This window comes from Crenothrix sp., assembly GCF_043729335.1.
Taxonomy (GTDB): domain Bacteria; phylum Pseudomonadota; class Gammaproteobacteria; order Methylococcales; family Methylomonadaceae; genus Crenothrix.
On the sequence record NZ_JAYTLQ010000002.1, the window covers coordinates 230686 to 288356 of the forward strand.

Sequence of the window (57671 nt, forward strand, 5' to 3'; positions counted from 1 at the left end):
TCTATGCCCGCAGCGCCGGTTGCAAACACCACATCAGCGGTTTTGATATAGTCGGCTTTGTCGGCATCCGCACCGGCGGTAATCGTTATTTTACCGCCACCAAATTCTTTGCTGCACAGATCAGCCACGCGCTGGGCTTTATCCAGTTGTCTACCAATAATTCTTACGTGTGCGCCCGCTTGAGCTGCAATCACCGCAGCGGCTTGCCCCACAGGGCCTGTGCCACCTAAAGCCAAAATCACTTTGCCTTCCAAAGTAGTGTTAAATTTAGTCATTAACTCACGTTCTACCGCTGCTACCATACCCGCAGCGGTGGTAAATGCGCCACTGGGGTCAGCAAATACCGACAATTCAAACGGGGGAACCATGGCTTGTTGCGCGGCTTTTAGCATATCCATAGCTTCTTTAGTATCACGGCCACCAATAAAAATGCCAGTACGCTTTAAGCTTTTAGCGCTACGTGAAAAAATAGCATCTTGTACCAAACTTTGTATTTCATTCAATTCAACATTGATATACGGTATTGCAGATGTCCAGCCAGCATCCAATGCCATGTTGACATCAAAAGGACTCAGATTTTTAGCGCTGGTTAGCATGTGTAGAATGTATGGTTTTTCCATGGTTTTTCCTTAGTGTATGTAATTAACCAGTATAAAAGAAAAACCGCCGAATAACACTACCCATATTAACCGCAAGTTGGAGCCGATAAGGCTATTTTTTGAAACTTTTCCAACCAAGGCATTCACTATTGGTTACGCACCAACCGTACATGGTAGTCATTGTATTTATAACTCCAATCATCATAACCATAACCGAAAAAAACGTACCACGCATAGCTATGGCTGTTGGCGTACGGCGATGACGACCAAAACCACGCGGGTGTTTCGGGAAACGCTGCGCTAACAATGGTTGGGCTAGTGTAATCACCCGCACAAGCATCCAAACGCTTAGCCTTTAATGATAGCGTTTTGCCAGTGCTGCAATGCACCAACGTCTTTAATTCTTTAAGCGTGGGTAAGCGCCAATCGTGGTAACCGGCGTAATTAATTTGTTTAGGCGTATTTATCGCTTGTTCCCAGGTATAGCCTGTCGCTTTACCGTGGCAACCCGATCCTTGCCAATTTTGCCCTAAGCTACAACGCATCCACAGTAAATGTGTGTGAGTATCTTCCACTAATCCATCGTTAACACGATAGTGCGCGATGACTTGCCAATGCTCAGGAGATATCTGTGCTGGCGTTACCTTCAGCGAGCTAGCTTTTTGTGCTTCATCTTTATTTTCAATATTTTCATTTTCGATTAAAAGAGACGTTTCAGTTTTTTTAAGGGGCGAAGGGATTTGCTGCACCTTAGCTACTGGCATTGCTTTCACGTAGTTTGCTATCTGTGTACGCGCCAACGTTAAAAACTTCCCTTCAGGGTATTGATTTAAATAAGCGCGGTATGATGCGGGGCTAGGGTGTTTCTCTACACTTCCCCAATAGATTTGCTCAGTTTTATCGGCCTCATCATCAGGAAGTACCTCTTTAATATCGATAACAAACATCGAAAGAGTCAGTAGACTAACGCAAATACCGGCAATTGTAGTGAGAGGTTTAGAATGATTACTGGATACAAAAGCTTGAAAAAGCAATCCTCCCGAAACGATGGATCCTAGCAATTTAAATACGGTAAGAATGAAGGCAGACACGATATAACTCTAATGGATCACACTGGAATAAGAGAGGGGAGGAAGCTTAGCTTATTCCTCTTTCCATGTTTCAAAAATTTCGGCTAAATCAATCTTCAAGTCAGGAAACAAGCTCGGTATAGCAAAGCCATCGGCAATCATACGCTTTAACTGATAAAGCCCGTTTTCATCCAAAACGAACTGATGGATGGCTTGCTGTTCTGGGTAAACCAACCAGTATTCACTTACGCCAGCTTCTTGGTATAAATCATATTTTATGTTCATTTCCCGTTTGGAATTACCTTTGGATAGAATTTCAATAATCCAATCGGGCGCACCGTTACAGCCTTGCTGATCGAGTAGATCAGGATTGCAAATAATACACAAATCAGGTTGCAATACGGTGTGTATTTCTTGGTTGGCTAAAATGGATTTTTTACGATCATACAAGCGAACGTCAAAGGGCGCTGCAAAAAACTGACATTTTTTATGTTTGAAAAAATTGTATAGCATCCCATTTAAATCAGATGAAATACGTTGATGCCTTACATTCGGCGCAGGCGACATCAACATGATTTTGCCTTTGATTAACTCAACACTTTCTCTAAAATTCCAGGTTAAATAATCCGCATAGCTGTAGGTTTGGTTTAAATCCAGTTGCGATAAGTGGGTGATTTTAGCCATAGGTTAGTCCTGTTTGTCAGATAAATGACTCATCCGCATGTTATTTTACTCTGTCACATCTTACATTCCCTAGTTAGAACTGGGAGTTTTATGAACATTAGGCACGTCAACAACAAAAACTGCCTGCCTACATTCAATCATATCCTCATTTTCAACACGGTCATAAATGTCTTCAACCAACAAGGTTAATTCAATTGATATAAGGCATTGACATACATTGACAAAATGAATTGTTAACCTAAAATCTAATAGAAGTCTTTAACAATCACTTACAGTTGCGACACTTTTTTAATAGGATGGCAATCGGTCAGACCGGTGTTTTCACAAATCCAGTGCGTTGTTCAACAGCCTTTAAAAGCTTAAAACTTGATACGAATGAAAACCCGCGGATATCCATCAATGTCAGAAGTAATCAGGACTTCAACAACAGGTCATATAGAGATGCACTGAATTTCATGACCGTAGAAACAAAAAATACCGTTAAACAAAGACTTATTCTTATGTGAGTAAGCCTATTTTTTAAAAGTGGAGCACAGCAACATGCGTTTTGAGGATATTAGTTACAATTTTAATGTGGCAAAAGTGCTATCTATTCTTATGGTTGCTACTGGACATTATTTCGGCGGTGCACTTTGGATATCAGCCACATTTGGTTTAGTCATATTTGGCTTCTCTTCTGGTTTTTTTACCGCCCAAAAATATCACGGATCTTATAATATAAAGAAATTTTGGCATGCCAAAATTGTCCGGTTATGGTGTCCCATTCTCATTATAGATATATTCTTAGTTTTACTTTTCGTGGCACAGCAGCGCCCTGGTATTTGGTCGTGGCAAACGTTACCATCACTCCTAGGAATGAATGGCTTGCTCACATGGTTTAATCTAGCCAACCCGTCCCCCTTTGGGGCAGGACTGTGGTTTTTTACCTTATTAGTGCTGTTCTATCTTTTTTATCCACTTCTTTCTAGGTTAAACCAAAGGCATTCAATAGCCACCGCCTTTCTATTAATTTCTTTAGTGCTATCAACGATCTTTAACTACACCATCCTTATGGGACATATGTTGTGGATGACGGCCTTTGCTTTTATAGCAGGCGCTTACTGGGGAAATTACAGCCGCCCCATTCCGCCATGGATTTGCCTTATCATCACATTTATATCTTTTTGTTTATTGCTAAGCTTTAATACAATTTTAGATTACAAGCCATTAAATTACGGCTTAATTTTAATAACATCACTCTCTATGATTGGCTATTTACTCAATAAACGTTTACCAAATTTTGGCTTTCAACACACTGCTTTACTTTCTGGTTGCGTCATTCAAATTTACTTTATACATACGTATTTATTTGTTAAATTGCCTGCGGTATCTCCGGTCATTAACTATGTTATTTCCATGTTAATTATCATCACTGTCGCATTTGGGTTAAGTAAGCTGACTGAAAAATTGAACCCACTCAGTGTAGGGGAAAAACCAGCCCTAAAAACAATAGAAACCGCGCCATAAGTGCCGTTTTGCTCATATTTTACGTGCTACATCCACGATGACCGTCAACTATCAAACAGCTGATGGTCAATCAAATCACACAAACAGTGGGTAATAATGATGTGAGCTTCTTGAATATGGGCATAACAATGTGACGGCACACGGATTTCCAGATCGCTTTCGCTCAGTAGCGGTGCAATCATCCCGCCTTCTTTGCCTGTTAAAGCGATGATGGAGATATCTTTATTGTGCGCAGCGATAATGGCTTTAGCGACATTAGCCGCTTGATCGTCGTCCGCATAAGCCACTAATACATCACCGCTTTGCCCTAAAGCTCTCAGTTGCCTGGCAAAAACATCATCGAAGTGCGCAATATTGGCAATAGCGGTAATTGTGGCCGCATCGGCGTTTAAAGCAATAGCCGGCAAAGCCGGTCTGCTGCGTTCAAACTGATTAAGCATGGCGGAAGATAATAGCTGTGCGCTAATCGCCGAACGGCCATTGCCACAGGTAATTATTTTTTTATCATTAAGTAAAGCACTGACTAAGCGTACAGAGGCCATTTCAATAACCTCACTTAGTGTGTTCAGCGTATCTTGTTGTACCTGGATACTGTCAGAGAAATGATTAATGATTCGGTTTTGTAAGCTCATAGTCATGGTAATAGCAATTAAAAAGCATTTTTTACCCATTGTAAGCTGCCATTGCCAGATAGGGCAATGACATCAAAACGAATTGCTGTCTCTGTTTTTTGGCCGGACAAATAGTGTTGGGTTGCCATGATGATACGGGCTTGTTTACGGGGCGTGATGCTTTCTAGAGCACTACCGTAAATATCGGTTTTGCGAAACCTGACTTCAATAATGACCAAAGTGCTGCCCTCAGTCATTATTAAGTCAAGTTCACCTTGCTTACAACGGTAATTGCGGCAAACCGGCTGCAATCCGTTGTTGATTAAAAACTGGTAAGCCTGCTCTTCCGCGGCTTCGCCACGAAGCAAATGTTGCGCTTTGTCTGTTGTTTTAGTGGCCACCACTGATAAAGCCTCTGGTTTCAGGCTGTCCAGCTATAAATTTAGCACACAGAAGGTCGCGTTTAATGCGATGACCATCGGTTAACGTTAATTTACCGGTAGCTCCATAATAAGCGCTATCTTGTAGATTGTTCAATTGCCCGGCAAGGTAATAGGCATCAATGCCCATGGCCACCAAACGGTAATATTGGTTGCTAAATTGGCTCCAACTAGGCTGCAAAGCCTGCATATTCAAATCGCCGGTATAGCCATTATTTAACAACCAGGGGGCATCGCAAAACGTGACTTTATTAAGCGGGGCGTCCGTACCTGGATTAGGTCGGCCTGCGTACACATTCGACATAGCATAAACCGCAACCGGATTAGCCCGTGCAGTTTGCACTTCTGAATTGATTAACCGCGCTTCTTCGCTATAAGCGCTCAGCAATATGACATCAATATCTTGGCGTACTCTTGGTGTGTATTGTGCGTTAGGTGTCGCTTGTGTAATTTTTTGGTAGCGGTTTTTGCTTTCATCTAAATTAAGCAGCTTTTTGCCAATAAACGAAAAATCAGTTTGCTGAGGGTTATACGTTTTTTTGATAACCACCCGCCCGCCTTTACGTTGCCAACTATCCATCAAAAACTTGGCGACGCGTTTACCTTGCTCGTTATCCGGTGTTAACACCATGGCATTGCGATGACCATCAATCCAGGCTTTACTGGTGATTTGTTCGGCATCATCCATCGGGCTTAAGCCAAACTGATAAAGATTTTCTTTACGCAGGCCAGGAACATGGTTTAACGCCAGCACGGGAATGCTAAAACGCACAGCGTTGGCAAGACTTTGTATTTTGTCTTTATCCAAAGGGCCGATAATCAAATTAGCGCCTTGGCTCATTGCCTGGCTATACAATGCAGAGCCTGTGAGTTTTTCGCTGTCATAAATACGAATAGCAGGGCGATTAGGGTTATTACTTTCGTGATTATAGGCCGCCATAATACCGGTGCGTATGGCTTTACCGGCTTCAGCAAAAACACCGGATTCCGGTAAAAACAGCGCAATGGATTTAGGTGGATTTGCGGTATCTGTTAAGTCTCTTTGCAGATTTTGTAAATAACTGGTATTAGCGGGATGGCTAGGATACGCCGTACGCCATTGCATAATGGCGTCATTTAAGCGCACCGGATTTTGATTTTTTGCTTTCAGGATACTGGCCAGCGATAACCATTCTGCTACTGGCGTTGCCGCTTGACGTTGCGCACTTTGCAATACAGTTTCTGGCAGCAAGGTTAAATTTTCAAAAATAAGCACCTGATTTTTTTTATGGTCTTCCGATGAGGTTAACAGCGGCTCCAATTCTATTCTGGCTCTGGCGCTGTTTAAAAAATCACCGACTGCGGTGTAAGCCTGAGATTGAGCTTGAAAGTATTTGATTTGATCGGGAAGGCTCAGTTGTTGCGGTTGAATTTGCTTAAATCGTTGCAACGCCTGTTGCTGGTCGCCAAAACTGAGCATAATTTGGCCATAGAGAAAATTAAGCTGGGCTTTCTGTTCAGTGGACAATTCAGCAGGGTTGATGGTATCTGCGGTATTTTTGGCTTCTTCTCGCTGATTGGATTGCACTAAAGACTCAACGGTCGCCAGACGATTTCTATTTTGTTCCAATGTCCACGGGGTAGGCTGATATAATCCCGAACCACTGTTTTGCAATGCGCTACAACCCGTCAGCAACAGTACACAAAAAGACAAAACAGGAATCAAGGGTTGCCCAAGGTTTGTGTCGCGTCTTACGTTTAATAGGTTATTCATATGCGAGTACCGAATGTCAACTGATTATGGAAAATTATATGTCGTCGCTACGCCAATAGGCAATTTAGCAGATTTTAGCTTTAGAGGCGTCGAAATTTTAAAGCAAGTTGATTTGATTGCCGCTGAGGATACCCGACATGTAAAAATGTTGCTACAACATTATGGTATCAATAACCGCGTCATTGCCTTGCATCAACACAATGAGGACAATGCCGCCAAGGGCTTATTACAAAAGCTGCATGAAGGCCAGTCCATTGCCTTGGTCTCTGATGCTGGCACACCGTTGCTGAGTGATCCTGGCTTACCGCTGGTAAAAATGGCCAAAGAAGCCCATGTTGATGTCGTGCCTATACCTGGCGCATGCGCTTTGATTACTGCATTATCAGTGTCTGGATTGCCGGTGATTCCGTTTTCGTTTGAAGGCTTTTCACCGCGCACCTCATCCGCCCGAAAAAGCTTTTTCAGTGAAAGACTGCTATGCCCGACAACCTGGGTATTTTATGAATCCAGCCATAGGGTTCTGGCCTCCTTGCAAGATATGGCAGAAGTATTGCCACTGGATCGGCAAATTGTCATCGCCAGAGAACTAACCAAACTCCACGAAACCATCGTAAAAGCCAGTTTAGCGGATGCACTGGCGCGGGTCGCTAACGATGACAATATGCGTAAAGGTGAATTTGTGGTGATTGTGTCGGGTGCGGAGATTGATAAAAGCGATCCGGTAATCAGCCCGGAACACCAGCGCTTATTAGAAATATTGCTAAAAGAATGTTCGACAAAAACAGCAGTGGCAATGGCGGCTGAAATTACCGGCATTCGAAAAAAACTGCTATACCAATTTGCACTGGACTTAAATGGCGTGCAATTGTAGAGACGCAAAATCTTACGTCTCTACGGCACGGCCTGTTTTTTCAGGTAACTAGCAACGGCAGCAATACGTAACTTACGAATTGCCTCGCCAATTTGAGCGCCTTGCAAGCCGCTATTGTTAATGGTTGACATATCAATATTAGCAGCAGCTTTGGCGGCATTTATATAAAGATTAGCTTGCGGATATGGCCTGTTCTCAAAATTCGTGCGGCCTTTCGCATCCGCTTCACAGGCTAATACAAAGTCCAATAAAGTGTTGTTGGCTTTAAATGCCCCCAACATGGTTAAGACATCGGTTAATGTTGAGGCTTTAAGTTCAGCAGCTTTGTGACAATGGGTATGGTATTCCATAACGTGCATCGCCAAATTTTTAAAGCTATTAGGGATGCGCAAACGTTTACAAAAACTCTCCAAAACCGGCAAACCTTTTTTCTCATGGCCATAATGGTGCGGCCAAATCTCCGGCGGCGTGATGCCCTTACCCAGATCATGCACTAAGGCGGCAAAGCGCACTTCCGGTTTAGATGACAACATCGTCGCCTGCTCCAAACACATCATAGTATGTACGCCGGTATCAATCTCTGGGTGGTGTTGTGCCGGTTGCGGCACACCGAACAAGCGGGCAATTTCAGGGAATATTTTTTCCAGCGCACCGCAAGCTTTTAAGGTATAGAAAAATGCCGCCGGTGAAGCTTCGTTTAAGGCTTTGAGCAATTCCGCCCAAACCCGCTCGGCAACCAGATGATCGACTTCCCCGTCGCTCACCATAGCCTGCATCAGCGCGAGAGTTTCATCGGCTATGGTAAAGCCTAACGTATGGTATCTTGCCGCAAAGCGTGCCAAGCGTAATATTCTTACCGGGTCTTCGGCAAATGCCGGCGATATATGCCGAAAAATCCGTTTTTCCAAATCGTGCTGACCATTATAAGGATCAATCAGCTCACCTTCCGGTGTCATCGCCATGGCGTTAATAGTCAAATCTCGGCGGATTAAATCATCTTCCAGACTAATATCGGGCGAGGTGTAAACGCTAAAACCCTTATACCCCCGCGCTATTTTTCTTTCGGTTCTGGCAAGTGCATATTCTTCTTTTGTTTTAGGGTGCAAAAATACCGGAAAATCTTTGCCGACTGCACGGAAGCCTTGCTTTACCATCGACTCTGGCGTTTCGCCAATCACTACCCAATCACGTTCTTTGACGGGCACGTTAAGCAGCTTATCGCGTACAGCACCACCAACCAAATATGTCTGCATATCTACACTGTGTTTATTGAATAATGACTTAGAATAACATACCCAAAGTTGCCGTGGAATCTGCGCGTAATTCAGCTGATTTACAGAATATTTTTAACCGATTACTTCAGATAGGAAAGATGTGACAACCATATTTATTGCCAGCTTGTTGTTAGGCACAGTGTCCGGTGTTTCTGCTGGGCTTTTTGGTATTGGAGGCGGACTTATTATTGTCCCTGTTCTGGTTATATTATTTACCCAGCAAAACTTTGCAGCGGATCTGGTGATGATTATGTCTGTAGCCACTTCTTTGGCCACTATCATTTTTACGTCAATTTCATCCGTATGGGCACATCACCGCTTAAGTGCCGTAGCTTGGGATAAGGTTTTGCGTTTGGGGCCAGGAATTATTATCGGTTCAGTGCTGGGCGCTATTGTCGCCGACCAAATGCCTAAAGAGTTATTGCGCTTAGTTTTTGTTGTTTACTTATTATACGCCGCCATCACTATGGCTTTAGCCAGCAAGCCTAAGCCAAGTCGAAAAACATCATCTGTTTATACCGATAGTATTGCCGGTATCATTACCGGTTGCTTATCGGCCATACTGGGCATTGGCGGGGGCACGTTAATTGTGCCGTTTTTAGTGTATTTCCAAATGCCGATGCGCAATGCCGTGGCCGTAGCCAGTGCATGCGGCTTACCTATTGCGGTGGCAAGTACCGTAAGTTATATACTGCTTGGCAAATCTGCTTTAAGCCTGCCGGAATGGAGCATCGGCTACGTCTACCTACCGGCTTTTTTAGGTATTGTGTTAACCAGTGTTTTTACTGCGCCTCTAGGAGCGAAACTCGCCAATAAAATCCCCGCACAGCAACTCAAACGCTATTTTTCAGTGCTGCTATTTGTGATGGTTGTAAAGCTTTTATGGCCTTATTGTCTATCATTGAGCGTTAATATGAGCAGTCTATTGCATTTATAAAATGACTATGTTGGAATAAGCAACTTGCTATAAGGATATACTTACAAAAAAATCAATAAGTTGATTTCACATTGCCTATCTAAATGCCATTACCTAATGATAATAATGTATAAAAAAATAATTCATTATGTTTTCTTGGTCATCTTGCTAAATCCTTGTTACCTGCAAGCCAAGCCCCTATGCGATCAATGGTTTGCGAAGATTGTTTCTGTGCAAGGCCAGGTCGACGTTAAATATTACACTCAACCCGATTGGGAATTGGCGCACCAAAATGGCTCACTATGCTTCGGTGACAGTATTCGTACCGGAAAATACGGCCGTGTAGTTTTAAAATTTACCAATGAAGCGCTTACCACCTTAGACCAAAGCTCCACGCTCATTCTACCCGATCCTAAAAGAGAATCCACATCCTGGTTTATTGATTTAATTGAGGGCAGAGGCTTTTTTAGAAGTCGTCACAATCAGGAATTGGATATACACACGCCGTTTCTTAATGCTGTGCATAAAGGCACTGAATTTTTAGTCACCGTCAATAATGACAAAACCACTGTCAGTGTTTTCGATGGGAGCGTATCAGCAGAAAATAAGGCCGGGCATATTTTGGCGACACAAGGTTTTAGCGCTGAGGCTGAGCGCAATCAGCCACCCAAAATACGGGCATTAACGGTAACGCCGGAAAACGCGGTGCAATGGGCGCTGTATTATCCGCCGATTGCCGATTATCAAAGCCAAAAATTATCTTCTGTAGAACCCCAGTTGCAACCGGCATTAACGGCGTATCAACAGGGTAATTTATCAACGGCTTTAGCGCTATTAAATAACCTACCGGAATCACAGCGCGATGCGAATACATCTACATTCACCGCGTCTTTGCTATTGACTGTCGGGCGTTTGGATGAGGCGCAGCCCCATATTAACCAGGCTTTAAAACTGGAACCTAACAACAGCACAGCCATGGGATTGCAAGCGATTATCGCTGTAGCGCAAAATCAGCATGAATTGGCGTTACAACAGGCGCAAAAAGCGGTGGCGATAAATCCCAAATCAGAAGTTGCTCAGATTGCTTTGTCATATGCCTACCAGTCTCAATTTAAGGTTGAAGAGGCTTTAAAGTCAGCTCAGATTGCGGCAGCATTAGCCCCCAATAATGCGTTGGCATGGGCGAGACTTTCTGAGTTACAGCTTTCGGTTTGTGACCGTGATGCGGCATTAGAATCTGCCCAAAAAGCACAAACGCTTAATCCTGATCTGGCCAGAATCCATACCATAAAAGGCTTTGCCGAACTTGCTGACAATAATATCAATAACGGTAAGCAAGCCTTCACTCAGGCAATCAGCATTGATTCATCTGATCCTATCGCCTATTTAGGATTAGGGTTGGCAAAAATCAGACAAGGCCAACTTGAAGAAGGTAAAAGTGATTTAGAAATTGCGGTCAACCTTGATCCTAATAATTCGATTTTGCGCAGTTATTTGGGTAAATCTTTCTATGAATTGAAAAATAAAGAATTTGCGGGCAAGGAGTTTGACATCGCCAAAACCGTGGACAATAAAGACCCAACGCCTTGGTTTTACGATGCTATTCTTAAACAAACGACTAATCGTCCGGTTGAAGCGCTGCATGATATGCAAAAAGCCATTGAGTTAAATGATAATCGGGGAGTATATCGGTCTAAATTATTGCTGGATGAAGATAAAGCTGTGCGTAGTGCGAGTTTAGGCCGCATTTATAAAGAATTAGGCTTTGATGATGTGGCGCGTCAACAGGCAACAATTTCTTTGACAGTAGATCCTAGTAATTATAGTGCTCACCGATTATTAGCGGATAGCTATCTTTATCGCCCACGCCAGGAAATTGCCCGTGCCAGTGAAATTTTGCAGGCGCAATTATTACAGCCTTTAAATTACAACCCAATACAACCACAACTAGCTTATACCGACTTGAATATTCCCAAAAGTTCCGGTTTTGCCGATACATCATTCAATGAATACAGCCGCCTTTTTGAGGGCAATCAACATCGTCTTACAGCAACGGGTCTTTATGGCTCAAATGATACGCGGGCAGATGAAGCGGTACTATCTGGGATTCATAACAAGTTTGCTTACAGTTTAGGGCAAATGCACTACCAAACTGATGGTTTTCGTTCTAATGCTGATTTGAAACACAATCTGTATAATGTCTTTGGCCAGTATGAATTTTCACCCCAATTAAGTATGCAAGCAGAATACCGCTATCGGGATACTGAACAAGGCGATATTCAGATGACTGGCAGCGCTACAAATTCTGACAAAAATTTTCGACGTAATTTGCAACAAAGCACTTACCGTCTTGGTGCAAAATATTCGCCAGCACAACATTCAGATTTATTATTTTCTTATATCTATGCAGATAGGCATGAAGATGTCAAAGGTTTGGAGTTAACTACATTTTATAACGGTAACGCCAATCATCATGGCTACCAGTTCGAAGCCCAATACCTATATCACAGTGAAAGATTTAATAGCGTAATAGGCGGCGGTTCATATCAGTCGAATAATAATCGTCTATTTAATGCCTTTATACCTCAATTCAATCGCTTTATATCTACAATAAATGATAAAGATTATGAAAATAATCAAAACTTCGGCTATATCTATACTCATATTAATCTGCTAAAAAATATCGTAGCCACAACCGGTTTATCTTATGACAATTATCTTGATGATCTTGAAAATGCAAACTTCACAATCAGCCAACTCAGTCCTAAGCTCGGTTTGCAATGGCAGATTAATAAAGCTTTAACTTTGCGTATTGCAGGCTTTCAAACGGTTAAAGCACCTATCGTCATCAACCAATTAATTCAACCCATGCAAGTTGCAGGGTTTAACCAATTTTTTGATGATCCCAATGGTACCCGCGCAACGCAGTATGGTGTAGGGGTGGACATGCACCCAACAAATAATTTTTATATGGGTGCGGAAGCTTACAAACGTGACTTGAATGTACCTTCAATTGACACAACAAAAAAAAGCGCCGTATTCAGTAAACAGGAACAAGAACTTTACCGACTATATTTCAATTGGTTACCTCATGTTAATTGGCAGCTTAATTCAGAAATGCGCTTTGAAAGCTTTCGTGGACAAAAACAACACAATGATTATCAATCAGTAGAGTCTGGGTATATTCCCTTAAATGTACGTTATTTTAATACGTCAGGATTTTTTGCCGATGTTACTGGGCAATTCGTGCATCAATCTGTGTTGGGTGGCGCTCAAAATTTAGAAAGCTTTAAGAGCAATTTTATACTGCTGGATGCGGCTGTCGGTTATCGCTTTCCAAAACAATACGGCATGATTAGCCTAGAGGCAAAAAACCTGCTGGATAAAAATTTTAAATACCGAGATCGTAGTTATCAAATGAATGAATACCGAGCATCGGATTTAATACCAGAGCGATTGTTGTTTGCTCGCCTCACTTTAAACTTTTAATATTAAAAAACCTGGAGAAACCATGAAAAAATTCAATATCAGTGCCTTAAAACCAGAAACCATTAAAGACATAGAAGCCTTAATCGGGTCTGAACTAGCACATTTGGTTGCAGTTGACACCACTAACCAACCTATATTGCTTAGCGACGATGACATCAAAGCATCTCCAGCCAACCAAACAGAAGTCAATCAGCTAACAGCAACACGCATGTGTAGAGTTTTAATCGGAGGAGTATGGATTTACTTCCCCTGTTAAAGTTCTTTTTAGCGGAAGGTTGTTAAACGCGGGAGTCTTTCAAGCTTAACGGGGTAAATACACCTCTAAGCAAAACACGCAGAGTAAGCCACAAGGAGCTTACTTACACGACCCGCGAAAAGAGCGAAAATGATTACGAGTTTCTCAGTGCCGAGAAAACTTGATAAAAAATGCCCAGATATCTACAGTTCGGATACTGGGCGTTTTAATATTTACGTAATAGATAAATCAAGCCTTCAGAATGCCAAAGCTGTTTTACCAACCCACCAATCAATTAAGCGCCTTGGCACAGATTACGGCATACTCTACATCGGTAACTTGAATTTTTAACCTGTTTTTTTCATTTAAAGAGGCCCCTAAAAAGGTGAGTATTTTGCCTTTTAAATCAGCAACCGTTCTGGGATTGTCTTTTACTTTTATATCCAAGTCAGAATTAAGCGGCAATGCGCTAAGTTGACTCTGGTCAGCAGGATTAGCCGCCTCCAACTTCTCTTTTACCGTAAATATAATCTTATCAAAATGCAGCACCGGCTGCTGGACAGTCCCTGTCGCTGACGGACAAGTAGCAATCGCCGGAACGCCTTTGCTATCAACCGGAGGCACAGCCGCCAAAGATTGGCTAAAAGAAAAAATAAAAGCGGCGGCAAGCACCACAGGAAAAAACGTTTTTACATGTTTGTTCATGATCTCGACCCTCATACAAGAAACAATTACAAATTCGGACTCTTGAAAAACACAGCCCAAGCAACGCCTCGACACAGGAAAATACACCATCGCAATTAACCAAGGCGCTTAGTGAAGCTATCAAAGTGCCAAAATATTGTCAATAAAAATAGAATCACGTTGCAATTTATCGATTTTTCGCACCAACAATGCTTTTTTAATTAAAGAGTAAGCTATCAGCATTACAATTTCATCTAGAACCTAGTAAAATGACTGGTTAAGTATTAGCATTAACTTTAATTTTGCAGTCATTTGTTTAGTTTTTTAAGCAGACTCAAAACCTGATTTATTAAAAAACGCTTACAATTTAATAACATTGCAAAAATCATCTTATGAATATTGAGGTATTAGCGTGGAGCTAAGCGGCGCGGAAATTCTGATTCAAAGCCTGAAAGACGAAGGTGTAGAATTTATTTTTGGCTATCCCGGTGGGGCAGTGTTGCATATTTATGATGCACTGTACCAACAGGAAGATATCAAACACATATTGGTCAGGCACGAGCAAGGCGCTACCCATGCAGCTGATGGCTATGCACGCGCAACCGGAAAACCCGGTGTGGTGTTGGTCACTTCTGGCCCCGGTGCTACCAATGCAGTTACAGGTATTGCAACGGCTTACATGGATTCCATTCCCATGGTAATCATTTCTGGCCAAGTATCCTTGCCCGTTATAGGCAGCGATGCGTTCCAGGAAGTCGACATGATCGGCATTACCCGCCCTTGCGTTAAGCATAATTATTTGGTGAAAGATGTCACCAAGCTGGCTGAAACCATTAAAAAGGCGTTTTATGTAGCGACTACCGGTCGCCCTGGCCCAGTGGTTGTCGATGTGCCCAAAGACATTACCTCGCCGCTGATTAAAGTACCCTACAAGTACCCCAAAAAGGTGAGTATTCGCTCTTACGAGCCTACGGTTACTACTGACAAAGGCCACTATAAAAAAGCACTGGAATTAATACTGGCAGCACAACGGCCCATTATTTATTCGGGCGGCGGCGTGGTGCTGGGCAATGGCAGCAAGGAATTAACCGAGCTAACGCACACGCTGGGCTTTCCGATTACCAATACGCTAATGGGTTTGGGGGCTTTTCCTGCTACCGATAAGCAGTTTATTGGCATGTTGGGCATGCACGGTACCTACGAAGCCAATATGGCCATGCACGAAAGTGATTTGATCATTGCCATAGGCTCAAGGTTTGATGACCGCGTTACCGGTAAGCTCGAACTATTTTGCCCGTATGCCAAAATCATCCATTTTGATGTCGATCCGGCCTCCATATCTAAAACGGTTAAGGTGGATGTGGCTATTGTCAGCGACGTTAAACCTGCGCTTGAACAAATGCTGGAGCTGATTAAAGACAGCGATAAAAAACCCGGCAAAAAAGCGTTGGAAGCCTGGTGGAAGCAAATCGAAGAATGGCGCGCTATTAATTGCCTGGATTATGACCGTAACAGCCCGTTGATTAAGCCGCAATATGTTGTTGAGCAGCTGTACCAAGTCACCAAGGGTAATGCTTATGTAACGTCTGATGTTGGCCAACACCAAATGTGGGCCGCACAGTATTATCATTTTGACAAACCACGGCGTTGGATTAACTCCGGTGGTTTAGGCACGATGGGCTTTGGTCTGCCTGCGGCTATTGGCGTTAAGTTGGCGTTTCCTGATTCGGATGTTGCCTGCATTACCGGTGAAGCCAGCATACAAATGTGTATTCAGGAGTTATCAACGGCTAAGCAATATAAAACACCGATCAAAATTATTAACCTGAATAACCGTTATATGGGCATGGTTAGGCAATGGCAGGAGTTTACTTACGAATGTCGCTATTCGCATTCTTATATGGATACGTTGCCAGAGTTTGTTAAATTGGCAGAAGCCTATGGCCATGTGGGTATGCGCATTGAAAAACCGGAAGATGTCCGCCCTGCCCTTGAAGAAGCGTTTGCTTTAAAAGACCGCACGGTATTCATGGACTTTATAACCGATAGGACTGAAAACGTTTACCCGATGATTGAAGCGGGTAAAGGTCATCATGATATGAAATTACGGGTCGCCCCAGGCACGCCAACCGATAGGGAATTAGCGTAATGAAACATATTATTTCTATTCTCATTGAAAATGAATCGGGCGCATTATCACGCGTTGCCGGACTTTTTTCGGCACGGGGCTACAATATTGAATCGTTAACCGTGGCCGCAACCGAAGATGCCAGCTTGTCCCGCATGACATTAGTAACACGCGGCAGTGACGAAGTGATTGAGCAAATCATTAAACAGCTGAACAAATTGATTGATGTGGTTAAGTTAGTCGATTTAGCGGATTATATTCATATTGAACGCGAATTAATGCTGGTTAAAATTAAAACCAGCGACAAAAATCGTGAAGAAATTAAAAATATCGCGGATATTTTTCGCGGTAAAATTATTGATGTGACGCCAGACTCTTATATTGTTGAAATTACCGGCCCATCCGATAAATTGGATTCATTCCTCGCGGCCATTGATGCCAAAAGCATTGTCGAAGTGGTACGTTCAGGGGCAACCGGTATTTCACGCGGCGAAAAAGGCCTGCATTTATAAGCATTATTTAGGTACAGAAGCTACGTTTCAAGATTAAAAATCGTCTCACTGTACTTTTCATCATTTTATTGACACCCAGAAAAACAGGAAAACACATGCACGTTTATTATGATAAAGATGCCGATCTTTCAATCATCAAAGGCAAAAAAGTTGCCATTATTGGTTACGGTTCACAAGGCCACGCCCACGCTAACAACCTAAAAGACAGCGGCGTTGATGTTGTTGTCGGCTTACGTGCCGGATCACCTTCAGTAGCCAAAGCCCAAGCATGCGGCTTAACCGTTAAAGACGTACCGGAAGCGGTTGCTGGTGCGGATATTGTCATGATTTTAACGCCGGATGAATTTCAATCACAACTGTACAAAGTTGAAATTGAACCCAATATCAAGCACGGTGCAGCACTGGCATTTGCACACGGGTTTTCTATTTTGTTCAATCAGGTTGTACCGCGTGCAGATTTGGATGTCATCATGATTGCACCGAAAGCGCCCGGTCATACTGTACGCTCTGAGTTTGTTCGCGGCGGCGGCGTACCGGATTTAATCGCAATTTATAAAGACACGTCGGGCACTGCTAAAGCCATTTGTTTGTCTTATGCGTCTGCTATTGGTGGCGGCCGTTCTGGTATTATTGAAACCACGTTCCGTGATGAAGCCGAAACCGATTTATTCGGCGAACAAGCGGTATTATGTGGCGGTGCTGTGGAGCTAATTAAGGCAGGATTTGAAACCCTGGTTGAAGCAGGTTATGCGCCGGAAATGGCGTATTTTGAATGTTTACATGAATTGAAACTGATTGTTGATTTGATGTATGAAGGCGGCATTGCCAACATGAATTATTCAATTTCTAATAATGCCGAGTATGGCGAGTATGTCACCGGCCCTAAAGTCATCAATGATGAAAGCCGTCTTGCCATGCGCGAAGCCTTAAAAAATATCAGAAACGGCGAGTATGCCAAACGCTTTATCGTTGAGGGCTTGACCAATTATCCAGAAATGACCGCAAAACGCCGTTTGAATGCAGAGCATCCGATTGAAGTAGTGGGTGCGGAATTGCGCAGCATGATGCCGTGGATTAAAGCCAATCAAATTGTTGATAAAGCCAAGAACTAAACGCTAGCGCAGCACAGACATAGTGTAATTAACACTACACTATCAACCTAAAAAGCCCATCTATAGATGGGCTTTTTTGTGTCAAAAAGTGACACATTTGTTCGCAGCTAGCTACCATAAAAGAATTTTCAATAATTAATCCCAAAAAAATCAGTTGATTAAGTTGTGGCATGTATGTTGCTTGGTCTTAAGAACATAAGCTTTCGTAATTCTGACTACATAAGGATGCCACCATGACTACTGTAACAAAATCCAGCACTGCCAAAATTATGATGTTTAATTCACTTAATCTTGCAGACGAAAATCAAACAGCAACATTATTAATTGATGATTTCAGCATAAACCAACATGTTAGCGACAATGGCGTGGATAATAGCGCAACCAGTTCACAGGAAAAACTCGTCTCCGGCACAGCGCTTAAGCTAGCCACACGCAATGTTTCTGCATTGGCAACCGGTGGCATTTACGAATTTGAAACTGTTATCATTGGCGGGTCTTTTTTAAAAATCAATAATACGGGGGGTTCAAACGGCAGCAGCTTTATAGAGTATTGTTTTGACCAGACCAACTTTGCCGCGTTAGGCAAAGGCATCTTATTAACCGCTATCGATGTTGATTTTGATATTTCTGTGAGTATCAGCATTAATGGCGGCCTTGCCAGCACAGAATTCCAAACCTATACAGGCTCACAGTTTTTTAAACTTTATTCAGCATTTAGCGGCGACCAAACACAGTTCAACCGTGTCACTCGGTTGCGACTGGATTTTAAAGCGATACAATCGCATAACGTCAAATCGCAAATTACTCGCCTTGATGATTACAGAAAAGTACCCAATCCCGCTATTCTCAGTTTATTAGGCCTGGGTGAAGTCGAATTAAGCGCTTTTCGTCAAAAAAAGCTGGGCTAGTAGATAGCATTTTTTATGGGTTGTATTCCATAAACAACATTGATAATCACAAAAAAACCTGAATTACTAGGTAAATACTACCCGTTTTAATGTGAAATAGTGCACAGATTTTAAAGTGCTAATTCCTTATCATGACATCAAACCGGAAAACAACACAAAACGTTTATGACTTATATAAGCTGTTGTTAATTTATGTAAGTTACATTCAAAAATAAAAATATTTTCAATTTTTCTAAAAAAACCATAGGACACAATAATGGAAGCACATATTTCCAAATCCATCTTAAGGTTTTTTTATAAAGGCCAGTTTTGCCTTGGCACTTAGGACAGTTTTTTAAATTCACCAGACCAAATTATTTTCTGTCAAAAATCAGCCAAGTATAAATTTTATCACCCTCACGATAGAGACTTAACGGTAACTTCAATGTATATATCAAAATTTTATAAAAATCCCTTCACTCCTTTCTGTATTGCATCCTTAATAGCCGTTAGCCAGAATGGCTTTGCCGCCGGTAATACGGTAGTCACCCAATGGAACGAAGCGGCCTTAGAAGCCATACGGGTTACACATCCAGGACCGCCCATGGTTGCTAGATCATTAGCCATCACCCATACCTGTATGTATGATGCTTGGGCAGCGTATGATAAAAAAGCCAAGGGTACACGTTTGGGTAAAAAACTACGCCAACCTATTCAACAGCAGACTAAGGCTAATAAACAAGAAGCGATTAGCTATGCAGCACACAAATGTCTCTCCGATCTTTTCCCTACGCAAGTGTCAAGTTTTGATGCTTTACTAACAACACTGGGTTATAACCCAGCGAATAGCAGTGTTCTGATTACCACCCCCGCTGGCCTAGGCCATGTAGCGGCTCAGGCTGTGCTAGATTTTCGTCATCATGATCGCTCTAATCAATTAGGCGATTTAAATCCTGGCCCTTATTCGGATTATACAAACTATACGTCTGTTAATACACCGACACATATTAGCAACCCTAACCACTGGCAGCCTTTGCAAATAGGCGATAAAGTACAGAAATTTATTGCTCCGCACTGGGGTAAAGTTATTCCTTATGCCTTAAAATCAGGCAGTCAATTTCGTAAAACATTACCTAAACCCGCTGATTATTACAAACAGCCAGTCCGTTATGAAATTCAGGCACGCCAAGTTTTAGCTTATAGCGCCCATTTAACCGATGAGAAAAAAGTAATTGCTGAATACTGGTCAGATGGCCCGTCTTCTGAACTTCCTCCTGGACATTGGACATTATTTGCAGAATACGTGTCTGATCGTGACCACCATACGGTAGACCAGGATGTGAAAATGTTTTTTGCGATGACGAATGCGGTACTGGATGCCAGCATTGCCTGTTGGGATGCCAAGCGTTACTTTGATTACGTTAGACCTGTCAGTGCAATTAACTACCTTTTTGCCGGCAAAACCGTGCAATCCTGGCAAGGTGCTATTGATGGCGCTGATTGGAAGCCTTATCAAGCGGCCAATGTGGTAACACCGCCTTTTCCAGAATATATTTCCGGGCACAGTGTATTTAGTGCCGCAGCGGCAGAAACGCTAAAATTATTTACCAAAAGCGATAAATTTGGCTATAGCGTTACCATTCCAGCGGGTTCGTCACATGTTGAACCTAACATAGTCCCTGCTAATGCTACCGTTCTTTCGTGGCTGACTTTCAGCGATGCCGCTGACCAAGCAGGCATTTCAAGACGTTATGGTGGCATTCATTTTGTTGACGGGGATTTAGTATCACGTAAATTAGGTCGGGTTATTGGTAAGCAAGCCTGGAAGAAAAGTAAAATGCTTTTTAATTAATCTGCAATCTTGTTTTTATACGCTTGCTTGAGCTTGTGCTTGAGCAAGCGGTAATACTTAATTTGTTATTTTATTTCTATACGCAAAATAAAACATCAAGCCGCCAATTATAATCATCGGCGTAGATAATATTTGCCCCATCGTCACCCAATCCAGCGCCATATAACCCAAATGCGCATCGGGCATACGGAAAAATTCAACAAAAAACCGAAAACAGCCATAAAGCAACAACGCCAAGCCCGTAGTCGCCATCGTAGGCCGCTGTTTTTTGGAGTACAGCCATAAAATAACAAACATCACCACGCCTTCCAAAAACGCTTCGTACAACTGCGAAGGGTGTCTGGCCAGCGGCCCTCCCGTCGGAAAAACCATCGCCCACGGCACATCGGTAGTCCGGCCCCATAATTCTGAATTGATAAAATTGCCGAGTCGCCCTGCCCCCAAACCAATCGGCGCTAACGGGGCAATAATATCGGTGAGTTGCAGCATAGTGCAGTGCTGTTTTCTAGCAAACAACCACATAGCAATAAACACACCCAACATACCACCATGAAAGGACATACCGCCTTGCCAAATCTTAAACAAAATGAGCGGATTGTGGATAAATTCAGCAAAATTGTAGAACAGAATATAACCAATTCTGCCACCCAGAATAACGCCCATTGCGCCATAAGTGACCAAGTCTTCAATCGCTTCCGGTTTAACTGGCGACCACGGCTGCGTTGCCCGTTTTTGGCCTAAAATCCAAACGGCGGCAAAACCTATCAAATACATCACGCCATACCAATGCACTTTTATAGGCCCTAACGTGACTGCAATGGGATCAATGTGCGGAAAACTTAACATAAGCCATGCCTTGAAAAGATAGGAAACATAACGGCATTATAACGCAAGCCCATCCATACTAATGTGCCTCATCGCAGTTATTACCTACACCAATACTAGCATCAGGGATTATGGATCCGACAAATGCATGCTTAATTTATTTTACAATTCTGTACGTTAAATAGCATGGGTTGCTTTGCATCACGAATAAATCTTAAAACTGCCCTTAAATAAGAATATTTGTACTAAAATTATTTTGATTCAAATAGTTATTATTTTTAGGGAAACTGAAATGTTAACGTTCTTAAAGAAATACCATGTATGGCTTGGTGCAGAAGGGTACTGTATTTTGGGACTCATCGTAATTTGTCTGATTGTAATTTTACTCACACCTCATTTTTGTCATGACACCATTGAACAATTACTGCGTTATGGAGGGTTAATTCTCCAACTTATTGGTATAGGTATAACGGTACGTGGATTATGGGATGTTCGGCGTGAGTTTGGAAAATTATCTCTGCCTAAAATGATTAATGCTTGGTGGAGCCGAGCACCTTGGAAATCTACAATAAATGAACCCACACCGGTTATTCTTTCCATAAGGGTAGCTATTAATACTTTTTATTCGCCACCATCAACAGACACAATTGAAGACCGACTCAAAGGTTTAGAAGCCAATATGGAAATGATATACCAAATCAACAAGAATGAAATTGATAGCCTAAATGCTCAATCAAATTGCCACAATATCAAGCATTCCCAAACAAATACTAGACTCGAAAATTTTGCGCTTGACGGAATTCCAATGGCACTTGTGGCAATTATTTATGTTGTTTTGGGTTCAATATTTAGTACCGTTCCCCAAGAAATCGCTACTTGGCTTAGCTAGCACAAATTGTCAGTTCGTAGCCGACTAATGCGCCTCATCCCAGTTATGCCCTACGCCAATATCAACAATTAACGGTACACTCAGCTTGGCCGCACCCGCCATCAATACTCTAATTTGTGCGGTACAGCTTTCAAGCTGGTCAATAGCAATCTCAAACACCAGTTCGTCATGCACTTGCATAATCATTTTGGCATCGGGTTTTGCTTCCAGAAGCCACGCATCCGTAGTTAACATGGCGTGTTTGATGATATCAGCCGCCGTACCTTGCATGGGCGCATTGATGGCCGTGCGTTCAGCGTATTGACGACGTGCGGCATTGCGCGAATTAATCTCTGGCAAATACAAACGACGGCCAAATAGGGTTTCCACATAACCTTGTTCTTTGGCCTGCTCGCGAATGCTATCCATATACTGTTTAACCCCAGGATACCGGGAAAAATACAGCTCAATATACGATTGCGCCTGATTACGCGGCAAACCCAATTGTTGCGCCAGTCCAAACGCCGACATGCCATAAATCAACCCAAAATTAATGGCTTTAGCAGAGCGGCGCATATCATTACTGACCTGATCTAACGCTACACCAAATACTTCGGCAGCGGTAGCTTTATGCACATCCAAGCCTTCGTTAAAGGCGGCCAGCAAACCGGCATCAGCGGATAAATGCGCCATAATACGCAGTTCAATTTGTGAATAATCTGCCGCGACAATTTGATAACCCGACGGTGCAATAAAAGCCTGACGGATTTTTCGGCCTTCTTCACTCCTGATAGGAATGTTTTGCAGATTAGGATCCGATGACGATAACCTGCCCGTTGCCGCTACCGCCTGATGATACGAGGTGTGAATGCGACCGGTTTTATCATTAATCTGCTGCGGCAATTTATCGGTGTAAGTGGACTTGAGCTTACTTAAACTGCGGTGATCGATAAGCAGTTTGGGCAATGGATACGTTAAGGCTAATTCTTGCAGCACGCCTTCATCGGTTGATGGCTGGCCGGTCGGTGTTTTCTTTAACACCGGCAGCTTTTGTTTGTTATACAAAATTTCCTGAATTTGCTTAGGCGAACCCAAATTAAAACTTTGTCCGGCCAAATCGTGCGCTTGTTGCTCCAAGGCTGAAATGTGGCTTGCCAACTCCATGCTTTGCTGAGCCAGCATGGAAATATCTATCAATACGCCGTTGGCTTCAATACGCGCCAATACAGCAATCAGAGGAATTTCAAGGCTGGCATATAAATGCTGTAAGCTCGGAATAGCGGCCAGTTTTGCGCTCAGCACCTCATGCAGTCGTAAAGTAATATCGGCATCTTCTGCGGCATAAGGCCCGGCTTGTTCTATGTTAACTTCTTTGAAAGGAATTTGTTTGGCACCTTTGCCCGCAACGTCGTGGTAATGGATAGTATCGACACCCAAATAGTGCTTGGCCAGATCGTCCATATTGTGTTTGCTGGCGGTGCTGTTTAAAACGTATGAAGCCAGCATGGTATCGTGCGCCATACCGCGCAGATGAATACCATGATTAGCCAGGACATGGTTATCGTATTTGAGATTTTGCCCAAGCTTAGCCTTGGCTGGATTTTCCAGTAACGGACGCAGTTTTTCCAGTACAGTTGTTCTGTCTAACTGATCCGGTACGCCAGGATAATCATGCGCTAAAGGCACATAAGCAGCATGGCCCGGCGTAACCGCAAATGACACCCCGACAATCAGAGCTTTGGTGTAATCCAAACTGGTGGTTTCTGTATCAAAAGCAAACAGCTCGGCTTGCTCAAGCTGTGCCAGCCAATGATCAAAGCGTTGCAGGGTTAGTACGGTTTCATAAGTCGTATCAAGCGCTTCAACTACCACCTCCGGCCCTGGATTATCAACCACGGCATTGATTACGGCAACAGGGGGTGTTATGTTATCCAATGTTTTAAGCCATGATGAAAAGCCCAATTCCGACAAAAGCATTTTAAGTTCAGCGACCTTCATCGGTTGCTGTTTTAAATCATCAATGCTGTAAGGTAAATCCAGATCGCATTTAATGGTCGCCAGCTGTTGGGATAACGCCAGTTGCGGCAAATTATCCCGTAGGTTATCGCCGATTTTGCCGGTAATCTCGTGCGCTGCGGCAACTAGATTAGCTATGCTGCCATATTGCGCCAGCCACTTTACCGCTGTTTTTGGGCCAACTTTTGGAATGCCCGGAATATTGTCACTGCTGTCGCCAATCAGGGCTAAATAATCAACGATCTGTTCCGGCTTAACACCAAATTTGTCGATGACGCCTTGCCTATCCATGCGCGTGTTGGTCATGGTATTTTCCAGCATAATGTTGTCATTCACCAATTGCGCCATATCCTTATCGCCTGTGGAAATAATGACTTTAAAGCCGTGGCGTTCAGCTTGCTGGGCAAACACGCCAATAACATCATCCGCTTCAACATGAGGAATCATAATCAGTGGCAAGCCCATGGCACGAATTACCTCATGAAGCGGCGCTATCTGGTCACGTAAATCATCCGGCATGGGTGGCCGATTGGCCTTGTACTGATCGTACAGATCATTGCGAAAACTTTTGCCCGGCGCATCAAATACCACAGTAATGTAATCACTGTGGTAATCGGCAATAAGTTTACGCAACATGCTGGTTACGCCGTGTATGGCGCTAGTGGGCAAGCCTTTAGGGCTGGTTAGCGGTGGAATAGCATGGTAAGCGCGAAATAAAAAAGACGAACCATCCACTAAAATGAAGCGTTGTTGTGTGTTTTCAGACATGTATAAGGATTTCAAGTTTAGGGTTCAAGGCAGGGATTATATTTTGCGTTTCACATCAGTAATATGAGGGAGCTGACCTATTTTACTCAGGACTTGGCTTAATTGATTGATATTTTCCACCTGTATGGTTAACTCCAGGGTTGCGGAAAAATCAGCATGGGTATTAAGCACAGCGTTACTGATATGAACTTTGGCCTGCGCTAAAATAGAGGACACGTCACCCAGCAGATTTTGGCCATTAAAGGCATTGATACTGATAGGCACAGCAAAACTGGATTTTTGCTGACTCCACGCCACTGAAACAAGCTGCGCTTGTTTTTCAGATGCGAGATGTACGATATTTTCGCAGTCTTGCCGGTGTACGGTAATGCCTTTGTGATGGGAGATATAGCCAATAATGGCATCACCTTGCACGGGTTTGCAGCACAATGCAAAAGAGGTCAATATGTTATCGATACCATCAACAGCAATCATTGATTTGGCGGGAGCTACTGAAGCTTTAGTTTTTGGAACAACAACGGTTTTTTCCAGCTCAGGCACTTTAAAAAATGCCGCTAATTGACGATGATTGATATCATTTCGTCCGATAGCTTCCAGAAGTTTATCATTATCGGAAAAATGAAAATGCTTGGCCAGCTCATTTAAATTGGCTAATTTTATCCCCAAGCGTTGCAGCTCTTTATCCAGAATATTTTTACCGGTCGCTATATTGTCAGCTTGCTGCTGGTTTTTAAACCAACTTTTCACCTTGCTAATAGCGCGTGATGACTTCAAATACCCCAAGTGCGGATCAATCCAGTTATGGTTAGGGCCACCGGCTTTTGCATTCAATATTTCTACACGATCTCCGGATTTCAAGGTACAGGTAAGCGGCATGATGCGGCCATTGACTTTCGCACCCCGACAACGATGCCCAATATCGCTATGAATGGCATAAGCAAAATCCAGGGGTGTCGAGCCTTTAATCAAATCCACCAGATTGCCTTTTGGGGTTAATACATAAACCCGATCATGAAATAATTCGCTTTGGAAACTATCAGCCAAAGTGTCATCAGGATTTTCTTCCAGCAGTTTACGCAACTGCGTGATGTTTTTTTCCAACACCGCATTTTGTTTGCCACCTTCCTTATACGACCAATGCGCAGCAACGCCAAGCTCTGCAAAATCGTGCATATCCTGCGTGCGAATTTGTACTTCGATGCGATTACCTAAAGTATCTAAAATAACGGTATGCAGCGATTGATACCCGTTTTCTTTGGGATTAGCGATATAGTCATCAAATTCTTTAGGAATGTACTGCCAGATACTGTGAACAATGCCCAGCACGGTGTAACATTCCGTTAAATTACCCACAATAACACGCACCGCCAGCAGATCGTACAGCTCATCAATGTCCAACTGCTTACGCTGCATTTTCTTCCAAATGCTATAGATATGTTTGGGGCGGCCACTGATTTCACTGCCAATAGCGACCTCTGCCAATTTGTTATCTAGCAGCGTGATGAAGCTATTAATACACAACTCTCGCTGCACACGGTTGTTGGCCAGTGATTTGGCAATGCTGCGGTAGGCCTGGGGATTTAAATAGCGAAATGCGAAATCTTCCAGCTCCCATTTAAGCTGATGTATGCCAAGACGATTGGCAATAGGTGCATAGATATCTAAAGTTTCTTGAGCGATAAACAACTGGGTTTCGTGGGATTCCTTTGCCAATCCGCGCAAACGCAGCGTGCGGTAGGCCAGCTTGATTAACACCGCACGAATATCCTGAGTCATGGATAGCAACATGCGCCGTAATGTTTCTGTTTGGTTAGGCTGGCGCGTCATCTCTGGAGAGTAAACGTTAGATCGATTTAAAGAGTTAACGTTATCAACCAGGGTTGCTACTTTTATACCAAATACTTTGGCAATATCAACTGGGGCACTGAGCTTTGCCAAACGAGGATCGCTTAACAATGCCGCCACTATAGTATTTACATCGACATTAAAATCCATTAAAAAAACAGCAACTTCAAAGCTTTGTGGGCGATGATAATGTAGATCTTCAGGAATTAAAGCAGTAATGTTTAAAGCCTGTTCTATGATTTGGCTATCAAAGCTAGAAAACCGGCTGAAAAGTGATGAGGTTGTCGCAAAGGTCTTTTTCATTAAAATAGGGCGCGAATGATTCGAAAATAGTGAATAATCATGATAGGCTAGACTAACAATAGCGTAAGACAAGAGGGTTGTTTGTTCTACAAAACCCCATCTTTTAGTAATGGCAAACAAATTAAATAATAATGAATAACGATAATAAGCAAGGCGCGAATCCCAGCGTCCCGCCACAATATTTTTACCCTTCTTTGGCTCAGCAACAGAATACAATTAAATTGATTGATCTGTACCGTATTGTGCTGAAACACCATAAAATAATTTTAACAATCCTGTTGATTTTTACAATTGCTGGCGTGGTCTCGGCGCTTTTAAAACCTGTAATTTACTCTTTTTCCACGACTGTGCAAATTGGCACTCTTTCCACTGCGGATAATCAAGGTAAGTCTGAGCTGATTGAATCTTCTCAAACTGCGCTAAATAAAATCATATCGGCTTATATCCCTTTTGTTTTAGCACAGCATTATGAAAAGAACCCTTCTGATAGAGGCCGGTACACCATAAATGTAGTCGTGCCCAAAAACAGTGAAATACTTAATATTGAAGCAAGAGGAGCAATTAACCGAGAAACCGCATACAAACAATTAATAAATGATGTGGTTAAAAAGTTAATTGATGATCACTCCAGAATAACCATTTTAAAAATCAAAAACTTCGAAGTGGGCATCGCACATGCGGAAAATGTTTTGGCCAGCACCAAGGATAATGCCAAGTTAATTGCTGCCAACACCGAGCGCTTGAACAAAACATCTGAACTCTTAAGCACACAGCTGAAAGAAAAAAAGGAGTTGTTGGCACATACCTTAAAAAATCGTGATAATGTCAACATTAACAATCCCACAGGTGCCATGAGTGTATTGTTAATTGATAGTGAAATCCAGCGTTATCAACAAATGATTGATCAAGTCGAAAAGTATTTATTAATTGATTTAAATCAGCAACGTAATGAGCTTGAAAAGGCCTTGTCGGATAATTTACGTGCTCAAAATGATGAGCAAAATTCGATAGATCAGCTTAAAAATGCCTTGGTCAATATCAGTAATACCAAAGCAGTGGTGCCAGTAATGACATCAACAGATTCTGTGGGATTAAGTAAAACAGCCATTATGCTTAGTTTTGTTTTATTAGGGGTTGCCATTGCTTTAGCAGCGGCTTTTACGTATGAATTTTTTCAAAGCGAAATGTTGAATAAAAAAAATGGAAGTAGTACTTAGTCAATATTGATCTGTCGGTCAAATATTTTAAAAAACCATTCGTACCCAAAGGGCATAAATGAAGAGCCGTTCGACAAGCTCATGAGAGCCTTGTTGAACCATGAGCATTAATATTTTTTGATATTTTTTCATAAATAAGCGCTTATTTGAATTAAAGAGCTACCCACTTAAAGAGTGGGGTATTTTGGCTAACGGCCAAAGTTTATCGTTTTTTATGGTATTGGGTTTGTATTTTTTCAGTCAGGCACTACACTTTTTTTGAAAGCTTCACAGGTTAAGAGCCAATCAAGCTGGAGCATTCATCCTAAAGTTAACTTCTACTGGAAATACCCGATGAAAAAATTACTTGTCTTACTGTCTTTGTGTGCTTGCAATGCTTTTGCCGCACCCGTTAATATCAACACTGCGGATGCAAAGACCATATCGGACTCATTAAATGGTATTGGCCAGAAAAAAGCCGAAGCCATCATCAAGTACAGGACTGAAAAAGGTCCATTTAAAGCAGCAGATGACTTAACCAATGTTTCGGGTATTGGCCCTAAAACAGTTGAAAAAAACAAAGCTGATATTTTGTTACAATAAGCTTTTATTTTCGACAAGCCATCTAACAGATCACCCCATTTACTTTACTGATGTGTTGCTGGCTTGCATGGCATAAAATGGACAATGCGAGTACTTGTGTAATGGATGGGCTGTTGCAAGTACTCTCACTGTATAATTATTGACCCACACAGTACACACTCTATATTTTTCATGTAACGCCCCGCTTAATTAATAAATCTGATAATTCTTCCGTTTCAGTAGCACCCAGAAAACCAGTTTATATGGCGGATATACAGGCGTTGTGGCTAATATTTTACAGATATATCAAACCTAGCATTAAAATTTTACAAAGAGGTATCGTCGTTTAGCGCGTGTTCTTGTACACTCTATGTAAAGATTACACTCACAGCGGAATTTGTCATGGCTTATGATTTATTGTTAACTACCTTACAAAAAAAAGACAAGCTTTCTGTATCAGAACTAAAAAAAGTAGAACGTGTCAAAAAAACGGCAGTTTCAGAAAGCTTACCGCAATTGCTGGTTAAATTAGGACTGTGTTCTGAGCTTGATGTCGCCGATGCCTTTGTAGAATCAGGGCAGTTTGAAAAAATTACGCCTGATCAATATCCTTTGGAAACACAGCTACCTGAAAACGTCTCTTTACGGTTTTTAAGGCAGTACCACGTCATTGGTTTAGCCAATATTGACAACAATATTACTGTCACCATGATGGATCCTGAAGATCAGTTTGTTATTGATGCCTTAAAACTAGCAACCGGCAAAAATATTATTGCCAAAGTAGGCTTGCTATCAGAAATTGATGCCGCATTGGAAGTACAGTATGGTGAAGGCCGTTCAAAAATGGACAAAGCCATAGATGATTTAGGGATTGATGACTTCGACGAAGAAGATCTTGAGCATCTAAAAGATTTAGCCAGTGAAGCGCCGGTTATTAAAATGGTTAACCTGATTATGCAACGTGCCATCGAAACCAAAGCGTCTGATATTCACATCGAACCCTTTGAGCAATCCTTAAAAGTCAGGTTACGTGTTGATGGTGTATTGAAAGAAATTGATGCACCCTCAGTAAAATCAACTGCTGCGGTCATTTCGCGCATTAAAATCATGGCAAAACTAAACATTGCCGAACGCCGTTTGCCGCAAGATGGCCGCATTAAAGTGCAAATGCTCGGTAAAGAACTGGATTTACGGGTGTCCACCATTCCAACCATGTACGGTGAAAGCGTTGTTATTCGTTTGCTGGACAAAGAAAACACCGTATTGGATTTTAAATCGCTTGGCTTTGGCGGGCGACAGCTGGAACAATTTGTCGAAGTCCTGTCCATGCCGCACGGCATTATCTTAATTACCGGCCCTACCGGTAGTGGCAAATCGACCAGCATGTACGCAGCACTTAAACAACTCAATACCTCCGAACGTAAAATCATTACCGTTGAAGATCCGGTCGAATACCAGATGGAAGGCGTGAATCAAATTCAAGCCAAGCCACAAATTGGCTTAACATTTGCCATGGCACTGCGTTCTATTGTGCGGCAAGACCCTGATGTGATTATGATTGGTGAAATGCGTGATTTAGAAACCGCGCGCATTGCCGTACAATCAGCGCTGACAGGCCATTTAGTGCTGTCCACCTTGCATACCAACGATGCCGCAGGTGGCGTAACGCGTTTATTGGATATGGGACTGGAAGAGTATCTGTTGACTTCTACGGTTAATGGTATATTAGCACAGCGTTTAGTTAGAAAATTGTGTCTGCATTGTAAAGACGCCTACCCTGCCTCACCTGAATTAATCAGCGAAATGAAGTTAAGACGCTTCATGCCAGAAGGTGATATTGTATTATATAAACCAGTCGGTTGCGGCTCCTGTGGCGGCTTAGGTTACCGTGGCCGATTGGCTATTATTGAATTTTTGCAGATGACAGATCCGTTACGTAAACTCATTATGGCGCATGAAGAAGCGGGCGCTATTCAACGACTGGCGATTGCCGAAGGCATGACCACCATGTATGAAAATGGCCTGCAAAAAGTGATGCAAGGCATTACTACGATAGAGGAAGTGTTGCGCGTGACCTCGGAAGCCTGATATGCCGTTATTTAACTATAAAGCCATTAATAATCAGGGTGAAACTGAAGACGGCGTAAAAGATGCTGCGGATGAACAGTCCGTTATTAAGGCCTTACAAGCGGACAACTATATTCCTATTCGCGTTACCCCGGTCAGTGCCAGATCCTTTTTGTTCGGCGGCGCCAAGAAAGGTAAATTAAACGCCAAGGAAATTGGCCTGTTTACCGGTGAATTGGCCGTGTTATTGGATTCGGGCTTACCTTTGGACAAATCGTTATCGGTATTGATTGACCTGACTGACGATAACGAACATCTCAGTAAACTCATTGGTAGAGTGCTGGAAAAGGTAAAAGGCGGCTCATCACTGGCCGATGCCTTAGAAAAACAGCCGGGTGTTTTCAGTAAGTTTTATTTGAATATGGTGCGGGCCGGTGAAGCGGGCGGTAGTTTAGGCGATGTATTAATGCGTCTGGCCGAGTATCTGGAGCGCTCTAAAGAACTTAAAGATACCGTTAGCACGGCGTTAATTTACCCCATTACTTTATTGGTGGCGTCCTTAGGATCTTTATTTGGCATGCTAACCTTTGTGGTGCCACAATTTACCGAAATGTTTGAAAACTCCGGCAAAGAATTACCGGTTTCCACACAAATTGTCGTTGCGCTATCGGATTGGCTGCAAACCTGGTGGTGGGCATTGTTTCTGGTGATTTTTGCGATTTATGCCTCTATGCGGATGCAACTGGCTAATCCGGTCAGTAAAAAAGCCTGGGATGGACGATTTTTAAAAATGCCCTTGGCAGGCACTATTATTTTAAACAAGGAAGTTGCCAATATCAGTAGAACCTTGGGTACCTTATTGGGTAACGGGGTTTCCATCTTGTCGGCACTGGTTATTGTGCGCGAAACCGTTGATAACTTGGTACTGGCAGATGCTGTTCACGATGCTTCCGAGCAACTTAAACAAGGTAAGCATATGTCTGAGGCCTTGCAAGATAAAGGAATTTTCCCCAAAATGGCCATGCAAATGATTAAAATGGGCGAAGAAACCGGACGATTGGAAGAAATGCTGCTGCGGGTAGCCAATATTTACGACAAACAGTTGCGAACATCGATAACCCGTATGCTCGCTTTGCTTGAACCGGTTTTGATAATTACTATGGGACTTATGATTGCGGGGATTATGGTCGCCATTTTCTCGGCAATCTTAGGTGTTAATGATTTAGCTTCTTAGGAATATAAAATGAGACATACGAAAAATCGTACACAAACAGGTTTTACCTTACTTGAGTTATTAGTGGTACTGGGCATTATTGCGATGCTCGCGGGCATTGTTGGCCCACAAGTGATGAAACACATGGGCGAGTCTAAAACCAAGGCTGCAAAAGTACAAATAGAAGACTTGGCTGCAACACTGGATATGTATAAATTAGATGTCGGTAGTTATCCTACCAGTGAACAAGGCTTGCAATCACTGGTGGAATCACCAGAAGGCGCCGCGCGCTGGAATGGGCCGTATTTGCGTAAAGGCAAAATACCGCTTGATCCCTGGAACCAAGAATATCATTACGTTTCACCCGGTGAACACGGAAAATTTGATTTATATTCATTAGGATCTGATGCAAAAGAAGGCGGTGAAGGCGAAGACAAGGACTTAGTTAACTGGGAATAATGCGCATTCAAAGGCCGGAAGATAATAAATCAAAAACAGGGCAGACTGCTTTTGTGTCGAATGCGTTAAAACCTAGCCAGGGTTTTACCCTACTTGAACTGATTGTTGTTCTGGTTATTATGGGACTGGGTTTTGCGGCCATCGGCATTAATTTATCTTCCGGTAATGAGACTACCGAACTTAAAGCGACCGCAAGAGATATGGCTTCCACCTTGCGTTATGCTAAAGGCCAGGCGCAATTATCACATCAAGAAACCACCTTAACTATTGATTTTGAGGAAAACAGCTACACCGTCAGTGGTCGTGACAAAGTTTACGAAATCCCACAAACTATCGATACCACCATGCACACTGGCCAGAACGAATTAACCGATGGCAAAGGCAGTATCCGGTTTTTTCCGGATGGCTCTTCTTCCGGCGGCTGGATCAAACTGGAGCGCGGTAAAATAGCCTGGCGTATTGATATCAACTGGCTGACAGGACAAGTCGAAATTAAAGATGTCATCCCATAAACACCAAGGGTTTTCGTTACTTGAAATCCTGATTGCCTTCACTATTCTGGCATTCTCATTAACTATTTTGCTGAGAATATTTTCTACAGGGGTTAACTCAGCGGTAATGTCTGAAGAATATACTGCCGCTGTACAAATTGCCGAATCCCTTATGGCCAAAACCGGCGTAGAAAGCAAACCGAAAAACGGCCAAACTTCGGGTGTAGAAAATGATAAATACCGCTGGGAAGTTTCGGTCAGTCCCTTTAATTTTGTAGTGGGTAAATTCCAGATGAAATCAACAGCAGAGCTGTTTAAAGTGGATGCAATAGTCAGCTGGGGCGATGACGACAACGACAGGCAAGTCAGATTAACGACACTAAAATTGGTCAATAAAGAACAGTAGATATGAATATGCAGAAGGCACAGCAATATCCATGCTTAACTGCCCAAGGCTTTACGCTGATTGAGGTACTCATCGCCATGACGCTATTAAGCGTTATGATGGCCATGCTGTTCGGCACCATGAAAATTTGTGCAGACAGCTGGGAAAAAGGCGAAAGTAAAGTGACCGATGTGAATGAAGTTGCCGTTGTTTATAACTTTTTTCAGCGCCATCTGAGTACAGCCCTGCCCTTGTGGGATGATTTTTCCTCTGATCCCAATTCGGGGATTAGATTATTTTCTTTTCAGGGCAAACCCGATGGCTTGCAATTTGTATCGTATTTTCCGGCCAGTGCCGGTAAGACCGGCGCGCAACTCATCAACATACAAGCGGCAAGAGATGATGAAGACGGCCAAATTCTCAATGTTGCTTTAACACCATTTTTCCCTTTAACAACAGGCGAAGGCTGGCAAAAAGAAGAGGTGGTATTGGTCAAGCGTGTCGCTCATTTTGAGCTGCATTATTTTGGTTCAGATGATCAGACCGGCGAACCCTATTGGCAGGATCAATGGCTGGAAAAAGAATTTCAACCGCGCCTAGTTAAAATAAAAATTGAATTAGATAACGGTATTTTTTGGCCAGAGATGATCTTCGACTTAAAAACGACTATTTCTGCTGAAAGTGCCGGACTTGCCACAGAAGCAGCGGTTAGCGCTGATAGTGCGCAGCCATAATAGATTGTTAAATATTGCCACCAAAACACGAAAGACATCAAAAAACGACTGATGCCTCAATAACGCAGAACTATTTAAGTTGCCAAAGCGCTGAGCATGAAATTCACACACTTATCTAACCCCGTCTTGTAACGCATGGCACATAAAAGGCACAGGTGATCTATAATTTAAACATAAAATCCAAAGGTTTTGCCTTAGTACTGGTCTTATGGGTGCTGAGTTTGCTAACACTAATGGCCGGTAGCTTTGCCTTGGGCATGCGCCGTGAAATATCTATAACCGAAGGCATTAAAAATAATGCACAGGCAGCGGCTATTGCCGAATCAGGCATTGCCATTGCCGAGCTGATGTTGCTGGGTTCAGAAACTGACAAGATTAATGCCGAGCAAGATAAAAGCTGGCGCACCGATGGCAGTATTTACCAAATAAACTATGGTGATACCCGGGTCAGGATTCGGATGTTATCGGAGACCGGCAAAATAGATATTAATCAGGCGGACACCCAGTTATTGCGGGCATTGTTTTCCCGTGCGCCTGCCACTGAGGATGATAGAAACGACCCTCTGATCAGGGTTTCTAAATGGGTCGGTGCAGTGATGGACTGGCGTGATAGCGATGATACAGTCAGCCCAAATGGCGCAGAGAAGCCAGAATACCAGACTGCTGGCTTAAAATATCAACCGGCTAATAAAGCGTTTCAAAATATTGAAGAATTGCAAATGGTATTAGGCATGAATGCCAAAACATTTAAATGGCTTGAACCGTTAATCACGGTGTATTCAGGACAGGCGCAGGTAGATAAAAGCGCAACACGGGAAGTGCTGTCACTATTGCCTGACTTAGAGCCGGGCATTATTGGGCAGTTCTTGGAAGCACGCTCAGAAAGCGCTAAATTGGATAAGCCTTTGACGTTTCCAATCACATCAAAATATATTAATGGTGCGGAAGCGGAAGGGCTGCAAAGCGGTGCAGTGACGATTATTTCTGAAGCTAAACTGGCAGATGGTAGCCGCGCAGCCGTAGGTGCATTGGTTATAAAATCAGAAGTAGATCCTGCGCTGCCCTTTCAAGTGTTGAAATGGCAGCGCAGTTATGCGAATGAAATTTCTTTATTTTCAACAGCAATGAATGAATTATTAGTAGCACAATATAATGAACCTCAATTCAACGATTGATCTAGATGTTAAAAAACTTTGGCATTGGTGGGTAGGAGAGCTTAGCTTTTTAGTCCCTGAAAAAGTCAAACAACTGGTTACCGATAAACGCGGTACGGTTATCGTTCACCCTGATGGGAATCAGTTTGTACTGAGCTTTGTCGACGATCAGCACAGTGAACAACTGGCAAGACTCGATCGCAACGAAACCGGTATAGCGCAATATAAAGAGCTGCTAGCAACCGACGAAAGACTGGATAAAGCGCAGTTAATCATCAGGTTATCAGAACGCGATGCCATCCAAAAAGAACTATCGTTACCTGCCGCCGCCAAAGAGAATCTACAGCAAGTGGTGGCTTACGAGCTGGATCGTTATACGCCCTTTAAAGCCGAACAAATTTATTTTGCTGTTCAGCCTTTAGAGGTAGAGAACGAACCTGGCCAACTGCGCGTTATGTTAATTATTGCGCTCAAAGAAACCGTTGATGCTATCTATGAAGACGCTAAAAACATGGGCATGGTGCCGTTATTTGTGGATTACGAAGACGCTGCCAATAATCTTTTGCGCCGTAACCATTACAACCTGCTCCCTGAAAACCTGAGGCCAAAAACAGCTAATCTGCCGCGCTTAGTGCATGGCGGTTTAATTGGCTTGTTTGCAGTGCTGGGGGCAATGGCTTTAGCTATGCCGGTTTGGTTTGAATACCGTGAGGTTAACGCTTTGCAATCCCGCGTTGACGGCATTGAAAAAGAAGCCAAAAAGGTTAATGTTTTACAGGCGGATATTGAGGCCATGATGGATGAAACCCGGCAATTACTGGCAGAAAAAAGCGCAACCCCAGCAGTGGTCGTTATCCTGGATGCGTTAAGTTCATTAATAAAAGATAATACGTGGTTGGCTTATGCCCAGTATTCGGAGAAACAATTGCAAATGCAGGGCGAATCACCCAATGCATCCACGTTAATTTCCGTCCTGGAAGCCTCTGACATATTTACTAACGCACGTTTTGTGTCGCCGGTGACCCAGGATACTGTTAGTAAATTAGAGCGCTTTCAGATTACTGTTGATGCGACCAAAGCAGGAGGCATTGATGGAACTGGCAAAAAATAACCAGACCCAGCGTTTAATCGCTGTCGGCATACTGGTTTTAGTTATCTTGTTGCTGACCGCACTGATTGTTATGCCCATCATCTCTAAAGGCCTGGAGTTGAGCGAAGCTAAAGAATCACTGGTTTTTAAGTTACAAAAATATGAGCGTATTTTAGCTAAAAAAGATTCCGTGCTTAAAAGTATGGCTAAAATCAAGGCGCAACATCTGGAACAAGGCTATTTTAACACTCAAAAGACACCGTCTTTGGCTTCTGCTGAATTACAGGAGTTTATTAAAAAATCTATTGTCGATGCCGGCGGCCAATTAAGCAGCACCCAGGCGCTTTCTGAAACTGAAAAAGATAAGTTTACCTTGATAACCGTCAGTGTGCGCATGACCGGTAATATGGAAATATTGCGCTCGGTTTTATACAAACTGGAAACCGCAACCCCATTGATTATTATTGACCAAATGGACATCAGGCCCATGCGCGGCAAACGCAACCGGATAACCCGCAAACTTGAGCCGAGTAATGACTTGAACGTTAACTTTCAAGCGGTAAGCTTTATGAGAAAGCAGCCCAAATGAATATCAAGCTTATTAAATTATTAACCGTACTGTGCATTTTGTTGCTGATAACTATTGCCGGTGAATGGCTATATGCAAAGCGTGTACAACAACAGACGTTGGCAGCGCTTAAGGTAACCGATAAAAAAACACCTCAAATTGCGCAAATGCCCACTATTGCCTTAACCAAAAAACCGGAACAAAGCTTTGCTGATATGGTGAATAGACCGCTATTTATCAAAGGGCGAAGACCTGTGCCGGAAGTGCCTGTAGATCCTAAGCTAGCAGTCGTTAAACCCAGTGGTCCGTTTAACTGGCAATTGAATGGTATCTATACTAAAGGTAAACGTTTGTTCGCCTTATTAAGCCGTTCGGTACGCACACCTAAAGGTAACTTTAAAAGATTATCCAAAGGAGCCGATATTGATGGCTGGACATTGGCAGAGGTGCAAAAAGATAAGGTTATTCTTAATCAAAACGGGTTGCAAAAAGAACTGTTGCTGCGTAAAGCCAAGCCTAAAACGCCAAAGAATAATCCCGCAGCTGATCCAAACAATCCGAACAATCCAAAAACGCCACAAGAACAAGCTCAGGGACAGGCGCCCCCCCCTATGCCAGAACCTTTACCTAATGGTGAGCCTTTGCAACAAGATGCCGATGCTGAGGTTGCACCTGAAACAGAACCTATGCCAGGCTCTGAAGAGGAAGTCATACCAGAGCCTGAACCCGAATTTCAAACTGATGAATTTAGCCAAGATACGAGCACATTTGATAATGGAACCAATGAACAATTTTAAAAAATTAACAACGGCATCTTATCTTGTCGCTGCCGCTTTAACACTGTCAGGATGCGAGCTACTCCTGCCAAGACCAAAGCCAAAAATACCATTGCCACCACTGGCTAAAGAGCAATACAAACAGCCAGTAACTTATCAGGAACTACAAAACAAACCGATTGCTACCGATCAATTACGCGCCAAAATTGAGTTATTCCCTGCGCGCAGTCAGTTTTCAGAAACGCCGCCAGTGGCTAAGCACCGCCGCACCATGACTAACGGTGTCGGCACTTATAGTCTTAATTTTGATGAGGCGGATTTGGGTGAAGTCGCTAAAGTCATCTTAAGTGATATCCTGGGGCAAAACTACGTATTAAGCCCAAAAGTAGCTGGCAAAGTCACTTTGCAAACCACACAGCCCTTGTCCAAAGAAGAGCTATTACCAACGCTGGAAATGGTATTGCGTATGAACAATGCGGCCTTGGTTAAAGATGGTAAGATTTTTCATATCGAACCCAGTGCAGAAGCGTTGTACACGTCAGATATTTCCACGGGCGCAGGCGCTAAAGCAGGCTATCAAACGCGTGTTATTACTATTCACAATGTGGGTGTGCAGAACATTGTTGATATCATCAAACCTTTGGTGCGCGATAAAACTATTTTAAATGTAGATCCCACCCGCAACAGCATGATACTGTCAGGCACACCAGATGAACTGGCGCGGATTATGGATATGGTCAGTACCTTTGATACCGACTTGTTAAGAGGCCGTTCCTTTGCCCTATTCTCGCTGGCGCATGTTGATCCGGAAAAAGTTATCGAAGAATTAAATGCCGTATTTGGTAAAAAAGGTGGCAAAACCGATGATAACGAATTCTTTCGCTTTATTCCTATTGAGCGCATGAATGCCGTGTTAGCTATTACCCATCAAGCCAGTTACTTACGGGACATCGAAAATTGGGTATATCGTCTGGATAAAGCCAATACCGCCAGTGGTGGTGGTGTTAATGTTTATAAAGTGCAACATATGGATGCCGTAGAATTAGCTGATCAGCTGAACGATATTTTTGGCAGCGGCGGTGGTTCTGGCAAACGAGACAAAGCCGGTAAAGTGGCGCCTGGCCAATCCTCAGGCGATTTAACAAATAAGGATAATTCAAGCCCAGACACTTCTTCCGGCATCTCTGCAGATGCGCCCTCTTCATCGGTATCGAAAAAAAGCTCTAAAAAGAGCAGTTCGTCGGGCTCAACCGGGGGAGCCAAGGTTGCCAATGTTGACGATGTTAAAATAGTCGCCGATGAAGCCAATAATGCTGTAGTGGTGGTATCCACAGCCCGTGAATACGCCATTATTTTACCCATTATCAAGCAGTTGGATATTATGCCCCTGCAAGTACTTATTGATGCCACTATTGCCGACGTGACTTTGAGAGATAATCTATCGTATGGTATTCAATGGTATTTAAACAATAGTGCTGCGGGACCTGGGGGGACAACAAGAACTGTTACCAATCCCAACACCGGTGTAGTGACGACAACAACCACCGGAGGAACAGGAGGAGCTGACTTGATGAATCTTGCTGCGGGTGCTATAACCGGAGGCCTAGGTTATACTTTTCTAAGTCATTCAGGTGATATCAGAATGGTTTTGACAGCTGAAGCAAACAAGGGAAATGTCAACATTATGTCATCACCCTCCCTAATGGTATTAAATAATCAGGAGGCCAATATACAGGTGGGGGATGAAATCTCTTTGGTGACCGGCGCGCTTAGCGGTGTTAGCAGTACTGCTACTCCTGATACCGGAAATAATAGCCTTATCCAAAATACGCAAAATCAACAACGTAAAACTGGTGTTAAATTAAAGGTAAAACCACGCGTTAATGCTAATGGTATGGTACTTTTAGATATTGAGCAAAGCGTTGAAGATGTTGATCCGGACAAAAAAACAGGTGGAGGTAACCCAACCATTCTAACGCGATCAATCAACAGTTCTGTCGCAGTACAAAGTGGAGAAACTCTAGTTTTGGGTGGATTAATCAGAGAAACTAATAATAATTCTAAAACCGGTATTCCGTTTTTACACGAACTGCCTTTAATAGGGCCATTATTCGGGAATACTAGCATCGCAAAAACCCGAACTGAACTGGTTGTTTTAATTACGCCGCGTGTAGTAAAAAGCTTGCAAGATACCCGTATTGTAACGGATGAATTCAGACGAAAATTAACGGGAATGTACGATTACCCTGGCAATAATACAAAGAAAGAATGGTACATCCGTGACTAAGTTTTGCTCGTAAAATCCAACTTACCGACGATTGCGATGATTGCGATGATGGGATTTTACATGCACTACGCGATCAGTTCTGATTGATACGTCAGCTAGCAACTAAGGCAGGAGGGAAGGTTAATCCGTCTGAACTTGTCAAACTATAAACGGATTAACCGTTCACCCTTGCCGAACGGTTAATCTTTATTGATTGTCCCGTCTTATGTAGTCACTAATTGCGTCTCTACAATAACGCAACAGGATTAAATCACACCATGCTCAAGCACCGGTAACACCCAATACTGTATCCCCGCTCCAGAAAACTCCTGCTTTAACTGCGCCAATAAAATCGATAAAGCTTCTTCCGCCACATACATTTGAAAACGGATCTTTTTTTGTCGACCGCTAACTTGCTCCGCCAACGATAAACCATGATTATCATGATGATGGGCATTAACTGGAAAACTGCTGAAGCCATGCTCTGATTCCAGTAGCAACAGACAATCCACCACCAATTCGTCCAGTCCTGGCGGTACATTCAACGTCACCAGATATTCTTTGTTATTCATTACACAGGCTCCTTGGCAACACCAAATAATCTAAACAAAATTGGCAGCAAAAATAAAGTTAAAAAGGTAGATGATACCAAGCCGCCAATCACCACTATCGCCAACGGTCGTTGAATTTCAGAACCCGGCCCTGTGGCAAACAATAACGGTATCAAGCCAAAAGCTGCAATACTGGCGGTCATTAACACCGGTCTTAACCGGCGCGACGAACCCAACGTAACTACCTTAAGTATCTCCATGCCCGTAGCTTTCAGCTGATTAAAATAACTGACCATCACCACCCCGTTTAACACAGCAATCCCCAACAGCGCGATAAAGCCGACCGAGGCCGGAACTGATAAATACTCGCCAGACAGCCATAGCGCAAACACACCACCGACCATGGCCAGCGGAATATTGGATAATACCAACACAGCTTGGCGCACCGAACCAAAGGTTGAAAACAACAACAAAAAGATCAATCCTAATGAAATCGGCACAACCAAAGATAATGTCGCTGCAGCACGTTGCTGATTTTCAAACTGGCCACCAAACTCAACGGTGTAACCCGGAGGCAATTTGACTTTTTCGGCTACAACTTTACGGGCTTCATCGACAAAACTCACTAAATCACGATTTTTGACATTACTGGTAATAACGACAAAACGCTGACCTTTCTCACGCTCTACTGACACTACACCTTCCACTTTTTCAATTTTAGCCACGGCAGTTACCGGCAAATGGCCACCATTAGGCAAAGTGATTTGCAGGTTTTCAAAGTTGGCCGTGTTACTGCTTCCACGCAAAATGAGCGGTGTACGCTTGATGCCTTCTTGAACTATGCCTATATTTAAGCCTTCAATTTGCGCGCGCAACAGCGTTTCTATGCTATCGCTATCCAGACCTAAACGGCCCGCCGCTGATTTATCAATCGTTAATTGTAAAAACTGCATGCCTTCATTAACTTTAGTGGCTACATCAGAAGCGCCCGTTATGGTTTTTACTGCGCTGGTAATTTGCCCCGCTTTTTCGTTTAGCACGGCAAGATCAGCACCGAACAACTTAATCGCCACATCGCCGCGTGTGCCTGTCAGCATTTCTGAAACACGCATTTCAATAGGTTGGGTAAATTTAAAAGCTATGCCCGGCGTTGCTGCCATTACTTTCCTGATTTCTTCAATCAAGGTTTCTTTGCTGTGCATGCGCCATTGATCTTTAGGCTTTAGTATAAGAAAGGTATCGGTATCGTTTAGGCTCATCGGATCAAGCCCCAATTCATCTGTACCCACGCGAGCGACAACATCCACTATTTCCGGAATTTGCTTACGCAGATTTTTTTGCACCTGACCATCCAGAGCCACCGATTGCTCCAGGGTAATCGACGGCAATTTTTCCAGTTGCACAATGATGTCACCCTCATCCATCGTGGGCATAAAGGTGCTGCCTATTTGGGTAAATACCATCACAGTGGCCACCAATAATACACCAGCAAACACAAAGACTTTTTTACTGTTAGCTAAACACCACAACAAAGCAGGCTGATATAGTCTTTGTAAATGCCGAGGTAACCAGGGTTCTTCATGGGAGACTTCTTTTAACAAATAGGAAGCAATCACGGGAATAACGGTCAGTGATAACACCAGCGAACCGCTAAGCGCAAACACGATAGTCAACGCAACCGGAGTAAATAGTTTGCCTTCCAGACCTTGTAAAGTCAGCAAGGGTAAAAACACAATAATAATAATCAAAATACCGGCAGTGACTGAACCTGCCACTTCAGCGGTCGCGCGGTAAATAACGTGCAGCCTAGGCAAACGTTTGGCTTTTTCCACATGTGCCAGATGGGTGATGAGATTTTCAACCACCACCACCGCACCATCCACCAGCATACCGATGGCAATCGCCAAACCACCCAAACTCATCAGGTTGGCCGACATACCCATGGTGTTCATTAAAATAAAGGTAAATAACGCCGCCAAAGGTAATGCCAAAGCTACCACCACCGCCGCTCGCAAGTCACCTAAAAATAAAATTAACAACACCACCACTAATACAATAGCTTCCAGCAAGGCATGTAAAACGGTATTTACTGCTTTATCTACCAAATTACCTCGATTATAAAAGACCTTGGTTTCAACGCCTTTAGGAAAACCTTTACTGATTTCTGCCAGCTTTTCTTCAATACCGACAATAGTTTGCCGCGCATTAGCACCGCGCAGGCTCAGTACCAATCCAGTTACCGCTTCACCTTCGCCGTTTTTACTGACCGCACCGTAACGGGTTAACGCACCGATTTTTATTTCTGCAACATCCCGGACGGTAACCGGCGCGCCATTTTTATTATCAACGACTATACGGGCAATATCATCCAGATTCTTGATACGGCCTTCTGCACGTACAATCAACGCTTCTTCGCCGTCAGTCATACGGCCTGCGCCGTCATTACGGTTATTGCTTTGCAAGGCATGTATGAGGGCTTCTAAACTAATACCTCTGGCCGATAGCTTGATACTATCAGGAATAACTTCAAAACTGCGCACAAGACCGCCCAGCGAGTTCACATCTGCTACGCCAGATACCGTGCGTAAAGCAGGGCGAATCACCCAGTCCAGCAAATCGCGACGCTCCATTAAGCTTAAGCCGCCGCCCTCCACAGAGAACATGAACATTTCACCTAAAGGCGTGGTCATGGGGGCAATACCGCCAGAAACACCGGTCGGCAAATTGCCCCACAGGGTATTTAAACGTTCGGCAATTTGTTGCCGCGCCCAATAAATATCGGTGCCTTCGGCAAAATCCACGGTAATATCAGTCAGCGCGTATTTGGCAATAGAGCGCAACATGGTTTGATGCGGAATACCCAGCAACTCCACTTCTATCGGAGCTGTTATGCGGGCTTCTACCTCTTCAGGAGTCATGCCGGGAGCTTTAACAATAATCTTGACCTGTGTGGGTGACACCTCCGGAAAAGCATCAATCGGAATATGTTTAAACGCATAATAGCCACCACCTGAGAGCAGCAAGACGAAAATCATCATCAACAGCCGCTGACTTAGCGCAAAGCGTATCAAACTAGCCATTATTCAGCACTCCCCAAACCTAACCAAGTAGCTTTTAGTGCGACAGCACCTTTAATAGCAATATCTTCACTGCCGATGAAATCACCAGTAATTGTGGAGTGATTATCTTGTTTACCAACGACGTTAATAGTGCTGACCTTAAAGCCTTTAGGCGTACGAATAAACACAAAAGATTTTCCTTCGTTTTGCGCAATGGCGGTATTGGGCACCTTAAAAGTGTCGTTATCGCTAGGCTGAATGATCTGAATGTTAACGCGCTGCCCGGGTCTTATCCCCGTGTGTTCGCCTTGAAGAATGGCTCTGGCCATGATGGTTTGGTTTTCTGGATTAACACTTTGACCTAACAAACTAATTTTGGCACTGATTGGGGTATTTTCTATCAATACCTGATTGCCAACGTTAATATCACCAAGCCGTTCTTGCGGGATATTGATTTCCAGCCACAATTCTTTTAAATCGGCAATACGATATAACGGTGCCAACATATCAACACGGGTACCCGCCACCACCATGCGTTCTATGACTACACCAGAAATAGGCGCATGTACGCTCAGCGCACTGTTTAAATGATGACTATCTTTAAGGTGCTTAATAGCGTTGCCAGACATGCCGGCAATTTCCAGTAATTGCCGTGCTTCGTTTACATCCAGGGCGGCCGCGTTATATTGGCTAAGCGTTTCTTGTTCACGCCTTGCTGCAATAACGCCGTCTTTTAAAAGTTTTTTATCGCGTTGATAAGTTGCTGTCGCTAAATTAAACGTGCTAACAGTTTTAAGAAAACGTCCTTGTAACGCTAATAGATCAGGGCTATTAATCTGTGCCAGCAAAGCCCCTTTTTTAACATGATCACCAACAGACGCATGTAATCTATTGATTAACCCAGACTGAGACGCGTTAACAATGTATTCATGTTCAGAAGGAATAACGACTTTAGCAGGCGCGGTCAGCAATGGAGTTTGACTAACCGGTTCCAGTTTGCCCATTTGTACGCCAAGATTAGCTATCTGCTCTTGAGAGATTTCGATAGTGTTTGCAGCCATGCTTGAAACGTTAAACAAAGACAGTAATAAAGCCAGCTCGAGCAGCTTGTGTTTGGTAACTTGAATTTTAAATAGGTGAATCAGATTCATGGTACAACTCCTACTGCCTGGTTATAGAGGGCTTTGTCGCGCTCGAGGATAACAGAACGTTCCTTGGCATTAAGAATGGCTAATTGGGCTCTGGATTGAATTCTCAGCAAATCCATTAAATTAATTTCACCCACGGAAAAGCTGAGCTGCATCATCTGGTAATGATCTTCAGCCACTTTTTGTAACTGGTTGGCAATATCCAATTCAGCCGCGTTAACTTCCAGATTGTGTTCGGCTTCATGATGCGTTTGCTCTAAATCCCTGTATAACTGTTCACGCTGGGAAATCAGCCTGGCCATTTCAACTTGGGCAGCGGCTATATGCGGTGCTAAATGTGCCTCACCTCCAAAAGGCACATTCACGCCAATATTGAAACTTTCCGTTTCATTGGATCGCGAATCATGGAAACCACGGTCACTGTTGATGCCAATGGCCACACTGTTTTGGCCAGAGCCAACGAGTTTAATAGCTTTTATTTCGGTCTGCTTACGTTCAATTAGGCTATTGACTGCCGTTAATGCGGGGTGATTGTGTTGAATTTCTTTCAAGGCAACCAAATTTTCTGCATACTGGCCGGGCATTTTGGTGGATTGGGTAATGCTGGTATAACGTTTGCGGGCGTGCATCAACTCCGCTTCAGCCAGGGTTAGATTCGAGAGTTTTTGCAAACGCTCAGTTTGTGCCAGCAATGCGTCGGCAACCGGTAAGTCGCCTAATTCAACCCGGCGCTCGACCTTGGCATACAGTTGCTCAACAATGTCCAAATCAGCTACCGCCTGCTCATGGCGAATTTTTTGTAAGGCGATATCCCATAACGCGCCTCTAATGAGGCCGGCAAGCCGTAATTTAACGGCTGCTGATTGTGCCTCGCCACTGCTTTCGGCCTGTCTGGCGACAGCTTTTTCGGCATTGCGTTGGCCAGGATTCCACAGCGGTACTTGTACGCCAGCATCGACATAATGCAGCGTGCCACTGCTAGCTTCCTGAAAACGCAAACTGGCTTGTGAGGAGCCAGCGGTCCAGCTTTTACTGCGTTTTGCAAGAGCGGCGGCTTCATCTTCCAAGGAGTTGAGCCAGGTAGTATCGGGAAATTTTTCCACGGCATCGCTAATTGTTTTCGATAATGTCAACTTACTGTCAACTTCAATCAGATCTTCATGATTAACAATGGGAGGGGGTTCTGCAAAAGTCAGCGATGTTGCCAGCAAAAATACCGGCACACCTCTTTTCAATAAATGTAAAACAAGCATAGATGAACTCGGTGCGGGTTAGCGCGTGTTAAGGTTCAGTACGATGTGGCAATCAACCTACCTAGATAGTGCAAATGCAATACAGTGTTAGGAATGATGCCGGAAAACAGAAGGAGACAGCGTGAGCCATGTCCAGATCAAACGAGGTATTACTGAGGGGGTGCGCGTGCAGAGTGAGCGGAAGCTAAAGTTTGTACAGCAATATGCTGGAAGTGTGGGGAAAAATTAGTATCAAACTGAAACAGCGTGATCTTAAGAACGACAGCAGGAGGCGTTATATAAACCTGAACATCGGTATCATCAAGTGTAATGCTTTGTTTAGCTTTAAGACCTGTGTTAACGCCTACCAGTACACCTTCAGAATCAATATGGTAAGAAGACATCTGTAATGTTGCCACGTCTTGAGATAACTCATAAACCTCAAGACCTGGAACATGAAAGCCTTTATCAAAAATTTTCTCGCCGGTGTGCGCATGCACTAACGGTGCAATAAATTGCAACATAACCAGAAAAACAATAATAAACGTGCGTAGTGATATGAACATGGTGCTAATTATGGCATTAAAAATCATTAGCACGCAAAATTTAATACCCTACGTTAACTTAAGAATAGGAGTTTTTCCTTTTGTATCAGCTTGACTGCAATTATTTCCTGAAATAGAGGAAAATAAGCCATAAATTTTAGATAAGGGGAGTTTAATGAAAAAAGCGTTAGCAGTGTGTCTCGGTCTTGCTCTATCATCGGTTAGTTTAGCAGATGATGATACCAGTATTTGGATAAGCAATACTTACCAAACTGATTTTGGTGGCAGTAAGTATTTGGCATTTTTGGAATTGCAACCGCGTTTTAATAAAGATGACACCAAATTTAGCCAATTGATCATACGGCCTTTTTTTGGATACAAAATTACCAAAAGGTTACAGGCCTCGCTAGGGTTTGCCTGGCAAGGCGAATACAATTCCAAAGATAAATTCGATTTGGCCACTAAGGACGTGGTCGAGCAAGTGCAATGGATTGATAATCTAACCCCTCAACTCAATTTTCAATATCGCTTCCGTTTGGAGCAACGTTTTTTTGCTGATGCGGATTTATCGCACCGTATGCGCCACCGGTTCAGGTTTCAATATTCTATCCCTGAATCCAAAATATTTCTGGTGGCTTTTGACGAATTGTTTATTTACCTTAATTCGGTCAACTCTGGACGGCTAGAACATTCGGTTCAATCTGGCATCAGTCAAAACCGCTCTTATTTTGGCGTGGGTTATAAATTAACTCCCCACGTCAATATTGATACCGGCTACCAACTGCAATACGTCAATAACTTTGGTAAAGAGGATTTGTATAACCACGTTTGGCTAACCAATTTGAATATTAACTTCTAAAGCTATCTTCCCTATCTGCGCTTAACAAGCAGTCATTGTTAGGTGCGGAAGATTTGGCTGTTCATTTTAAGACAGCAATAACGCAATTAATCCCATTCCAATAATTTCCACATATTGATATTACTGTCTCTATCCAATTCGCTGCGGCGCACATCCATCTTGCCGTCGCCATTAGTATCCATAAAATAATACGGTGGCCCTATATCCGGTGTCACCTTCACCATATACAGCTTGCCGCCTCTGCGGTATTCCTGAATTGTCTTCTTGGCTTTGCGAATAATAGTAATGTCAGGCTCCATTTCCTCACCACTTTCTACAGAACCAGGGGATTCTGGCACATCAGGAACGGCTTCAAGAACGGGCGGCTGTACTTCAGCAGCTAATAAAGGCAAGGCAAAAAGACTAAGTAAAATAAAGCGGCGCATATATCAAGCCCTGTCAGAATGAAACTTCGGCTATCTTATTATAGTTTTTACCCATTGGCTGTATTAATCGGCACATTGATAAAAAAACTGGCACTTGTAGCTTTTAAAATCACATTAAAGCCCCAACTCGCTTAAGCCTGGATGATCATCAGGACGCCGACCTTGTGGCCAATGAAATTTTCGGTCGGTTTCTTGAATGGCTAAATCATTAATGCTGGCATAGCGACGGCGCATTAAACCATTTTCGTCGAATTCCCAGTTCTCATTACCGTAAGAACGGAACCAAGCGCCATTGTCATTATGCCATTCATAAGCAAAGCGTACGGCAATACGATTGCCATTAAATGCCCAAAGTTCCTTAATTAGCCGATATTCATGCTCTTTTGCCCATTTTTGGCTAAGAAATTCTATAATTTGCTCGCGACCTACCGGAAATTCCGCACGATTACGCCATGAGCTATCAACGCTATAAGCCAGTGCGACACGTTCAGGATTGCGATTATTCCAGCCATCTTCCGCCATGCGCACTTTTTGCGTGGCGGTATCAAAAGTGAAAGGCGGAAAGGGTGGACGCGGCTCATGGCTTGTGATCATGAAAAACTCCTATATGGTAAAAAGAATTAAGTTGTTGGGCATCGGCCTTCTGGCACAAATCATTGCACAAATACTGTCATGAGCTGATTACCTTGCTTAGCCTGTTTTTCTGTCCACAGCAGCAAAAATCCGTTCTGAGCTGGCACAATACGTGGTTGTACGGCATTATGATTCGGCAAAGACCATTGTTTAGCCGCCGACCACGATAGCCCACCATCGTCAGATTGTGCAGAAAATATCCCACTGCCATCAGCACCGGTTTCATCCCAAACTGCCCTAATGTGTCTATCACCAGTAACGGCGACATCCGCATGAACTGCCATTTTACCCAGCTTATACGGCGGTGACCATAGCTTACCGTTATCGACAGAACGCACATAATACAAACCTTGCTTGCGCTCCGCGCCTGTCCAGACCAAACTGTGCATTACTGTATTGCCGTTATCATTACCATAAGCAAGACCGCCACCGACATGCGGACAGCCTTCAAATTTCCAGTTGAAATCCCCTGCCCGGCTCAATTTTTGCCATGTTGTACCATTGTCGATAGATTGGCTAAGCGCCATATCGCGGACTTCCATATCACGGTATAACACATTGAGCGCACCTGTGGGCGTAAACGCTAGTTTGTTCCAGCAGCAAGAACACGTCGTATCATCCAAAGTGACAGATTTTTGCCAGTGTATACCGGCATCTTCTGAGCGCGCATAACGCAAGCCCTGATAACCGTTTTCGTCCCTATCATCCAGCCATACGGCGTGAAATGATCCATTGTTTGCCGCAGCAATATCAATATGCGATTGATCGCCACTGTCATTAACGGCTGGATTTGGACTGATTTGCCAGTTTTTACCGCCATCATGCGAATACACGCTAACCATAGCCCCCATACCGGGAAGTTCTCCGGTTGTTTGCCACAAAGCCACCAACTTATCACCATTGACAGCCAGTTGAATATCATTGCCTCGCGTAGCCATGGACGGCGGCTTAGGACTTAGTACATTTAACCGCTTAAACCAGTGTTGGCCGTCATCGTCAGAATATACATAACGAATCACGGCTTGCTTGTCAGTGTTTGCGGGCACGCCAACAGCAATCAGGTGTATGCGGTTATTATCTACATAAACATCGAAAGATATCGTGTCGGAAAACCCCAAAACAGATGTCGATACATTTGAATATGAAATCGCATTTACCGGACTCTCTAATCGCGTTAAAGAACTAGGGGGTGAACAAGCACTCAGCACCAAGACGACAGCTGGCAATACCGCCATGTCTAAAACACGCAGGTTAAATTTATCAGCCATCATTTTAAGATTTTCGCAAAATGTGCCTGATAATCTGCCTCTATCAATACGCCGCTAATGCCTTCTCTTTGATGAGCCTTATCAAAAAAATACGTTCTGGGCAACTCACCATACCAAGTCGGATCAATTTCGTATTGCAGTTTTTGGCTATTTTCATCAGCATAATTCCAGTTTTCAACCGTGGTAAGTTCATTTTTCTGCAAGATGCCCTGGATTTGCGTGCTTGCCTGTGCACCATCGGTCGCCAGCATAACCATCTTAAGCTTAGGATATTTTTTATGGAGGCTATTTAACAAAGCCATATCTTTCAGGCAAGATGAACAGGTTATTGACCACACCACCAACATAAAAGGCTGCTGGGCAGTTTCGGTTAATATCTGTTGGTAACTCCCAGGCACAAAAGGTTTCAACGTGGCTTGATCGGTTTGCGCAGCGTTATTCAGCGTTGGCACAAGCAGCAATAGAAATAAAACAAAATTTTTCAGTAGCATAATAGTTCGCTCTGCCGTCTCAAATCGAGGTTAATTGTAGTGTTTTGTGTGACATTAACTGCTCATAATAACGCGCAGCAATGCAGTTGTAATGTGTTTTAGTTAGTGTACCATTAACACTAAAAGTTCTTTATTCACTCTCAAAGCTTATCGCAGTAATACGGCCGTCTCATGGTTTTTTTGTAACACAACTCACGGAGCGTTTATGAAAACTCACAACATAACAAAAACACCGTTAACCGGCATGTTTTTAAGTTTACTGGCAAGTACGCTGTGTTTACAAGCTGCACAAGCGGCTGAACACAAAAATTTCAGCGGCATCAATTTTATTAAAATAGAACCAGGCTGTTTTCAAATGGGACTGGATCAAGCCATTGAAAAAATTCAAGCCAGTAGCAAAGCAGAAATGCCCAGCCATAAAACATGTATTACCAAACCTTATTATCTAAGCGAAACCGAAGTCACCCAAAAACAATGGCAGGAGCTGATGGATAAAAATCCCAGCAAGTTTAAAGGCCATTTCAAGCCGGTAGAAAGAATCAGTTGGGAAGATACCCAAGAATTTATTAAACGGCTGAATGCTAAAGAAGGTGGCAATCTCTATCGCCTACCCAGCGAAGCAGAATGGGAATATGCGGCTAGAGCAGGTTCGGCTACGTTGTACTCGTTTAGTGATAGTGCCAGTTCGTTAAGTGATTACGCCTGGTTTGGCGATAAGGGTTACGGCGGCGATACCCACGAAGTCGCACAAAAAAAAGCCAATGATTGGGGCTTGTACGATATGCACGGCAATGTGTGGGAATGGGTAGAAGATTGGTACGATCCTAGCTATTACAGCAATAGCCCAGACAAAGATCCAGGTGGCCCCAGCACTGGGCAATACCGCGTTTACCGGGGTGGTAGCTGGGTAGGTGATGCTATCAGCCTGCGCTCTTCCGGTCGTTTCAGCGGCTTACCCATGACGCGCAGCAACGATATTGGTTTCCGATTATTACGACAAGCCCAGTAATAAACGACAAGACCTAGGTGACGATACCTTCATTCTTATGCATGCATTCAGCTTTTATTCATTTTTTCATGCTAGAATCCAGCTCGAATCCAGCTAATTAGTTCGGTTCATCATTTAAAATTAAGGGGAATTACTTGCCTTATTACAATAATAATCTACCTGATACATACTATTGATCCATGCCGCATGTTCTTGATGTTAATTGGCTCATGACTCTTTTAAATTAGCACTTGGTTTTTTAGGTGACTGTTTGATTGCATTTTTTTAAAATACGAATAAAATGTGAACCGGTATATAGCCATCAACAAAAAAACTTTTAATAACAAATAGCAACAACTTTAGGACTGAAATATGAAATTTTTAAAAAAATTCGGATTAGCTTTATTGATTGCAACTTCTATGGGCACTTTTTCGGGCGCTGCGCTAGCTGAAGTGGATGAAGGCAGAATTGCCTACGGCCCTGAACAAGCCATTGATTTAGTAAAAGCTAAAATTAAAATAGCTGAAGAAGGCATTGCAGCAAAAAAGAGTGGCGAAGAAGTTTCTGGTATGATTTTAGAAGCACTACATGCTAGCAAAGAAATCAATGCAAATGACAAAGTTGACAATGCGCGTATGAAAGCCAATACCATCTTGAAATCTGCAAAAAAACACGCTAAAGAAGGCAATTTGACAGAAGCCAGTACAGAACTTGCTACAGCAACAACAAAATTCGAAGACTTGAGATATTTGATAACACATGGCACTTGGTAAGACTATTCCTGCCTAGATTAGCTTGACTCCCTCCTGCTTGAATTAATCAAGCAGGAGGGTATTCTTCATCCCCAAGCAGCACACTTCCCTCTGGCAGCCAGTGCCTATCTGCTCAATGAGCACAACCTGAAGCACTGTTTTTTGCACTATTTACCCAGCAATTTTTCTTCGCAAATCCTTCGGCTCCGTAAGTTTTTTATCCAATCTTTAAAGGTTAGTTTTTTAGATTAACAGTGGATTTGTTTTATATCACAGATCGATTGCAATTTTCTACGATGCGAATAAAATATGAATTGGTATATACCTAGTAAAAAACTTATTAATATCAAAATAGCATCCACATTTAGGACTGTAACATGAAACTTTTAAAAAAATTCGGATTAGCTTTATTGATTGCAACTTCTATGGGTACATTTTCATCCACTGTGCTGGCTGAAGTTGATGAGGGCAGAATAGCCTACGGACCTCATGAAGCTATTGACCTGGTTATCGGTAAAATTAAAGAGGCTATTGTCGCCATTAAAAGCGGCTCAGATGGCGCTGCGGTTGCCCCAATGATTAAAGCCGCCCTTGATGCCAGCAAAGAAGTAAATGCCAATGATGTTGTCGATAGAAACCGTTCAAAAGCAAATGACATATTAAAAGCGGCTAAAGCACATGCCAAAGCCAGTTCTTTACAAGAAGCGGAACAAGAACTAGAAAAAGCACAAAAAGCCTTTGAAGCACTACATGGTCAAGTCTAAACCTTCTCTAGTAGTTTAAAAAAGGTTTCCAACTTAAGGCGCACTGCCATTAAGTTAAGCAAGAAAGCCCCTTTCCTGCTGGAGAGGGGTGACGGCTTATTAGTCTCTTTACCGTCCTGATTGAGTTTGTGGGGCAGGACGGAATCTAAAACAGCATAAGCTCTGCGCTAATCAATGCTTAGCTTTATACCTGTTTAAAACTGGAAAATTCTGAAGTTGCGCTATTTTACAAAGCAACTTTTCTCAGCCGATGCTTCAGCTTCTTTCAGTCTTTTCTTCAAGTCTTTTGATTGTTTGGGATCGCGAAAAGCGGCACCACTTTCACCCGCCACACCACGTAAATTACTGAATGTTTTTGCCGTATCGAATTCTTCAAAGCTCATTTGTTCAGCTATTTTATCAATCTTACAGCCGCAGGCATATTGGCTGATATAGTTAAGGCCACCATGTTCTGCAATACAATTTAAAACGTATTCAACACGATCCCTTGTCGGATAGCTATTCAACTGGCTTGATGATTCGGTGGGTTTTTCCTGTACGGTGGTCGCTGCACAACCGACAGTAACTGCAAGAACGATAGCGCTCAAAAAAAATAATTTGTATTGATTTATCATATAGCCCAATCAGTCAGTAGAAGCCGGATATGGCAAGTAGTTTTAGCAAGGGTGATTTATGGATCGCTGTGTATCCCTCAAAGCAAGGCTTTGCCCACAAAGAGCTTATATGGGAGTAAGTATGGGGCTTTAAAATAACAGTCGATCACCAAAATCCCTGAATATATTGCCAAGACATGAAGACTTTACTGTATTTTTTTCATGCCTTTCGTGGACAAAGCAGCAACCATGTTCGCACCTTAAGGCGCGAACATGGCCACACTGTCATTAATTAGCAGCAGCTTTACCCGCTTCAGTTGCCGCAGGCACTTCAATCAACCGACCAGTCTTGCAATCATAGATATACCCGTAAACTGGAATATTTCCAGGCACTAATGGGTGATTTCTTACCCGTGAAACATCTTCCAATACGCTGGCTTCTTGGTTTTTAATAGTCAGCCAATCAATGTAATTACACTCAGCAGAACCTGGGCCATCACCGCTATCATGCCAGCCTTCCGCATCAATAGAGGCTGTTTTTAAGCTGCTGTTTAACAATCTGCGCATAATTTCATCAGTAAATAACTCCATACCGCAATTGGTATGATGAATAATAAACCATTCGCGCGTACCCAAAAGCTTGTAAGAAATAACCAAGGAACGAATCGCATCATCACTGGCACGTCCGCCGGCATTACGAATAACATGCGCATCGCCTTCTGACAAACCGGCATATTTAGCGGGATCTAAACGCGCATCCATACAGGTCAAGATGGCGAAACTTCTGGCCGGTGGCAATGCCAACTCACCTTTATCACCAAAACCCGCAACATACGCTTGGTTTGCAGCTAATACTTCATCTAAAATTTTGCTCACAGCATTTAACTCCTCTCATTATTATTTTAATTTCAAAGAACCTCTGCATCCACATTACCGTCTGCACCAATAACTTACAGAAATGATTTGGACGACCGATTTTACCCCAATATCCCCGCTATTCAAATAGCTGAAAATTTAATACCTTACCCAGAAGGGACGCTTATAAAGTAGCGGACAACAATGCTACAGTTAGGTATGATCTATAGACATAACACTTTCTGTAAGCGACAGCGCGATGAACACCCAACCGATCAACAATCCCTCCAAAACTGCCTGTGTTATTTTAGCCGGAGGGCGTGCAACTCGTATGGGCCATCAGGATAAAGGCCTGGTTCATTATAATGGTCAGCCTTTAATACATTACGCCATCGCTGCATCTCAGTGTGTGGTTGATCAACTGATCATTAATGCCAATCGAAATATTACCCGCTATCAAGAGCTTGGCTTAGCCGTTATAACCGATGATACCGCTAGCTTTGACGGCCCACTAGCCGGTGTTTTAGCGGCAATGCACGCTACCGATGCCGAGGTATTGCTGGCAATACCCTGCGATTGCCCCTTAATTAAAGCGCAACATCTCCAAAAACTGTTGCTGGCAGTTATGCAAACTAAGGCAGATATTGCTGTTGCCTGTGAAGGCGACCAACTACACGGGGTTTTTTTTGCTGTCCGCACAATATTACAGCAAAGTCTGCATGATTATTTAGCCAGTGGTCAGCGTAAAGTGAGCACATGGCAAATCCAGCAGCAGATGATAAAAGTTGATTTTAGTGCCGAGCCGGACATATTTACCAATATTAATACCATGAATGACTTATCCATTTTAGAGACGCAACCCCCAGTCGTATTAGGCGGTAAATGATGCGCCATAGCTTAACCATGCCGTCGGTACAATCAGCCATTATTCCAGTGGTTAACGAATGGATACGCGAAAACCCAGGTACGCTATCACTGGGACAAGGAATGGTTTCCTATCCGCCACCTGCCAGCGTTATGCAAGCAATTCAACATTTTGGTACTCAGCCGACAGATCATTACTATGGCTCAGCTTTTGGAATGCCCACTTTACTAAACGTTATTGATACAAAATTGCTCAACGAAAATGCTATCGATTGTCAACGTGGTTACCGAGTAATGGTGACTGCCGGTTCTAATATGGGGTTTTTGAATGTGCTGCTACCGATTGTCGATCCAGGTGATGAAGTCATTTTGCCACTACCTTATTATTTTAATCAGGAGATGGCCGTGCGCATGTTACATTGCACGCCGATTTTTGTGCCTACGGATGGAGATTATCAACTGCAAATTGACCTGCTCCGTGCTGCCATTACTACAAAAACCCGTGCCATCGTCACCGTATCACCCAACAACCCCAGTGGCGCAGTGTATCCAGAAGTGGACTTACGTGCAGTGAATGCGTTGTGCCAACAACATGGCTTGTATCATATCAGTGATGAAGCGTATGAGTATTTCACTTATGATAATGCCCAACATTTTTCACCCGGCAGTATTGCTGGCGCAGGGGCGCACACTATTTCCCTTTATTCATTATCGAAAGCTTATGGCTTTGCAAGCTGGCGCATGGGCTATCTAGTTATCCCCAAAGAATTAGTGCCATCGTTAATGAAAGCGCAAGATACCAATTTAATTTGCCCACCGTTGATCACTCAGCATGCCGCATTAGCCGCGCTGCAAACGGGTATTGCTTACTGTAAAAATCAATTGCTGCCCTTAACTGAAGTTCGCCATTATATGATTACGCAATTACAAGGTTTAGAGCATGTTTGCCAGACTTCGGTTACGGCGGGGGCTATTTATTTTTTGTTAAAACTAAATACTGACCGTAACGATTTAGAGGTTTTACACACATTGATTCGTGACTTTAAAATAGCTGCCCTTCCTGGTAGCGCATTTGGCTTAACCGATGGCTGTTATTTGCGAATTTCTTATGGCATGTTAAATCATGCCAGCGCCGAAATAGCCATGCAACGGTTAATCAAAGGTATTACCACGCTTTGCTAACTGAGCATTGCCGTTTTGCTTACCCTATTAAGCCAAGATGTTGTCTACTATTTTTACACTGGAAAAGTCTGCTTCCTTAATGTAAGGACATGTTATTGGTCAACAATTCAAGATATAAAAGGTTCAGCACTAATTGCAAACATTAAGTGTCATATTAATTTACGATTACTCATAAGAAATATCTTAATATCCGAGAACGAAATATTTATCCAATTGATTTTATAATTATTTACATTTTTGGTGTGTATTTTGCATAATTTAATTAAGGGCTGCCTACGATTCTATGCTCCAGTCAATTTATGCATAAAGTTTTTGCATTTCTTTACATTCATCAATATGCTTGTTTGGTAAAGCCTCCCAGGTGATAAAGTGAGTACATTCTCCTAATTTTATCAAGGCAATAAAACTGTTGATTTCAATTAATCACCCACAAAAAAGTGATTTAACATAAACTCTGGCTCGATAGTATCGAGGCTTATCCCTAAAAAAGTCATTCTTGCAATTTGCTCAAGGATACTAAAAATCAATGATTTGGAGAAAAAAATGGCTATAAAGACAATTACTGGTGATGCCGGTGACAATAATTTAATCGGCACCCCCGATGATGAAATCATCTATGGACTAGAAGGCAATGACACCCTAAACGGCGCTGGTGGCAATGACCAGCTGTTGGGTGGCGCAGGCGATGATACCTATATCATCAATAGCCTGGGGGATGATGTAAGCGAAACCAATACTGATGGCACTGATGCAACAGGTACAGACACGGTTAAGTCGTCAGTATCTTTTACATTGGGAAATTTTTTGGAAAACCTCATTTTAACAGGTGGCGCTGCAATTAATGGCACGGGCAATAATCTGGATAATATGCTTACCGGCAATGCCCAGAGTAATACCCTCACTGGCGCGGCCGGAGACGATGACGTTTACGGAATGGCCGGAGATGACATTTTAAAAGGCGGTGATGGCGATGATGTACTTGTTGGCGGAACGGGCGCTGACCAAATGTTTGGCGGCGCAGGTAACGATAAGTATTATATTGATGATACCGATGACCTAGCCAGCGAACAAACCGATGCGGGAACTGATGCGGGCGGTATTGATACCCTCTACACGCCTTTTTCAAGTGTATTAGGTGATCTTTTTGAAAACCTGACATTAACAGGTACAGCTATCGTTAATGGCACCGGCAATAAATTAAATAATAAAATAATAGGTAATAGCAACAGCAA

Annotated in this window: 53 protein-coding genes (2 of these 53 only partly in view); 31 read left to right on the top strand and 22 right to left on the bottom strand. The window is 43.1% G+C overall.

The genetic code is table 11. The features are described from left to right. The 3 genes from ACHZC4_RS01630 to ACHZC4_RS01640 all read right to left on the bottom strand — a co-directional run. Window positions 1–620, bottom strand: partial view of an NAD(P)-dependent methylenetetrahydromethanopterin dehydrogenase gene (locus tag ACHZC4_RS01630; RefSeq protein WP_394752016.1) — the 5' portion only. 289 nt of this gene lie to the left of the window's left edge; 620 of the gene's 909 nt are visible here — the first part of the coding sequence; the start codon lies at window positions 618–620; its stop codon lies beyond the left edge, outside the window. A 125-nt stretch (window positions 621–745) separates the two neighbouring features. Beyond that, complete coding sequence (locus ACHZC4_RS01635) at window positions 746–1690, bottom strand: DUF1566 domain-containing protein (RefSeq protein ID WP_394752017.1); 945 nt, start codon at window positions 1688–1690, stop codon at window positions 746–748. 51 nt (window positions 1691–1741) lie between these two features. Next, window positions 1742–2353: a Uma2 family endonuclease gene (locus ACHZC4_RS01640; RefSeq protein WP_394752019.1), complete on the bottom strand. Its 612-nt coding sequence runs from the start codon at window positions 2351–2353 to the stop codon at window positions 1742–1744. Window positions 2354–2893: 540 nt separating this feature from the next. Between ACHZC4_RS01640 and ACHZC4_RS01645 the strand changes: the two genes are divergently transcribed. Continuing rightward, window positions 2894–3859, top strand: a complete 966-nt coding sequence (locus tag ACHZC4_RS01645; protein WP_394752020.1) for an acyltransferase family protein — start codon at window positions 2894–2896, stop codon at window positions 3857–3859. A 44-nt stretch (window positions 3860–3903) separates the two neighbouring features. Here the strand turns inward: ACHZC4_RS01645 and ACHZC4_RS01650 are convergent, their stop codons facing one another. Genes ACHZC4_RS01650 through ACHZC4_RS01660 form a run of 3 tightly spaced genes read right to left on the bottom strand, consistent with a single transcriptional unit; the run spans window position 3904 to window position 6663 of the window. Then, entirely contained in the window at window positions 3904–4491 is a 588-nt protein-coding gene (locus ACHZC4_RS01650) for an SIS domain-containing protein (protein WP_394752132.1), read from the bottom strand. Between the two features lie 17 nt (window positions 4492–4508). After that, on the bottom strand, window positions 4509–4871 hold the full coding sequence (locus ACHZC4_RS01655; RefSeq protein WP_394752021.1) for a YraN family protein: 363 nt from the start codon (window positions 4869–4871) through the stop codon (window positions 4509–4511). Then, the gene (locus tag ACHZC4_RS01660) at window positions 4861–6663 is read right to left on the bottom strand and encodes a penicillin-binding protein activator (RefSeq protein WP_394752022.1); all 1803 of its coding nucleotides are present in this window, start codon (window positions 6661–6663) and stop codon (window positions 4861–4863) included. Before ACHZC4_RS01660 ends, ACHZC4_RS01655 begins: the two co-directional genes overlap by 11 nt. 13 nt (window positions 6664–6676) lie before the next feature. Here ACHZC4_RS01660 and rsmI point away from each other — a divergent pair, with 13 nt between their 5' ends. Next, complete coding sequence (rsmI, locus tag ACHZC4_RS01665) at window positions 6677–7534, top strand: 16S rRNA (cytidine(1402)-2'-O)-methyltransferase (protein WP_394752023.1); 858 nt, start codon at window positions 6677–6679, stop codon at window positions 7532–7534. A gap of 20 nt (window positions 7535–7554) precedes the next feature. Here rsmI and ACHZC4_RS01670 read toward each other — a convergent pair whose 3' ends face one another. After that, window positions 7555–8787, bottom strand: a complete 1233-nt coding sequence (locus ACHZC4_RS01670; protein ID WP_394752024.1) for a multifunctional CCA addition/repair protein — start codon at window positions 8785–8787, stop codon at window positions 7555–7557. A gap of 121 nt (window positions 8788–8908) precedes the next feature. On the opposite strand from ACHZC4_RS01670, the gene ACHZC4_RS01675 reads away from it, so the two are divergent. The 3 genes from ACHZC4_RS01675 (at window position 8909) to ACHZC4_RS01685 (ending at window position 13469) form a co-directional block, all read left to right on the top strand. Next, window positions 8909–9745 carry a sulfite exporter TauE/SafE family protein gene (locus ACHZC4_RS01675; RefSeq protein ID WP_394752025.1) on the top strand — a complete coding sequence of 279 codons (837 nt, stop codon included), beginning with the start codon at window positions 8909–8911 and terminating at the stop codon, window positions 9743–9745. 105 nt (window positions 9746–9850) lie between these two features. Beyond that, window positions 9851–13213: a tetratricopeptide repeat protein gene (locus ACHZC4_RS01680; protein ID WP_394752026.1), complete on the top strand. Its 3363-nt coding sequence runs from the start codon at window positions 9851–9853 to the stop codon at window positions 13211–13213. Between the two features lie 22 nt (window positions 13214–13235). Beyond that, window positions 13236–13469 carry a hypothetical protein gene (locus ACHZC4_RS01685; RefSeq protein ID WP_394752027.1) on the top strand — a complete coding sequence of 78 codons (234 nt, stop codon included), beginning with the start codon at window positions 13236–13238 and terminating at the stop codon, window positions 13467–13469. 270 nt (window positions 13470–13739) lie between these two features. Here the strand turns inward: ACHZC4_RS01685 and ACHZC4_RS01690 are convergent, their stop codons facing one another. Continuing rightward, a complete protein-coding gene (locus ACHZC4_RS01690) occupies window positions 13740–14153 on the bottom strand; it encodes a hypothetical protein (protein WP_394752028.1) in 414 nt (137 codons plus the stop codon). Window positions 14154–14544: 391 nt separating this feature from the next. Here ACHZC4_RS01690 and ACHZC4_RS01695 point away from each other — a divergent pair, with 391 nt between their 5' ends. From ACHZC4_RS01695 to ACHZC4_RS01715, 5 genes are all read left to right on the top strand, one after another. Next, a complete protein-coding gene (locus ACHZC4_RS01695; protein WP_394752029.1) occupies window positions 14545–16281 on the top strand; it encodes an acetolactate synthase 3 large subunit in 1737 nt (578 codons plus the stop codon). Next, window positions 16281–16772, top strand: a complete 492-nt coding sequence (ilvN, locus tag ACHZC4_RS01700; protein WP_394752030.1) for an acetolactate synthase small subunit — start codon at window positions 16281–16283, stop codon at window positions 16770–16772. The genes ACHZC4_RS01695 and ilvN overlap by 1 nt, the downstream gene beginning before the upstream one ends. Window positions 16773–16867: 95 nt before the next feature. Further along, window positions 16868–17884, top strand: coding sequence for a ketol-acid reductoisomerase (gene ilvC, locus ACHZC4_RS01705; RefSeq protein WP_394752031.1), 1017 nt, complete (start codon window positions 16868–16870; stop codon window positions 17882–17884). Window positions 17885–18117: 233 nt separating this feature from the next. After that, window positions 18118–18792 (top strand): hypothetical protein, encoded by a 675-nt coding sequence (locus ACHZC4_RS01710; RefSeq protein ID WP_394752032.1) that lies wholly within the window; start codon window positions 18118–18120, stop codon window positions 18790–18792. 424 nt (window positions 18793–19216) lie between these two features. Beyond that, window positions 19217–20623, top strand: coding sequence for a DUF6851 domain-containing protein (locus ACHZC4_RS01715; protein ID WP_394752033.1), 1407 nt, complete (start codon window positions 19217–19219; stop codon window positions 20621–20623). A 57-nt stretch (window positions 20624–20680) separates the two neighbouring features. Here ACHZC4_RS01715 and lgt read toward each other — a convergent pair whose 3' ends face one another. Next, complete coding sequence (lgt, locus tag ACHZC4_RS01720; RefSeq protein ID WP_394752034.1) at window positions 20681–21469, bottom strand: prolipoprotein diacylglyceryl transferase; 789 nt, start codon at window positions 21467–21469, stop codon at window positions 20681–20683. Between the two features lie 271 nt (window positions 21470–21740). On the opposite strand from lgt, the gene ACHZC4_RS01725 reads away from it, so the two are divergent. Beyond that, window positions 21741–22337 carry a hypothetical protein gene (locus tag ACHZC4_RS01725; RefSeq protein WP_394752035.1) on the top strand — a complete coding sequence of 199 codons (597 nt, stop codon included), beginning with the start codon at window positions 21741–21743 and terminating at the stop codon, window positions 22335–22337. A 24-nt stretch (window positions 22338–22361) separates the two neighbouring features. Here the strand turns inward: ACHZC4_RS01725 and polA are convergent, their stop codons facing one another. Together polA and ACHZC4_RS01735 are read right to left on the bottom strand one after the other, a co-directional pair. Further along, the gene (gene polA, locus ACHZC4_RS01730) at window positions 22362–25100 is read right to left on the bottom strand and encodes a DNA polymerase I (protein WP_394752036.1); all 2739 of its coding nucleotides are present in this window, start codon (window positions 25098–25100) and stop codon (window positions 22362–22364) included. Between the two features lie 36 nt (window positions 25101–25136). Beyond that, entirely contained in the window at window positions 25137–27248 is a 2112-nt protein-coding gene (locus ACHZC4_RS01735; RefSeq protein WP_394752037.1) for a RelA/SpoT family protein, read from the bottom strand. A 131-nt stretch (window positions 27249–27379) separates the two neighbouring features. Between ACHZC4_RS01735 and ACHZC4_RS01740 the strand changes: the two genes are divergently transcribed. The 13 genes from ACHZC4_RS01740 (at window position 27380) to gspD (ending at window position 40250) form a co-directional block, all read left to right on the top strand. Beyond that, complete coding sequence (locus ACHZC4_RS01740; RefSeq protein ID WP_394752038.1) at window positions 27380–28465, top strand: Wzz/FepE/Etk N-terminal domain-containing protein; 1086 nt, start codon at window positions 27380–27382, stop codon at window positions 28463–28465. A gap of 333 nt (window positions 28466–28798) precedes the next feature. Further along, on the top strand, window positions 28799–29047 hold the full coding sequence (locus ACHZC4_RS01745; RefSeq protein WP_394752039.1) for a ComEA family DNA-binding protein: 249 nt from the start codon (window positions 28799–28801) through the stop codon (window positions 29045–29047). Between the two features lie 381 nt (window positions 29048–29428). Then, entirely contained in the window at window positions 29429–31114 is a 1686-nt protein-coding gene (gene gspE, locus ACHZC4_RS01750) for a type II secretion system ATPase GspE (RefSeq protein ID WP_394752040.1), read from the top strand. Window position 31115: 1 nt separating this feature from the next. Next, window positions 31116–32327: a type II secretion system F family protein gene (locus ACHZC4_RS01755; RefSeq protein ID WP_394752041.1), complete on the top strand. Its 1212-nt coding sequence runs from the start codon at window positions 31116–31118 to the stop codon at window positions 32325–32327. A 9-nt stretch (window positions 32328–32336) separates the two neighbouring features. Then, window positions 32337–32765, top strand: a complete 429-nt coding sequence (gene gspG, locus ACHZC4_RS01760; protein ID WP_394752042.1) for a type II secretion system major pseudopilin GspG — start codon at window positions 32337–32339, stop codon at window positions 32763–32765. Then, window positions 32765–33277, top strand: a complete 513-nt coding sequence (locus ACHZC4_RS01765) for a GspH/FimT family pseudopilin (protein ID WP_394752043.1) — start codon at window positions 32765–32767, stop codon at window positions 33275–33277. Before gspG ends, ACHZC4_RS01765 begins: the two co-directional genes overlap by 1 nt. Beyond that, window positions 33264–33662, top strand: a complete 399-nt coding sequence (locus tag ACHZC4_RS01770) for a prepilin-type N-terminal cleavage/methylation domain-containing protein (RefSeq protein WP_394752044.1) — start codon at window positions 33264–33266, stop codon at window positions 33660–33662. The genes ACHZC4_RS01765 and ACHZC4_RS01770 overlap by 14 nt, the downstream gene beginning before the upstream one ends. Window positions 33663–33664: 2 nt before the next feature. Continuing rightward, window positions 33665–34375, top strand: coding sequence for a prepilin-type N-terminal cleavage/methylation domain-containing protein (locus tag ACHZC4_RS01775; protein ID WP_394752045.1), 711 nt, complete (start codon window positions 33665–33667; stop codon window positions 34373–34375). A gap of 155 nt (window positions 34376–34530) precedes the next feature. Then, window positions 34531–35550, top strand: a complete 1020-nt coding sequence (locus ACHZC4_RS01780; protein ID WP_394752046.1) for a general secretion pathway protein GspK — start codon at window positions 34531–34533, stop codon at window positions 35548–35550. Beyond that, complete coding sequence (locus tag ACHZC4_RS01785) at window positions 35528–36640, top strand: PilN domain-containing protein (protein WP_394752047.1); 1113 nt, start codon at window positions 35528–35530, stop codon at window positions 36638–36640. The genes ACHZC4_RS01780 and ACHZC4_RS01785 overlap by 23 nt, the downstream gene beginning before the upstream one ends. Further along, on the top strand, window positions 36621–37208 hold the full coding sequence (gene gspM, locus ACHZC4_RS01790; protein WP_394752048.1) for a type II secretion system protein GspM: 588 nt from the start codon (window positions 36621–36623) through the stop codon (window positions 37206–37208). The genes ACHZC4_RS01785 and gspM overlap by 20 nt, the downstream gene beginning before the upstream one ends. After that, entirely contained in the window at window positions 37205–37984 is a 780-nt protein-coding gene (locus ACHZC4_RS01795; protein WP_394752049.1) for a hypothetical protein, read from the top strand. Before gspM ends, ACHZC4_RS01795 begins: the two co-directional genes overlap by 4 nt. Continuing rightward, window positions 37971–40250 (top strand): type II secretion system secretin GspD, encoded by a 2280-nt coding sequence (gene gspD / locus ACHZC4_RS01800; RefSeq protein ID WP_394752050.1) that lies wholly within the window; start codon window positions 37971–37973, stop codon window positions 40248–40250. Before ACHZC4_RS01795 ends, gspD begins: the two co-directional genes overlap by 14 nt. A 245-nt stretch (window positions 40251–40495) precedes the next feature. Here gspD and ACHZC4_RS01805 read toward each other — a convergent pair whose 3' ends face one another. From ACHZC4_RS01805 to ACHZC4_RS01825, 5 genes are all read right to left on the bottom strand, one after another. After that, a complete protein-coding gene (locus ACHZC4_RS01805) occupies window positions 40496–40801 on the bottom strand; it encodes a DUF3240 family protein (protein ID WP_394752051.1) in 306 nt (101 codons plus the stop codon). After that, window positions 40801–43860 (bottom strand): efflux RND transporter permease subunit, encoded by a 3060-nt coding sequence (locus ACHZC4_RS01810; RefSeq protein WP_394752052.1) that lies wholly within the window; start codon window positions 43858–43860, stop codon window positions 40801–40803. Before ACHZC4_RS01810 ends, ACHZC4_RS01805 begins: the two co-directional genes overlap by 1 nt. Then, entirely contained in the window at window positions 43860–44990 is a 1131-nt protein-coding gene (locus ACHZC4_RS01815) for an efflux RND transporter periplasmic adaptor subunit (protein ID WP_394752053.1), read from the bottom strand. The genes ACHZC4_RS01810 and ACHZC4_RS01815 overlap by 1 nt, the downstream gene beginning before the upstream one ends. Further along, entirely contained in the window at window positions 44987–46240 is a 1254-nt protein-coding gene (locus tag ACHZC4_RS01820; RefSeq protein WP_394752054.1) for a TolC family protein, read from the bottom strand. Before ACHZC4_RS01820 ends, ACHZC4_RS01815 begins: the two co-directional genes overlap by 4 nt. A gap of 149 nt (window positions 46241–46389) precedes the next feature. After that, complete coding sequence (locus tag ACHZC4_RS01825) at window positions 46390–46785, bottom strand: hypothetical protein (RefSeq protein ID WP_394752055.1); 396 nt, start codon at window positions 46783–46785, stop codon at window positions 46390–46392. A gap of 154 nt (window positions 46786–46939) precedes the next feature. Between ACHZC4_RS01825 and ACHZC4_RS01830 the strand changes: the two genes are divergently transcribed. Beyond that, the gene (locus ACHZC4_RS01830; protein ID WP_394752056.1) at window positions 46940–47623 is read left to right on the top strand and encodes a DUF2490 domain-containing protein; all 684 of its coding nucleotides are present in this window, start codon (window positions 46940–46942) and stop codon (window positions 47621–47623) included. Window positions 47624–47709: 86 nt separating this feature from the next. Here the strand turns inward: ACHZC4_RS01830 and ACHZC4_RS01835 are convergent, their stop codons facing one another. The 4 genes from ACHZC4_RS01835 to ACHZC4_RS01850 all read right to left on the bottom strand — a co-directional run bounded on the left by ACHZC4_RS01835 (window position 47710) and on the right by ACHZC4_RS01850 (window position 50440). Next, window positions 47710–48048: a DUF2782 domain-containing protein gene (locus ACHZC4_RS01835; protein WP_394752057.1), complete on the bottom strand. Its 339-nt coding sequence runs from the start codon at window positions 48046–48048 to the stop codon at window positions 47710–47712. Between the two features lie 114 nt (window positions 48049–48162). Beyond that, window positions 48163–48642 carry a DUF1348 family protein gene (locus tag ACHZC4_RS01840; RefSeq protein WP_394752059.1) on the bottom strand — a complete coding sequence of 160 codons (480 nt, stop codon included), beginning with the start codon at window positions 48640–48642 and terminating at the stop codon, window positions 48163–48165. A gap of 59 nt (window positions 48643–48701) precedes the next feature. Further along, on the bottom strand, window positions 48702–49952 hold the full coding sequence (locus tag ACHZC4_RS01845) for a sialidase family protein (protein WP_394752060.1): 1251 nt from the start codon (window positions 49950–49952) through the stop codon (window positions 48702–48704). Next, entirely contained in the window at window positions 49949–50440 is a 492-nt protein-coding gene (locus tag ACHZC4_RS01850; RefSeq protein ID WP_394752061.1) for a TlpA family protein disulfide reductase, read from the bottom strand. The genes ACHZC4_RS01845 and ACHZC4_RS01850 overlap by 4 nt, the downstream gene beginning before the upstream one ends. Before the next feature lie 205 nt (window positions 50441–50645). Between ACHZC4_RS01850 and ACHZC4_RS01855 the strand changes: the two genes are divergently transcribed. From ACHZC4_RS01855 to ACHZC4_RS01865, 3 genes are all read left to right on the top strand, one after another. Next, the gene (locus ACHZC4_RS01855) at window positions 50646–51449 is read left to right on the top strand and encodes a formylglycine-generating enzyme family protein (RefSeq protein ID WP_394752062.1); all 804 of its coding nucleotides are present in this window, start codon (window positions 50646–50648) and stop codon (window positions 51447–51449) included. 351 nt (window positions 51450–51800) lie between these two features. Next, the gene (locus ACHZC4_RS01860) at window positions 51801–52202 is read left to right on the top strand and encodes a hypothetical protein (RefSeq protein WP_394752063.1); all 402 of its coding nucleotides are present in this window, start codon (window positions 51801–51803) and stop codon (window positions 52200–52202) included. A 356-nt stretch (window positions 52203–52558) separates the two neighbouring features. Further along, entirely contained in the window at window positions 52559–52945 is a 387-nt protein-coding gene (locus ACHZC4_RS01865; RefSeq protein ID WP_394752064.1) for a hypothetical protein, read from the top strand. A 221-nt stretch (window positions 52946–53166) separates the two neighbouring features. Here ACHZC4_RS01865 and ACHZC4_RS01870 read toward each other — a convergent pair whose 3' ends face one another. Further along, a complete protein-coding gene (locus tag ACHZC4_RS01870) occupies window positions 53167–53559 on the bottom strand; it encodes a hypothetical protein (RefSeq protein ID WP_394752065.1) in 393 nt (130 codons plus the stop codon). Window positions 53560–53826: 267 nt separating this feature from the next. Further along, window positions 53827–54414, bottom strand: coding sequence for a beta-class carbonic anhydrase (locus ACHZC4_RS01875; RefSeq protein WP_394752066.1), 588 nt, complete (start codon window positions 54412–54414; stop codon window positions 53827–53829). Between the two features lie 238 nt (window positions 54415–54652). Here ACHZC4_RS01875 and mobA point away from each other — a divergent pair, with 238 nt between their 5' ends. From mobA to ACHZC4_RS01890, 3 genes are all read left to right on the top strand, one after another. Further along, window positions 54653–55279: a molybdenum cofactor guanylyltransferase MobA gene (mobA, locus tag ACHZC4_RS01880; protein ID WP_394752067.1), complete on the top strand. Its 627-nt coding sequence runs from the start codon at window positions 54653–54655 to the stop codon at window positions 55277–55279. Further along, complete coding sequence (locus ACHZC4_RS01885) at window positions 55276–56439, top strand: pyridoxal phosphate-dependent aminotransferase (protein WP_394752068.1); 1164 nt, start codon at window positions 55276–55278, stop codon at window positions 56437–56439. The genes mobA and ACHZC4_RS01885 overlap by 4 nt, the downstream gene beginning before the upstream one ends. A 543-nt stretch (window positions 56440–56982) precedes the next feature. Then, window positions 56983–57671: the beginning of a beta strand repeat-containing protein gene (locus ACHZC4_RS01890; protein ID WP_394752069.1), read on the top strand. It continues 1954 nt past the right edge of the window; only the first 689 of its 2643 coding nucleotides appear in the window; it begins with the start codon at window positions 56983–56985; its stop codon lies beyond the right edge, outside the window.

Excerpts from the sequence above, each read along its gene's own strand:
- ACHZC4_RS01640 (WP_394752019.1), bottom strand. The coding sequence starts at position 2,353 with ATGGCTAAAATCACCCACTTATCGCAACTGGATTTAAACCAAACCTAC.
- ACHZC4_RS01645 (WP_394752020.1), top strand. The coding sequence starts at position 2,894 with ATGCGTTTTGAGGATATTAGTTACAATTTTAATGTGGCAAAAGTGCTA.
- ACHZC4_RS01650 (WP_394752132.1), bottom strand. The coding sequence starts at position 4,491 with ATGAGCTTACAAAACCGAATCATTAATCATTTCTCTGACAGTATCCAG.
- ACHZC4_RS01660 (WP_394752022.1), bottom strand. The coding sequence starts at position 6,663 with ATGAATAACCTATTAAACGTAAGACGCGACACAAACCTTGGGCAACCC.
- rsmI (WP_394752023.1), top strand. The coding sequence starts at position 6,677 with ATGTCAACTGATTATGGAAAATTATATGTCGTCGCTACGCCAATAGGC.
- ACHZC4_RS01670 (WP_394752024.1), bottom strand. The coding sequence starts at position 8,787 with ATGCAGACATATTTGGTTGGTGGTGCTGTACGCGATAAGCTGCTTAAC.
- ACHZC4_RS01680 (WP_394752026.1), top strand. The coding sequence starts at position 9,851 with ATGTATAAAAAAATAATTCATTATGTTTTCTTGGTCATCTTGCTAAAT.
- ACHZC4_RS01685 (WP_394752027.1), top strand. The coding sequence starts at position 13,236 with ATGAAAAAATTCAATATCAGTGCCTTAAAACCAGAAACCATTAAAGAC.
- ACHZC4_RS01690 (WP_394752028.1), bottom strand. The coding sequence starts at position 14,153 with ATGAACAAACATGTAAAAACGTTTTTTCCTGTGGTGCTTGCCGCCGCT.
- ilvN (WP_394752030.1), top strand. The coding sequence starts at position 16,281 with ATGAAACATATTATTTCTATTCTCATTGAAAATGAATCGGGCGCATTA.
- ilvC (WP_394752031.1), top strand. The coding sequence starts at position 16,868 with ATGCACGTTTATTATGATAAAGATGCCGATCTTTCAATCATCAAAGGC.
- ACHZC4_RS01710 (WP_394752032.1), top strand. The coding sequence starts at position 18,118 with ATGACTACTGTAACAAAATCCAGCACTGCCAAAATTATGATGTTTAAT.
- ACHZC4_RS01715 (WP_394752033.1), top strand. The coding sequence starts at position 19,217 with ATGTATATATCAAAATTTTATAAAAATCCCTTCACTCCTTTCTGTATT.
- lgt (WP_394752034.1), bottom strand. The coding sequence starts at position 21,469 with ATGTTAAGTTTTCCGCACATTGATCCCATTGCAGTCACGTTAGGGCCT.
- ACHZC4_RS01725 (WP_394752035.1), top strand. The coding sequence starts at position 21,741 with ATGTTAACGTTCTTAAAGAAATACCATGTATGGCTTGGTGCAGAAGGG.
- polA (WP_394752036.1), bottom strand. The coding sequence starts at position 25,100 with ATGTCTGAAAACACACAACAACGCTTCATTTTAGTGGATGGTTCGTCT.
- ACHZC4_RS01735 (WP_394752037.1), bottom strand. The coding sequence starts at position 27,248 with ATGAAAAAGACCTTTGCGACAACCTCATCACTTTTCAGCCGGTTTTCT.
- ACHZC4_RS01740 (WP_394752038.1), top strand. The coding sequence starts at position 27,380 with ATGAATAACGATAATAAGCAAGGCGCGAATCCCAGCGTCCCGCCACAA.
- ACHZC4_RS01745 (WP_394752039.1), top strand. The coding sequence starts at position 28,799 with ATGAAAAAATTACTTGTCTTACTGTCTTTGTGTGCTTGCAATGCTTTT.
- gspE (WP_394752040.1), top strand. The coding sequence starts at position 29,429 with ATGGCTTATGATTTATTGTTAACTACCTTACAAAAAAAAGACAAGCTT.
- ACHZC4_RS01755 (WP_394752041.1), top strand. The coding sequence starts at position 31,116 with ATGCCGTTATTTAACTATAAAGCCATTAATAATCAGGGTGAAACTGAA.
- gspG (WP_394752042.1), top strand. The coding sequence starts at position 32,337 with ATGAGACATACGAAAAATCGTACACAAACAGGTTTTACCTTACTTGAG.
- ACHZC4_RS01765 (WP_394752043.1), top strand. The coding sequence starts at position 32,765 with ATGCGCATTCAAAGGCCGGAAGATAATAAATCAAAAACAGGGCAGACT.
- ACHZC4_RS01770 (WP_394752044.1), top strand. The coding sequence starts at position 33,264 with ATGTCATCCCATAAACACCAAGGGTTTTCGTTACTTGAAATCCTGATT.
- ACHZC4_RS01775 (WP_394752045.1), top strand. The coding sequence starts at position 33,665 with ATGAATATGCAGAAGGCACAGCAATATCCATGCTTAACTGCCCAAGGC.
- ACHZC4_RS01785 (WP_394752047.1), top strand. The coding sequence starts at position 35,528 with ATGAACCTCAATTCAACGATTGATCTAGATGTTAAAAAACTTTGGCAT.
- gspM (WP_394752048.1), top strand. The coding sequence starts at position 36,621 with ATGGAACTGGCAAAAAATAACCAGACCCAGCGTTTAATCGCTGTCGGC.
- ACHZC4_RS01795 (WP_394752049.1), top strand. The coding sequence starts at position 37,205 with ATGAATATCAAGCTTATTAAATTATTAACCGTACTGTGCATTTTGTTG.
- gspD (WP_394752050.1), top strand. The coding sequence starts at position 37,971 with ATGAACAATTTTAAAAAATTAACAACGGCATCTTATCTTGTCGCTGCC.
- ACHZC4_RS01805 (WP_394752051.1), bottom strand. The coding sequence starts at position 40,801 with ATGAATAACAAAGAATATCTGGTGACGTTGAATGTACCGCCAGGACTG.
- ACHZC4_RS01810 (WP_394752052.1), bottom strand. The coding sequence starts at position 43,860 with ATGGCTAGTTTGATACGCTTTGCGCTAAGTCAGCGGCTGTTGATGATG.
- ACHZC4_RS01815 (WP_394752053.1), bottom strand. The coding sequence starts at position 44,990 with ATGAATCTGATTCACCTATTTAAAATTCAAGTTACCAAACACAAGCTG.
- ACHZC4_RS01820 (WP_394752054.1), bottom strand. The coding sequence starts at position 46,240 with ATGCTTGTTTTACATTTATTGAAAAGAGGTGTGCCGGTATTTTTGCTG.
- ACHZC4_RS01825 (WP_394752055.1), bottom strand. The coding sequence starts at position 46,785 with ATGTTCATATCACTACGCACGTTTATTATTGTTTTTCTGGTTATGTTG.
- ACHZC4_RS01830 (WP_394752056.1), top strand. The coding sequence starts at position 46,940 with ATGAAAAAAGCGTTAGCAGTGTGTCTCGGTCTTGCTCTATCATCGGTT.
- ACHZC4_RS01835 (WP_394752057.1), bottom strand. The coding sequence starts at position 48,048 with ATGCGCCGCTTTATTTTACTTAGTCTTTTTGCCTTGCCTTTATTAGCT.
- ACHZC4_RS01840 (WP_394752059.1), bottom strand. The coding sequence starts at position 48,642 with ATGATCACAAGCCATGAGCCGCGTCCACCCTTTCCGCCTTTCACTTTT.
- ACHZC4_RS01845 (WP_394752060.1), bottom strand. The coding sequence starts at position 49,952 with ATGATGGCTGATAAATTTAACCTGCGTGTTTTAGACATGGCGGTATTG.
- ACHZC4_RS01850 (WP_394752061.1), bottom strand. The coding sequence starts at position 50,440 with ATGCTACTGAAAAATTTTGTTTTATTTCTATTGCTGCTTGTGCCAACG.
- ACHZC4_RS01855 (WP_394752062.1), top strand. The coding sequence starts at position 50,646 with ATGAAAACTCACAACATAACAAAAACACCGTTAACCGGCATGTTTTTA.
- ACHZC4_RS01860 (WP_394752063.1), top strand. The coding sequence starts at position 51,801 with ATGAAATTTTTAAAAAAATTCGGATTAGCTTTATTGATTGCAACTTCT.
- ACHZC4_RS01865 (WP_394752064.1), top strand. The coding sequence starts at position 52,559 with ATGAAACTTTTAAAAAAATTCGGATTAGCTTTATTGATTGCAACTTCT.
- ACHZC4_RS01870 (WP_394752065.1), bottom strand. The coding sequence starts at position 53,559 with ATGATAAATCAATACAAATTATTTTTTTTGAGCGCTATCGTTCTTGCA.
- mobA (WP_394752067.1), top strand. The coding sequence starts at position 54,653 with ATGAACACCCAACCGATCAACAATCCCTCCAAAACTGCCTGTGTTATT.
- ACHZC4_RS01885 (WP_394752068.1), top strand. The coding sequence starts at position 55,276 with ATGATGCGCCATAGCTTAACCATGCCGTCGGTACAATCAGCCATTATT.